At 62.4% G+C, this 57,171-nt stretch carries 51 protein-coding genes and 2 pseudogenes (2 of these 53 cut by a window edge); 31 read left to right on the forward strand and 22 right to left on the reverse strand.

Features of this window, described 5'->3' with window-relative positions; translation table 11 throughout:
* The 9 genes and pseudogenes from gcvP to purU all read left to right on the forward strand — a co-directional run.
* Positions 1-2,522 carry the 3' portion of an aminomethyl-transferring glycine dehydrogenase gene (gene gcvP, locus PY310_RS05830; RefSeq protein WP_275213331.1) on the forward strand. It extends 340 nt beyond the left edge of the window, so the window shows 2,522 of its 2,862 coding nt (coding positions 341-2,862); its start codon lies beyond the left edge, outside the window; the stop codon is at positions 2,520-2,522.
* Positions 2,523-2,533: 11 nt separating this feature from the next.
* Complete coding sequence (gene gcvT / locus PY310_RS05835; RefSeq protein ID WP_275213333.1) at positions 2,534-3,646, forward strand: glycine cleavage system aminomethyltransferase GcvT; 1,113 nt, start codon at positions 2,534-2,536, stop codon at positions 3,644-3,646.
* A gap of 251 nt (positions 3,647-3,897) precedes the next feature.
* Positions 3,898-4,281 carry a glycine cleavage system protein GcvH gene (gene gcvH, locus PY310_RS05840; RefSeq protein WP_275213334.1) on the forward strand — a complete coding sequence of 128 codons (384 nt, stop codon included), beginning with the start codon at positions 3,898-3,900 and terminating at the stop codon, positions 4,279-4,281.
* Complete coding sequence (gene glyA / locus PY310_RS05845; protein ID WP_275213335.1) at positions 4,278-5,585, forward strand: serine hydroxymethyltransferase; 1,308 nt, start codon at positions 4,278-4,280, stop codon at positions 5,583-5,585. Before gcvH ends, glyA begins: the two co-directional genes overlap by 4 nt.
* 154 nt (positions 5,586-5,739) lie before the next feature.
* Entirely contained in the window at positions 5,740-7,152 is a 1,413-nt protein-coding gene (locus tag PY310_RS05850; protein WP_275213337.1) for an L-serine ammonia-lyase, read from the forward strand.
* A gap of 13 nt (positions 7,153-7,165) precedes the next feature.
* A complete protein-coding gene (gene lipA, locus PY310_RS05855; RefSeq protein WP_275213338.1) occupies positions 7,166-8,176 on the forward strand; it encodes a lipoyl synthase in 1,011 nt (336 codons plus the stop codon).
* 64 nt (positions 8,177-8,240) lie between these two features.
* Positions 8,241-9,074 carry a methylenetetrahydrofolate reductase gene (locus PY310_RS05860; protein ID WP_275213339.1) on the forward strand — a complete coding sequence of 278 codons (834 nt, stop codon included), beginning with the start codon at positions 8,241-8,243 and terminating at the stop codon, positions 9,072-9,074.
* Between the two features lie 4 nt (positions 9,075-9,078).
* Positions 9,079-10,558: pseudogene (locus PY310_RS05865) on the forward strand (amino acid permease).
* Complete coding sequence (purU, locus tag PY310_RS05870) at positions 10,559-11,413, forward strand: formyltetrahydrofolate deformylase (RefSeq protein ID WP_275213340.1); 855 nt, start codon at positions 10,559-10,561, stop codon at positions 11,411-11,413. It begins immediately after the preceding pseudogene.
* Between the two features lie 88 nt (positions 11,414-11,501).
* Here the strand turns inward: purU and PY310_RS05875 are convergent, their stop codons facing one another.
* From PY310_RS05875 to PY310_RS05885, 3 genes are all read right to left on the reverse strand, one after another.
* Complete coding sequence (locus PY310_RS05875) at positions 11,502-12,251, reverse strand: GAF and ANTAR domain-containing protein (RefSeq protein WP_275213341.1); 750 nt, start codon at positions 12,249-12,251, stop codon at positions 11,502-11,504.
* Positions 12,252-12,336: 85 nt separating this feature from the next.
* Positions 12,337-12,705 (reverse strand): VOC family protein, encoded by a 369-nt coding sequence (locus PY310_RS05880; RefSeq protein ID WP_275213342.1) that lies wholly within the window; start codon positions 12,703-12,705, stop codon positions 12,337-12,339.
* Positions 12,706-12,714: 9 nt separating this feature from the next.
* The gene (locus PY310_RS05885) at positions 12,715-13,731 is read right to left on the reverse strand and encodes an NAD(P)/FAD-dependent oxidoreductase (RefSeq protein ID WP_275213344.1); all 1,017 of its coding nucleotides are present in this window, start codon (positions 13,729-13,731) and stop codon (positions 12,715-12,717) included.
* A gap of 110 nt (positions 13,732-13,841) precedes the next feature.
* On the opposite strand from PY310_RS05885, the gene PY310_RS05890 reads away from it, so the two are divergent.
* Complete coding sequence (locus tag PY310_RS05890; RefSeq protein ID WP_275213346.1) at positions 13,842-14,426, forward strand: helix-turn-helix domain-containing protein; 585 nt, start codon at positions 13,842-13,844, stop codon at positions 14,424-14,426.
* A gap of 169 nt (positions 14,427-14,595) precedes the next feature.
* On the opposite strand, the gene PY310_RS05895 is transcribed toward PY310_RS05890, so the two are convergent.
* The 3 genes from PY310_RS05895 to PY310_RS05905 all read right to left on the reverse strand — a co-directional run bounded on the left by PY310_RS05895 (position 14,596) and on the right by PY310_RS05905 (position 17,984).
* Positions 14,596-16,086: an HNH endonuclease signature motif containing protein gene (locus PY310_RS05895; protein ID WP_275213347.1), complete on the reverse strand. Its 1,491-nt coding sequence runs from the start codon at positions 16,084-16,086 to the stop codon at positions 14,596-14,598.
* A gap of 113 nt (positions 16,087-16,199) precedes the next feature.
* Positions 16,200-16,934, reverse strand: a complete 735-nt coding sequence (locus PY310_RS05900; protein WP_275213348.1) for a GAF and ANTAR domain-containing protein — start codon at positions 16,932-16,934, stop codon at positions 16,200-16,202.
* 126 nt (positions 16,935-17,060) lie between these two features.
* Entirely contained in the window at positions 17,061-17,984 is a 924-nt protein-coding gene (locus PY310_RS05905; RefSeq protein WP_275213349.1) for a CPBP family intramembrane glutamic endopeptidase, read from the reverse strand.
* Positions 17,985-18,212: 228 nt separating this feature from the next.
* On the opposite strand from PY310_RS05905, the gene PY310_RS05910 reads away from it, so the two are divergent.
* Entirely contained in the window at positions 18,213-18,986 is a 774-nt protein-coding gene (locus PY310_RS05910) for a CPBP family intramembrane glutamic endopeptidase (protein ID WP_275213350.1), read from the forward strand.
* Positions 18,987-19,062: 76 nt separating this feature from the next.
* Here PY310_RS05910 and PY310_RS05915 read toward each other — a convergent pair whose 3' ends face one another.
* The 7 genes from PY310_RS05915 to PY310_RS05945 form a co-directional block, all read right to left on the reverse strand.
* Positions 19,063-20,370 carry an ABC transporter permease gene (locus PY310_RS05915; protein ID WP_275213351.1) on the reverse strand — a complete coding sequence of 436 codons (1,308 nt, stop codon included), beginning with the start codon at positions 20,368-20,370 and terminating at the stop codon, positions 19,063-19,065.
* A 4-nt stretch (positions 20,371-20,374) separates the two neighbouring features.
* A complete protein-coding gene (locus PY310_RS05920; protein ID WP_275213352.1) occupies positions 20,375-21,307 on the reverse strand; it encodes an ABC transporter ATP-binding protein in 933 nt (310 codons plus the stop codon).
* Positions 21,308-21,382: 75 nt separating this feature from the next.
* Positions 21,383-21,781: a VOC family protein gene (locus tag PY310_RS05925; RefSeq protein WP_275213353.1), complete on the reverse strand. Its 399-nt coding sequence runs from the start codon at positions 21,779-21,781 to the stop codon at positions 21,383-21,385.
* 10 nt (positions 21,782-21,791) lie between these two features.
* Positions 21,792-22,229 carry a helix-turn-helix transcriptional regulator gene (locus PY310_RS05930; protein WP_275213354.1) on the reverse strand — a complete coding sequence of 146 codons (438 nt, stop codon included), beginning with the start codon at positions 22,227-22,229 and terminating at the stop codon, positions 21,792-21,794.
* Between the two features lie 70 nt (positions 22,230-22,299).
* The gene (locus PY310_RS05935; protein WP_275213355.1) at positions 22,300-22,509 is read right to left on the reverse strand and encodes a hypothetical protein; all 210 of its coding nucleotides are present in this window, start codon (positions 22,507-22,509) and stop codon (positions 22,300-22,302) included.
* 98 nt (positions 22,510-22,607) lie between these two features.
* Entirely contained in the window at positions 22,608-23,354 is a 747-nt protein-coding gene (locus PY310_RS05940; RefSeq protein ID WP_275213357.1) for a FadR/GntR family transcriptional regulator, read from the reverse strand.
* A gap of 72 nt (positions 23,355-23,426) precedes the next feature.
* Positions 23,427-25,181, reverse strand: coding sequence for an L-lactate permease (locus PY310_RS05945; RefSeq protein WP_275213358.1), 1,755 nt, complete (start codon positions 25,179-25,181; stop codon positions 23,427-23,429).
* A gap of 186 nt (positions 25,182-25,367) precedes the next feature.
* Here PY310_RS05945 and PY310_RS05950 point away from each other — a divergent pair, with 186 nt between their 5' ends.
* Genes PY310_RS05950 through PY310_RS05960 form a run of 3 tightly spaced genes read left to right on the forward strand, consistent with a single transcriptional unit; the run spans position 25,368 to position 28,281 of the window.
* Positions 25,368-26,171, forward strand: coding sequence for a (Fe-S)-binding protein (locus PY310_RS05950; RefSeq protein WP_275213359.1), 804 nt, complete (start codon positions 25,368-25,370; stop codon positions 26,169-26,171).
* Positions 26,168-27,649 carry a LutB/LldF family L-lactate oxidation iron-sulfur protein gene (locus PY310_RS05955; RefSeq protein ID WP_275213360.1) on the forward strand — a complete coding sequence of 494 codons (1,482 nt, stop codon included), beginning with the start codon at positions 26,168-26,170 and terminating at the stop codon, positions 27,647-27,649. The genes PY310_RS05950 and PY310_RS05955 overlap by 4 nt, the downstream gene beginning before the upstream one ends.
* The gene (locus PY310_RS05960) at positions 27,646-28,281 is read left to right on the forward strand and encodes a LutC/YkgG family protein (RefSeq protein ID WP_275213362.1); all 636 of its coding nucleotides are present in this window, start codon (positions 27,646-27,648) and stop codon (positions 28,279-28,281) included. The genes PY310_RS05955 and PY310_RS05960 overlap by 4 nt, the downstream gene beginning before the upstream one ends.
* Positions 28,282-28,291: 10 nt before the next feature.
* On the opposite strand, the gene PY310_RS05965 is transcribed toward PY310_RS05960, so the two are convergent.
* From PY310_RS05965 to PY310_RS05975, 3 genes are read right to left on the reverse strand one after another with little or no spacing between them, the layout of a single operon-like run.
* Positions 28,292-28,975 (reverse strand): CDP-alcohol phosphatidyltransferase family protein, encoded by a 684-nt coding sequence (locus PY310_RS05965; protein ID WP_275213363.1) that lies wholly within the window; start codon positions 28,973-28,975, stop codon positions 28,292-28,294.
* A 44-nt stretch (positions 28,976-29,019) separates the two neighbouring features.
* Positions 29,020-29,427, reverse strand: coding sequence for a hypothetical protein (locus PY310_RS05970; RefSeq protein WP_275213365.1), 408 nt, complete (start codon positions 29,425-29,427; stop codon positions 29,020-29,022).
* Positions 29,424-29,807: a cupredoxin domain-containing protein gene (locus PY310_RS05975; protein ID WP_275213366.1), complete on the reverse strand. Its 384-nt coding sequence runs from the start codon at positions 29,805-29,807 to the stop codon at positions 29,424-29,426. The genes PY310_RS05970 and PY310_RS05975 overlap by 4 nt, the downstream gene beginning before the upstream one ends.
* A 490-nt stretch (positions 29,808-30,297) precedes the next feature.
* Here PY310_RS05975 and PY310_RS05980 point away from each other — a divergent pair, with 490 nt between their 5' ends.
* From PY310_RS05980 to galU, 6 genes are all read left to right on the forward strand, one after another.
* Positions 30,298-30,861 carry a hypothetical protein gene (locus tag PY310_RS05980; RefSeq protein ID WP_275213367.1) on the forward strand — a complete coding sequence of 188 codons (564 nt, stop codon included), beginning with the start codon at positions 30,298-30,300 and terminating at the stop codon, positions 30,859-30,861.
* 14 nt (positions 30,862-30,875) lie between these two features.
* The gene (locus PY310_RS05985) at positions 30,876-31,163 is read left to right on the forward strand and encodes a PqqD family protein (RefSeq protein ID WP_275213368.1); all 288 of its coding nucleotides are present in this window, start codon (positions 30,876-30,878) and stop codon (positions 31,161-31,163) included.
* Between the two features lie 26 nt (positions 31,164-31,189).
* A complete protein-coding gene (locus PY310_RS05990; RefSeq protein ID WP_275213370.1) occupies positions 31,190-32,392 on the forward strand; it encodes an ATP-binding protein in 1,203 nt (400 codons plus the stop codon).
* 91 nt (positions 32,393-32,483) lie between these two features.
* On the forward strand, positions 32,484-34,064 hold the full coding sequence (locus PY310_RS05995) for a tyrosine-protein kinase domain-containing protein (protein ID WP_275213371.1): 1,581 nt from the start codon (positions 32,484-32,486) through the stop codon (positions 34,062-34,064).
* Between the two features lie 9 nt (positions 34,065-34,073).
* Positions 34,074-34,988 (forward strand): nucleotidyltransferase family protein, encoded by a 915-nt coding sequence (locus tag PY310_RS06000; protein ID WP_275213372.1) that lies wholly within the window; start codon positions 34,074-34,076, stop codon positions 34,986-34,988.
* 98 nt (positions 34,989-35,086) lie between these two features.
* Complete coding sequence (galU, locus tag PY310_RS06005) at positions 35,087-35,977, forward strand: UTP--glucose-1-phosphate uridylyltransferase GalU (protein WP_275213373.1); 891 nt, start codon at positions 35,087-35,089, stop codon at positions 35,975-35,977.
* 745 nt (positions 35,978-36,722) lie between these two features.
* On the opposite strand, the gene PY310_RS06010 is transcribed toward galU, so the two are convergent.
* The 3 genes from PY310_RS06010 to PY310_RS06020 form a co-directional block, all read right to left on the reverse strand.
* The gene (locus tag PY310_RS06010; RefSeq protein WP_275213374.1) at positions 36,723-37,325 is read right to left on the reverse strand and encodes an LPXTG cell wall anchor domain-containing protein; all 603 of its coding nucleotides are present in this window, start codon (positions 37,323-37,325) and stop codon (positions 36,723-36,725) included.
* A gap of 180 nt (positions 37,326-37,505) precedes the next feature.
* Positions 37,506-39,269, reverse strand: coding sequence for a DUF4012 domain-containing protein (locus tag PY310_RS06015; RefSeq protein ID WP_275213375.1), 1,764 nt, complete (start codon positions 39,267-39,269; stop codon positions 37,506-37,508).
* 142 nt (positions 39,270-39,411) lie between these two features.
* On the reverse strand, positions 39,412-40,917 hold the full coding sequence (locus tag PY310_RS06020) for a tyrosine-protein kinase domain-containing protein (protein ID WP_275213376.1): 1,506 nt from the start codon (positions 40,915-40,917) through the stop codon (positions 39,412-39,414).
* A gap of 454 nt (positions 40,918-41,371) precedes the next feature.
* Here PY310_RS06020 and PY310_RS06025 point away from each other — a divergent pair, with 454 nt between their 5' ends.
* The 8 genes from PY310_RS06025 (at position 41,372) to PY310_RS06060 (ending at position 51,795) form a co-directional block, all read left to right on the forward strand.
* Positions 41,372-43,150: a polysaccharide biosynthesis protein gene (locus PY310_RS06025; RefSeq protein WP_275213377.1), complete on the forward strand. Its 1,779-nt coding sequence runs from the start codon at positions 41,372-41,374 to the stop codon at positions 43,148-43,150.
* The gene (locus PY310_RS06030; RefSeq protein WP_275213378.1) at positions 43,143-44,279 is read left to right on the forward strand and encodes a DegT/DnrJ/EryC1/StrS family aminotransferase; all 1,137 of its coding nucleotides are present in this window, start codon (positions 43,143-43,145) and stop codon (positions 44,277-44,279) included. Before PY310_RS06025 ends, PY310_RS06030 begins: the two co-directional genes overlap by 8 nt.
* A gap of 117 nt (positions 44,280-44,396) precedes the next feature.
* Positions 44,397-45,461 (forward strand): SDR family NAD(P)-dependent oxidoreductase, encoded by a 1,065-nt coding sequence (locus tag PY310_RS06035; protein WP_275213379.1) that lies wholly within the window; start codon positions 44,397-44,399, stop codon positions 45,459-45,461.
* Between the two features lie 107 nt (positions 45,462-45,568).
* The gene (locus tag PY310_RS06040; protein WP_275213381.1) at positions 45,569-46,549 is read left to right on the forward strand and encodes a polysaccharide biosynthesis C-terminal domain-containing protein; all 981 of its coding nucleotides are present in this window, start codon (positions 45,569-45,571) and stop codon (positions 46,547-46,549) included.
* Complete coding sequence (gene wecB, locus PY310_RS06045; protein ID WP_275213383.1) at positions 46,549-47,682, forward strand: non-hydrolyzing UDP-N-acetylglucosamine 2-epimerase; 1,134 nt, start codon at positions 46,549-46,551, stop codon at positions 47,680-47,682. The genes PY310_RS06040 and wecB overlap by 1 nt, the downstream gene beginning before the upstream one ends.
* A gap of 139 nt (positions 47,683-47,821) precedes the next feature.
* Entirely contained in the window at positions 47,822-49,186 is a 1,365-nt protein-coding gene (locus tag PY310_RS06050) for a nucleotide sugar dehydrogenase (protein ID WP_275213385.1), read from the forward strand.
* A gap of 60 nt (positions 49,187-49,246) precedes the next feature.
* The gene (locus tag PY310_RS06055; protein ID WP_275213386.1) at positions 49,247-50,176 is read left to right on the forward strand and encodes an NAD-dependent epimerase/dehydratase family protein; all 930 of its coding nucleotides are present in this window, start codon (positions 49,247-49,249) and stop codon (positions 50,174-50,176) included.
* Positions 50,177-50,523: 347 nt separating this feature from the next.
* Positions 50,524-51,795, forward strand: a complete 1,272-nt coding sequence (locus tag PY310_RS06060) for an MATE family efflux transporter (RefSeq protein WP_275213387.1) — start codon at positions 50,524-50,526, stop codon at positions 51,793-51,795.
* A 542-nt stretch (positions 51,796-52,337) separates the two neighbouring features.
* Here the strand turns inward: PY310_RS06060 and PY310_RS06065 are convergent.
* On the reverse strand, positions 52,338-52,628 hold the full coding sequence (locus PY310_RS06065) for a hypothetical protein (protein WP_275213388.1): 291 nt from the start codon (positions 52,626-52,628) through the stop codon (positions 52,338-52,340).
* Positions 52,629-53,113: 485 nt separating this feature from the next.
* On the opposite strand from PY310_RS06065, the pseudogene PY310_RS21625 reads away from it, so the two are divergent.
* The 3 genes and pseudogenes from PY310_RS21625 to PY310_RS06075 all read left to right on the forward strand — a co-directional run.
* Positions 53,114-53,650: pseudogene (locus PY310_RS21625) on the forward strand (glycosyltransferase); the annotation flags it as partial.
* 84 nt (positions 53,651-53,734) lie between these two features.
* Entirely contained in the window at positions 53,735-54,274 is a 540-nt protein-coding gene (locus PY310_RS06070) for a glycosyltransferase (RefSeq protein WP_275213389.1), read from the forward strand.
* Positions 54,271-55,425 carry a glycosyltransferase gene (locus PY310_RS06075; protein ID WP_275213390.1) on the forward strand — a complete coding sequence of 385 codons (1,155 nt, stop codon included), beginning with the start codon at positions 54,271-54,273 and terminating at the stop codon, positions 55,423-55,425. Before PY310_RS06070 ends, PY310_RS06075 begins: the two co-directional genes overlap by 4 nt.
* A 193-nt stretch (positions 55,426-55,618) precedes the next feature.
* Here the strand turns inward: PY310_RS06075 and PY310_RS06080 are convergent, their stop codons facing one another.
* Entirely contained in the window at positions 55,619-56,557 is a 939-nt protein-coding gene (locus PY310_RS06080) for a DegT/DnrJ/EryC1/StrS family aminotransferase (protein WP_275213391.1), read from the reverse strand.
* A gap of 23 nt (positions 56,558-56,580) precedes the next feature.
* Positions 56,581-57,171, reverse strand: the 3' portion of a protein-coding gene (locus PY310_RS06085) for a GNAT family N-acetyltransferase (RefSeq protein WP_275213393.1). 174 nt of this gene lie beyond the right edge of the window; only the last 591 of its 765 coding nucleotides appear in the window; its start codon lies off the right edge, out of view — the gene reads right to left on this strand; it ends in the stop codon at positions 56,581-56,583.

A 57,171-nucleotide genomic window follows, 5' to 3' on the forward strand; every position in this document is an offset into this window, starting at 1 on the left:
CCGAAATTTCCCAGGGCCGGCTCGAAGCGCTGCTGAACTTCCAGACCATGGTCCAGGACCTCGTCGGCCTGCCCATCGCCAACGCCTCCCTGCTGGACGAAGCCACCGCCGTGGCCGAAGCCGTCCTCATGATGCGCCGTGCCAACAAGAACAAGGAAGCGCACGACGGCAAGACCGTCCTGGACGCCGACGTCATGCCGCAGACCATCGCCGTGGTCAAGGGCCGCGCAGAGGCGCTGGGCTTCGAAGTCGAAGTTGCCGACCTGTCCAAGGGCCTGCCCGAGGGCGTCATCAACGGCATCGTCCTGCAGCAGCCGGGCGTCTCCGGCCGCGTCTTCAACCACGCCGAGGTCATCGCCGCAGCCAAGGAACGCGGCGCGCTGGTCACGGTCGCCGCTGACCTGCTCGCCCTGACCCTGATCACCCCTCCCGGTGAGCAGGGCGCTGACATCGCCGTCGGCTCCACCCAGCGTTTCGGCGTCCCGCTGTTCTTCGGCGGCCCGCACGCTGCCTACATGGCCGTGGCCAAGGGCCTGGAACGCTCCATGCCCGGCCGCCTGGTGGGTGTCTCCAAGGACGACGCCGGCCTGCCCGCCTACCGTCTGGCCCTGCAGACCCGCGAGCAGCACATCCGCCGTGAAAAGGCGACCTCGAACATCTGCACCGCGCAGGCCCTGCTGGCCATCGTGTCCTCCTTCTACGCCGTGTACCACGGCCCGGACGGGCTGAAGGCGATCGCCGAGCGCACCCACAACCACGCCCGCACCCTGGCCACCACGCTGCAGGCAGCCGGCCGCGAACTGCTCTCCGACACCTTCTTCGACACGCTCACCGTCAGCGTCCCGGGCAAGGCAGACAAGGTCATCGCAGCCGCCGAGGCACGCGGCATCAACCTGCGCCACATCGACGCGGACACCGTCGGCGTCTCCGTGGATGAAACCACGACGGCGGATGTCCTGTCCTCGGTTGCCGTCGCCTTCGGTGCTGGCCCCTCCGCCGAGGCCAAGGGCTTCGACCTGCCCGCCGACGTGCTCCGCACGTCCGCTTTCATGCAGCACCCGGTGTTCAACACGCATCGTTCCGAAACCCAGCTGCTGCGTTACATCCGCAAGCTCTCCGACCGGGACCTGTCGCTGGACCGCACCATGATCCCGCTGGGCTCCTGCACCATGAAGCTGAACGCCACCGCCGAGATGGAAGCCATTTCCTGGCCGGAGTTCGCCTCCATCCACCCGTTCGCTCCCGAGTCCCAGACCGTGGGCTGGCGCGAACTGATCAGCGGCCTCGAAGCTGACCTTGCCGAGATCACCGGCTACGACCAGGTCTCCCTGCAGCCGAACGCCGGTTCCCAGGGCGAGCTCGCCGGCCTGCTGGCCATCCGCGGCTACCACCGCGCCAACGGCGACGCCCAGCGCAACGTCTGCCTGATCCCGGCCTCGGCCCACGGCACCAACGCCGCCTCCGCCGTCCTGGCCGGCATGAAGGTTGTTGTGGTGGCCACGGCCGCTGACGGCACCATCGACCACGCGGACCTGTTCGCCAAGATCGAGGCCCACAAGGACGTCCTCTCGGCGATCATGATCACCTACCCCTCCACCCACGGCGTGTACGACGCCGACGTGACTGAGATCTGCGACGCCGTGCACGCTGCCGGCGGCCAGGTCTACGTGGACGGCGCCAACCTGAACGCCCTCGTGGGCCTGGCCCAGCCGGGCAAGTTCGGCGGCGACGTCTCGCACCTGAACCTGCACAAGACCTTCTGCATCCCGCACGGCGGCGGCGGACCCGGCGTTGGCCCGGTCGCGGCCAAGGCGCACCTGGCTCCGTTCATGCCCGGCGATGCCAACAACGCTTCCTCCGGAAACGCAGCAGAAGGTCACGGCGTGGCCATCTCGGCGTCGAACTTCGGTTCGGCCGGTGTCCTTCCGATCTCCTGGGCCTACGTGAAGCTCATGGGTGCCGAGGGCCTGAAGGAAGCCACCAAGAGCGCGCTGCTCGCAGCGAACTACGTCGCGGCACGCCTGAATGAGTACTTCCCGGTCCTGTACACCGGCGAGGGCGGGCTCGTGGCACACGAGTGCATCCTGGACCTGCGCGCCCTGACGGCCAAGACCGGCGTCACTGCTGAGGACGTGGCCAAGCGACTCATCGACTACGGCTTCCACGCCCCCACTCTGGCGTTCCCGGTTGCCGGCACGCTGATGGTGGAGCCCACCGAGTCCGAGGACCTGGCGGAGATCGACCGCTTCATCGAAGCGATGATCACCATCCGCAAGGAAATCGACCAGGTGGCCAACGGCGACTTCACCGTGGATAACTCCCCGCTGCGCAACGCACCCCACACCGCGTCCGCCGTCGTGAACTCCGACTGGACCCGCGAATACAGCCGCGAACAGGCCGTCTTCCCCGTCCACCACCTCAAGCAGGACAAGTACTTCCCGCCCGTGGGCCGTATTGACGGCGCCGGCGGCGACCGCAACCTCATCTGCTCCTGCCCGCCGCTCTCCGAATTCGAAAACTAAGGACTCCGGACATGACTGAGAACTACACCGCGCTCTACGAAGAGCACAAGAAGCTCGGCGCCTCCTTCACCGATTTCGGTGGCTGGCAGATGCCCCTCAAGTACAGCTCCGAGCTGGCCGAACACCACGCGGTCCGCAATGCTGCCGGCCTCTTCGACCTCTCCCACATGGGCGAAGTCTGGGTCAGCGGCCCCGCCGCCGGCGCGTTCCTGGACTACGCCCTCGTGGGCAAGCTCTCCGCCATCGCGGACGGCAAGGCCAAGTACTCGCTGATCTGCAACGCCGACGGCGGCATCATCGATGACCTGATCGTCTACCGTTTCGGGGACGAGAAGTACCTCGTGGTCCCCAACGCGGGCAACGCCCCCACCGTGGCCGCGGCCCTGGCAGAGCGCGCCGCAGACTTCGACGTGAAGGTGGAGGACGCCTCCGCGGCGACCTCGCTGATCGCCGTCCAGGGCCCGAAGGCCGAGGCCATCCTGCTGAAGCTGACCGATGAAGCCCAGCACGCGCTGATCACGGACCTGAAGTACTACGCGTTCAACGAGCTCACCATCGCCGGACACGACGTCATCCTGGCCCGCACCGGCTACACCGGTGAGGACGGCTTCGAACTGTTCATCCCGAACGCCGACGCCGCTGACCTGTGGGCCAAGGTGGCCGAAGCCGGCGAAGAGTTCGGCATCATCCCGTGCGGCCTCGCGTCCCGCGACTCGCTCCGCCTGGAAGCCGGCATGCCGCTGTACGGCAACGAGCTTTCCCTCGAGCGTTCACCGTTCGACGCCGGCCTGGGCCCGGTTGTGGCGCTCAAGTCCAAGGAAGGCGACTTCGTGGGCCGCTCCGCCCTCGAAGCTGCCAAGGAGGCCGGTTCCAAGCGCAAGCTCGTGGGCCTGAAGGGCCTCGGCCGCCGCGCCGGCCGTGGCGGCTACCCGGTCCTCAAGGACGGCAACGTCGTGGGCGAAGTGACCTCCGGCCAGCCCAGCCCCACCCTCGGCTACCCTGTTGCACTGGCCTACGTCGACGTCGAGCACGCCGAACTGGGCACCGCCCTGGACGTGGACCTGCGCGGCAAGGCAGAACCTTTCGAGGTCGTCGCCCTCCCGTTCTACAAGCGCGCCAAGTAGCCCTCCTGGGGCTGGGGCTGACATCCTCTGCATGCTGCTCGTTCCTCGCTTTGACGCAAGCTGCCGGATGCCAGCCCCACCCCCACCTCCGGGGATTGGCTCAAAACCCCGGGCTGCCGGCCCCTCGAGTCCACCACCCCCCGAACGCTCTCTCACTTAATGCACGTTTTTGGGCAACGCTCTCTCACTTAATGTGGGTTTTGGGCGGACGCTCTCTCACTCTTTGAACTCCAAACTTAAGGAAACACACCATGGCCAAGGTTGCCGCTGAACTGAAGTACTCCGCCGAGCACGAGTGGATCGCCGCTGATGGCGACGGCCCGTCGACTGTTGGCGTGTCCGCTGTTGCCGCCGAAGCGCTGGGCGACATCGTGTACGTGGACTTGCCCGAGGTTGGTACCACGGTGACTGCAGGCGAGACCTGCGGCGAGATCGAGTCCACCAAGTCCGTCTCGGACCTGTACTCACCGGTTACCGGCGAGGTCACCGAGATCAACGACGACGCCGTGGCCGATCCCGCTCTGATTAACTCGGATCCCTACGGTGCCGGCTGGCTGTTCAAGGTCACCGTGACCGAAGAGGGCCCGCTGCTCTCCGCCCAGGAATACGCCGAAGCCAACGGCGGCGAACTGTGAGCACCACAGCTGAAGCCACTTTCGAGCAGGTGGTCTCGCCGAGCCTGAACGCCGACCTGAGCACGCTGGACCCGGAAGTCGCCGTCAAGATCGACGCCGAACTCACCCGCCAGCGCGACGGCCTGGAAATGATCGCCTCGGAGAACCACACCGCCGTCGCCGTCATGCAGGCCCAGGGCTCGGTCCTGACCAACAAGTACGCCGAGGGCTACCCGGGCAAGCGCTACTACGGTGGCTGCGAGCACGTGGACGTCATCGAGCAGCTGGCCATCGACCGGGTCAAGGCACTGTTCGGTGCCGAGTTCGCCAACGTGCAGCCGCACTCCGGCGCGCAGGCCAACGCCTCGGTCATGCACGCGCTGATCAAGCCGGGCGACACCATCATGGGCCTGAACCTGGCCCACGGCGGCCACCTCACCCACGGCATGAAGATCAACTTCTCCGGCAAGCTCTACAACGTGGTCCCGTACCAGGTCCGCGAAGACACCCACACGATTGACATGGCCGAGGTGGAGCGCCTGGCGCTGGAAACCAAGCCGCAGCTGATCGTTGCCGGCTGGTCGGCGTACGCCCGCCAGCTGGACTTCGCCGAGTTCCGCCGGATCGCCGACCTGGTGGGCGCTTACCTGATGGTGGACATGGCGCACTTCGCCGGACTGGTGGCAGCAGGCCTGCACCCGAGCCCGGTGCCGCACGCCCACGTTGTCACCTCCACCACGCACAAGACCCTCGCCGGTCCGCGCGGCGGCATCATCCTCTCCAACGATCCCGCGATCGCCAAGAAGATCAACTCTGCTGTCTTCCCCGGCCAGCAGGGCGGCCCGCTGGAGCATGTCATCGCCGGCAAGGCCGTGGCCTTCAAGATCGCGGCAACGCCGGAGTTCAAGGAACGCCAGGAGCGCGTCCTCGCGGGCGCCAGCATCCTGGCCGACCGCCTGGTCCAGCCGGACGTCACCGCCAAGGGAATCTCCGTGATCTCCGGCGGCACCGACGTGCACCTGGTCCTGGTTGACCTGCGCAACTGCGAGCTCGACGGCCAGCAGGCCGAGGACCGCCTGGCCGCGATTGACATCACCGTCAACCGCAACGCCGTGCCGTTCGATCCGCGCCCGCCGATGGTCACCTCCGGTCTCCGCATCGGCACCCCCGCCCTGGCCACCCGTGGTTTTGGCGAGGCAGCGTTCCGTGAAGTTGCGGACATCATCGCCGAGGCATTGATTGCCGACGCCGACGCGGACCTTTCCGGCCTGCGTCACCGGGTTGAGGCACTCGCCGCAGCCCACCCGCTTTACCCGGGGCTCTAGTCACCTCCGGTGCCGGCGGACCGGACTTTTCACGCGTGCTGCTCGTACCTCGCTTTGACGCACGCTTTCGAAAAGTCCGGCTCCGGCCGGCACCTCGTGCGGCACCGTCTACTGCGGTGCCGCATCACGAAGAATTAGTTAGTTAGGAACCGTCATGGCCGTTGGAGTCTTTGATCTCTTTTCCATTGGCATTGGGCCGTCGAGCTCGCACACTGTGGGGCCGATGCGCGCTGCCGCCGTGTTTGCCGAGGAGGTGCGGACCGCCGGCGTTCTGGACAGGGTCGCCGGGCTGCGGGTGGACCTGTACGGGTCGCTCGCCGCGACCGGCCACGGCCACGGCACCATGACGGCCATCCTGCTGGGCCTGGAGGGGTTCCACCCCGAGAAGATCCTGCCGGCCGAGGTGGAGGAGCGGCTTGCCGCGATCGCCGAGACCGGGATGCTGAACCTTGCCGGCGCCGGTGAAGGCGGCGGCGTGCAGCTTCCCTACGGCGTCACGGACATGATCCTGCGCCCGCTGACCATCCTGCCCCGGCACACCAACGGCATGACCTTCACGGTCTCCGACGAAAACGGCGAGGAACTCCACAAGGCCACGTTCTTCTCCGTGGGCGGCGGCTTCATTGTCCGCGACGGCGAAGAGGACGCGGCCCTGAAGGAGCTCGACGAGTCCAAGAAGGAACTGCCGCTGCCGTTCCGCACGGCCGCCGAACTGCTGGGCCGGTGCCAGTCCAAGGGCCTGTCCATCGGCGAGATCATGTTCGTCAACGAACGCGCCTCCCGCACCGAGGAGGAGATCCGCGAAGGGCTGCTGCACATCTACTCCGTCATGGAGGAGTGCGTGGAAGTCAGCCTCAAGCGCGAAGGTTTGCTGCCCGGGGGACTGAAGGTCCGCCGTCGTGCGCCTGATTGGCACGAACGCCTCCTCAAGGAGGACAAGGACCGGGACCCCAAGTACTGGCAGGAATGGGTGAACCTGATCGCCCTGGCGGTCAACGAGGAGAACGCATCCGGCGGCCGCGTGGTCACCGCGCCCACCAACGGCGCGGCCGGGATCATCCCCGCGGTCCTGTACTACGCACTGCATTTCGCACCCGGGATGGACAAGGCAACACAGGAAGACCGCGACGACGTTGTGGTCAAGTTCCTGCTCACGGCCGGTGCCATCGGGGTGCTTTACAAGGAACAGGCGTCCATTTCGGGCGCCGAGGTGGGCTGCCAGGGCGAGGTGGGTTCGGCGTCGTCCATGGCGGCGGCAGGACTCGCGGAGGTCATGGGCGGCACACCCCAGCAGGTGGAGAACGCCGCGGAAATCGCGATGGAACACAACCTGGGCCTGACCTGCGATCCGATCGGCGGCCTGGTGCAGGTTCCCTGCATCGAGCGGAACGCCATCGCGGCGGCGAAAGCCATCAACGCGGCCAAGATGGCGCTCTGGGGCGACGGCACCCACCGGGTGTCGCTGGACGAGGTGATTGTGACCATGCGGGAAACCGGCAAGGACATGAGCTCCAAGTACAAGGAAACAGCCATGGGCGGCCTCGCCGTCAACGTAGTGGAATGCTAAGGAAAGAGCACTGATGACACTGGCACCAGAAGGCCGGAAGCTGCTGCGCGTTGAGCAGCGTAACTCCGCTGTACCCGTGGAGCGGAAGCCGGAGTGGATCAAGGCCAAGGTCCAGATGGGTCCGGAGTATGTCCAGCTCAAGAACCTGGTCAAAAAAGAGGGCCTGCACACGGTCTGTGAAGAGGCTGGCTGCCCGAACATTTTCGAGTGCTGGGAAGACAAGGAAGCCACGTTCCTGATCGGCGGGTCCGAATGCACCCGGCGCTGTGATTTCTGCCAGATCGATACCGGCAAGCCGTCCCCGGTGGACATGTTCGAACCCACCAAGGTGGCCCGGAGCGTCCAGGCGATGCAGTTGCGCTACGCCACGGTGACCGGGGTGGCCCGGGATGACCTCGCCGATGAGGGTGTGTGGCTGTATGCCGAGACGGTGCGGAAGATCCATGAGCTGAACCCCGGCACCGGGGTGGAGCTGCTGATTCCGGACTTCTCCGGCAAGCCCGAGCACATCGCTGCGATCTGTGATTCCAAGCCTGAGGTGTTCGCGCACAACGTGGAGACCGTGCCGCGGATTTTCAAGCGGATCCGGCCGGCGTTCCGGTATGAGCGGTCCCTGGATGTCATCAGCCAGGGCCGGGCCCTGGGCATGGTGACCAAGTCCAACCTGATCCTGGGCATGGGCGAGACCCGCGAGGAAATCTCCGAAGCCCTCAGGGATCTGCATGAGGCCGGTTGTGACCTGATCACCATCACCCAGTACCTGCGCCCGTCCGAGCGGCACCTGCCGGTGGACCGCTGGGTCAAGCCGCAGGAGTTCGTGGACCTGCAGGACGAGGCGAACGAGATCGGGTTCCTCGGGGTCATGAGTGGCCCGCTGGTCCGTTCCTCCTACCGTGCCGGCCGGCTCTGGGCCACCGCGATGCGGAAGAAGGGCTGGGAAATCCCGGCCCAGCTCGCCCACATTGAGTCCTCCGGCAGCACCCGCCAGGAAGCCAGCTCACTGCTGGCCGCCCACGCCAGCTGACCGCGAGCTGACCGGAGCCGGTACCTGAAACCGGGCATCCCGGGCCGATATCACGAGAGGACCAATGATGTTCCCTGTAAGAATCGAAGTCATCCCCTCCACGGGGATTGTGGACCAGGTCCGGCAAACGGTACCGCTGACCACCACACTGACCGTCACATGCCTGCCGCACCACGGCATCGAACGGACCATGCGCGCCGCGGTGGAGCTGAGCATGCTCGGCTACACCGTGATCCCGCACCTGGCCGCGCGCAGCGTGCCGAGCCGGGCCCAGCTGACCGACATCCTGCGCGACTGCGATGTGGCCGGCATCGGCGAGGTGTTTGTGATCGGCGGAGACCGGAAGGACCCGGCCGGCCCGTACGGGTCGGCCCTGCCGCTGCTCGAAGACATCGCCCAGTACACCGGGGGCCGCATGCGCGCCGGCGTAGCCGGCTACCCGGAAGGCCACCCGTCGGTGGCCGCCCTGGACCTGATCGACGCCCTCCAGGAAAAGCAGCACCTGGCCACGAGCGTTGTCACCCAGATGTGTTTCTCCGCCCCGAAAATCCTCGACTTCGCGGCGCTCCTGCGCCGCGAGAACGTGGACCTGCCCGTCTGGGCGGGCGTGGCGGGGTCCGTCCCGCGGACCAAACTGGTCACCCTGGCCGCGCAGATCGGCGTCGGAAGTTCCCTGAAGTTCCTGAGCCGCAAGGGCCCGCTGGCGCGCAGGCTGCTCAGTGGCGACCGCTACTCACCCAACTCCCTGATGGCGGGGCTGCACGGCCAGCCCGGCATCGCCGGGATCCATCTTTACAGTTTCAACAACCTCGAAGCGGTCCCCGATGAAGTGGGTCCCGCATCTTCCCCCAAGGCACTCCAGCCGGCACTTATTCAAGGAGCAGCACGTGAGTTCTAAAACCATCAATTCCCCGGGCACGCCGCCCCACCTGGAGCGGCAGCTCAGCAACAGGCACATCCAGCTGATCGCCATTGGCGGCGCAATCGGCACCGGCCTGTTCATGGGCTCCGGCAAAACCATCTCCGCGGCCGGCCCGTCCGTCATCTTCGTCTACATGATCATCGGCTTCATGCTGTTCTTCGTCATGCGGGCCATGGGCGAGCTCCTGCTCTCCAACCTGCACTACAAGTCCTTCAGCGATTTCGCCGCCGACCTGCTGGGCCCGTGGGCCGGTTTCTTCACCGGCTGGACCTACTGGTTCTGCTGGGTGATCACCGGCATCGCGGATGTCATCGCCATCGCCGCCTACTCGGAGGAACTCTGGCCGGGAATTCCCTTGTGGATCCCGGGCATCGCCACCGTCATCATCCTCCTGGTCCTGAACCTCGCCACCGTCAAGGCTTTCGGTGAGACCGAGTTCTGGTTCGCCCTGATCAAGATCATCGCCATCGCTGCCCTGATCATTGTTGGCCTGTTCATGATTTTCAGCGGTTTCCAGTCCGACGCCGGCCCTGCCACCTTCACCAACCTGTGGAGCCACGGCGGCATGTTCCCGAACGAATTCATGGGCTTTGTAGCCGGCTTCCAGATCGCCGTGTTCGCGTTCGTGGGCATTGAACTCGTAGGCACCACCGCCGCCGAGGCCAAGGACCCGGAGAAGAACCTGCCCAAGGCAATCAACTCCATCCCCATCCGCGTGCTGCTCTTCTACGTAGGCGCCCTCATCATCCTGATCTCCGTCACCCCGTGGACCGAGTTCCGGGCCGGCCACAGCCCGTTCATCGCCATGTTCTCCCTGGCCGGTCTCGGCGCTGCAGCCACCATCGTGAACCTGGTGGTGCTGTCCTCGGCCATGTCCTCGGCCAACTCCGGCATCTACTCCACCTCCCGCATGGTCTACGGCCTGGCCCAGGAAGGCGACGCACCCGGCGTGTTCAGCCGCCTGTCCCGCCGAAAGGTCCCGCAGAACGCCCTGTTCCTCTCCTGCGTCCTGCTGCTCTCCGGCGTCATCCTCATGTACGCGGGCAAGGACATTGCCAAGGCGTTCGACATGGTCACCACCGTGTCCGCCGTCTGCTTCGTCTTTGTCTGGTCCATCATCCTGGCCAGCTACCTGAAGTTCCGCTCACGCCGCCCGCACCAAGTTCAAGATGCCCGGCGGTATCCCCATGGTCTGGGTGGTGTTCGCGTTCTTCGCCTTCGTCCTCTGGGCCCTGACCACGCAGCCGGACACCCTGACGGCGCTCCTGGTGACCCCCATCTGGTTCGTCATCCTCGGCGTTGCCTGGGTCATCATGCGCAAGCGCCCGTCCCACCTGGCCCGCTACGCCGAGTTCCAGAAAGACCTCGCCGGCGAGAAGGTAGTGGCCGAGGAGAAGGCCCTCGCCGAAGCCGACGCCGACGCCCAGGTGGCCGCCGGGAAAGCACCCCGGGAGCGCTGAATGGAAACCGAACACGTCCTCACCGTCAACTGCGCCGAGTCCCCGGGCATCGTTCACGCGATCACCGGGTACCTGCTGGACCACGACTGCGACATCATCGACACCAAGCACTTCGGTGACAGGCAGGCTCAGCAGTTCTTCATGCGGGTGCACTTCGCCTCCGGCAAGAAGGCCTTCAGCACCGAGGAGCTGCGCCGCGACTTCGAGCCGCTGGCAGCCGAGTGGGCCATGAACTGGCAGCTGGAGCCGAACGGCCGGAAACGCCGGGTCCTGGTGATGGTGTCCAAGTTCGGGCACTGCCTCAACGACCTGCTGTTCCGGGCCCGTACCGGGGACCTGCCGGTGGAGATCGTGGCCGTGGTCTCCAACCACACGGACCACCAGGCCCTGGTGGAATGGCACAACATCCCGTTCTTCCACCTGCCGGTCACAAAGGAAACCAAGCCGGCCCAGGAGGCACGGCTGCTGGAACTCGTGGACGAGTTTGATGTGGAGCTTGTGGTCCTGGCCCGCTACATGCAGGTCCTCAGCGACGAGCTCTCGGCGAAGCTGACGGGCAAAACCATCAACATCCACCACTCGTTCCTGCCCAGCTTCAAGGGCGCCAAGCCGTACCACCAGGCGTACGACCGCGGCGTGAAAACCGTCGGCGCCACGGCACACTACGTCAACGCCGAGCTGGATGAGGGGCCGATCATCGCCCAGCAGGTCATCGAGGTGGACCACACGCACACTGCCGAGGACCTGGTCCGGGTGGGCCGCGACGCCGAGTGCAAGGCGCTGTCCAACGCGGTGCGCTGGCACTGTGAAGGCCGGGTCATGCTCGACGGCGGGCGGACAGTCATTCTGCGCTGACCCTCCCGCGCGTCCCCCATCCCAACTAGGTAGCGCCAACTGTCGTTCTGAGCCCTCAGAACGACAGTTGGCGCTACCTAGTTGGGAATCAGGCGCGGGCGGTGAAGTGGCTGGTCGGGACCCCGCCGGGCAGGACCTGCAGGAGCCACTCGGCAACGCCGCGGATGGTGAGGTTCCGCTGCCGGGATTCCTCCTCGAGGATCCGGTGCGCGGCCTCGTACGAACAGCCCTTCTGCCCCATGAGCACGCCGCAGGCGGTGTTGATGGCCGCGCTGCTGGCGAGGGTTGCGCGGTGCTCCGCGGACAGGGCCAGATCGGCCCGGTGTTTCAGCGCCAGCCGCAGGCTCTTGGCCGCCACGCCGCCGAACACCAGCACCTTGGCGGCCACCACGGGGGTGAAGATGTTCGCTGTCGCAGAGTAGAGGGTCAGGGCGGCGCGGTAACCGCGTTCCAGGTGCAGGGGAATCGCGACGGCGGAGCGGTAGCCTGCCGCTGTGAGGCTGCCGCAGTAGTCCGGCCAGCGCGGGTCCGGGGCGCGGTCGTTGAGGATGATGGACAGCCTGCCGCCCAGGGCCCGCGCCGTGGGGCCGTGCCCCGTGCGGTGGTCCCGGCGAGAAAGCTCGACGGCGGTGCCTTCAGTATTTGCCCCGATGCACGGCGTCCCGTCCGGCCTCACCAGCGTCACGGTACTCTCGACCGGCAGGTGGGACAGGCCGCTTATCGACGAGGCGACGGTCCGGGCCAGGGAACCCGCCAGCGCGGCCTCCGAATGGCCATGGATGTCCAGCAGGGCTCCCGAGCCGGAGCCAAGCCAGGTCAGATGTTGTTCAATGAGCATTCCCAAACCCCCAAAGTCGGTGGCCACCAGAGTAGGGAGGCGTCACCGGGAGGACAAGGGTAGAAAGTACCTGTTTTTGCGGGGCCTACCGCGGCGGGATCTCCTGGATGACCCACCGGTTGCCGTCCGGGTCGCTGAAGTGGGCGAACGCGAAGCCGCCGAGGTCCTGGGCCTCGCTGACGGGGGCGCCGCGGCGGACCAGTTCGGCGCGGGTCCCGGCCATGTCCGGGACCACCAGCTGCAGGCCTTCAAGGCTGCCCGGGGTCATGCCGTTCATGCCGGTGCCGATCACAATCGAGGCCGCTGAGCCCGGCGGGGTGAGCTGGACGACGCGCATCCCCGGAACGTGCTCAACGTCGTGATCGAGGACAAAGCCGAGCTGGTCGGTGTAGAAGGCTTTGGCGCGGTCCACATCGGAGACGGGCACCTGGACAACTTCGAGTCTGAGTTCCATGGCGTCACCCTACCTTGTGAGGCCGTGACGCCGCTCACCCAGGACGGTCCGTGAGACGGCCGCTTCCGAGGCGGCCGAGAAGGGGCCGAACCGGCCCTCCACGGCCCAGCGGGTTTCCTCCTCGATGAGGTCGGCGTTGATCCGTGCGCCGGCCATGACACCTTCGGCCGCCGCGGTGATTACCTGGGCCATGAGGTTGGTGACGTTGCCTGCGGCGAACACGCCGGGGACGGCCGTGGCGCCCATGGCGTCGGTCTCGACGAAGTGCCCTGCCCCGGACGGATGCTCCAGGGCCTGGAGTCCGAGCGATTCCAGCAGTGCGGACCTGGCTTCCATCCGTGATCCGACCGCCAGGGCAGCCACCGGAAAGGACTGACCCGTGCGCAGCGTGACGCCCGCGAGGACACCGTCCTCGGCGTCGACTGAGGCCACGGAGCCCTCCACCACCCGGACGGACCGGGCGGCGAGTTTGTCCCATTCCTCGTCCGTGGGTTCCAGCGTGTTGTTGAGGAAGAGGGTGATGTCCGGGGACCATTGCCGGAACAGCAGGGCCTGGTGGACGGACAGGGGTCCGGTGCCCAGCACGCCGATCCGTTGCCCGCGGATTTCCCAGCCGTGGCAGTAGGGGCAGTGCACCACGCCCTTGCCCCATTGTTCCCGCAGCCCGTCGATGGCCGGCAGCTCGTCCGTCAGGCCGGTGGTGACCAGGAGGCGCCGCCCGGTGACCCGCCGGAAATCCCCGAGAGCTATCTCGAATCCGGAAGGAGTCCGCTGCGCCGAAGCCGCCTCGCCGTCCAGCACGGTTCCGCCGTAGGAGAGCACTTCGCTGCGTCCCAGTGCCAGGAGTTCCCGCGGGTTCAGGCCGTCGCGGGACAGGTGCCCGTGGACGCCGGCCGCGGGTGCGTTGCGCGGCGTTCCGGAATCGATGACCAGCACCGAGCGCAGTGCCCGGGCCAGGGTGGTGGCTGCGCTGAGCCCGGCGGCGCCGCCGCCAATGATCACAACGTCGTAGCGTGTGGTGTCCATGCTGACTGTCCTTCCAGAGGGTCCGCCGCCCTCCGCAGGCGACCCATCCAGCATCAGCCGCGTCCGCCCATGTTGGCAAACATTGTTGCCGTTATGGCAAACTGGGCTGCATGGCAGACGAACTGGACGATGTCCTTGGGGCGGTGGGTCCCCGGCTGCGGGCCATCCGCACCGAACACACCCTCACCCTCGGCGACGTGTCGTCCGCCTCCGGCGTTTCGGTGAGTACCTTGTCGCGGCTGGAGTCCGGGCAGCGCAGGCCCAACCTCGAGATCCTGCTGCCCCTCGCGAAGCTGTACGGGGTGCCGCTTGATGACCTGGTGGGTGCCCCGCCCACGGGGGATCCCAGGATCCACCTCCGCCCCATCACCCACGCGGGGATGACCGCCGTTCCGCTCACCCGCCGGCCGGGCGGCCTGCAGGCGTTCAAGATGGTGCTCGACGGCGGTGCGCGCGGGGAAGTGCCGGACCCGCGCGTTCACGAGGGCTACGAATGGCTCTACATCCTCAACGGGCGGCTGCGCCTGGTGCTGGGGGAGAAGGACTTCGAACTGCGTGCCGGGGAGGCCGCGGAGTTCGATACCCGCACCCCGCACTGGTTCGCCAGCGCCGACGGCAAACCGGTGGAGTTCATCAGCCTGTTCGGGCAGCAGGGCGAGCGGATGCACATCCGGGCGCGGCCCAAGCCCTCATAGCCAAACCAAAAGAGAGTCAAACGAGGACAGCCCGCAGGCTCGGACCCAAGTGCGGGTTGGTCCCAAGCGCTGACGCCAATCCCCGCACGACTAAGTGCCAATGGTCGGGCCGGATGTGGAGGAGCCATTCGAGCTCAACTTTTCCGGCCCAGGGGCACGCCGGTAAGGGTCAGGCCAGGGCGTGGAGGAGCCGTTCCAGTCCGTCTTCTCCGGGTGAGGGTCCGAGGTGGATGAGTGCGGGGTAGCTGTGCGGCCGGGGCCGTTGGGGCCAGTGTGGTGGTTCCCAGTTCTGGTGCTCGCTTGTGTAGCGTCTGCCCGTTGGAGAGATCCATCCCGGTGGCCTGGTTGGGGTGGCTGGGCTGGGTTGCCAGGCTGTGGTGTGGCGGAGCCTGTGGTGTCTGGGGCACGGTTGTCCCAGGTTCGAGATCCCGGTGGTGCCGCCGTCGGCCCAGGCGAGGAGATGATCGGCTTCGTTGTCCAGTGAGTTGTTCGAACAGCCCGGGAAGGGGCATTTACCGTCCCGCAGCCGCAGCCATTGCCGCATGGCCTTGGTCAGCCGGTAGCTGGCGCGCCCGATCTCCAAGGGTGCCCCGTCGCGCGGGTCAACCAGGACTCGGTGGAACGACTCGGCCCCGTTCGCCACGAGGTCCCTGGCCATCGACGCCGGGATGGGGCCGTACCCGTCCAGCATGGCCGGTTCCTCGGTGGCCCCGAGCAGGGAGAACACCGGGACCGTAACAAGCACCTGCGCCCGCGGTGTGGGAACCCGCGCCGCGCCGCCCTGGTTCCCGTTCCCGTCGGAGCCGCCGCTGCCCCGGGTGCTGTCCACGTTTCTGTTGTCGTTTTGATGTCCGCCGAGGAGGGCGGTGGCGTAGGCGTCGACTCGGAGCTGGGTAAGGGTCCGGGGCTCGGTCGGCCCTTGAAGACCACGGGCTATCGCCGTGGTGCGGTTCCAGATCGCTGCGGCGGTGTCCGCGGGGAGGTAGGCGGTGATCCAGGCCATCCCGTCCTGGTCCGGGGAGTAGTCGATCCGCCGGTCGAGGACGCTTTTGGCGTGGCGTTTTTCGATGCTGTCGCTGTGGTGGCGTTCGCGCCAAGTTCTGGCGTGGTGCCGGAACCGGCCTGCCGGCATCTCCCCGGGCGGGCATCCCGTGGCGGCGCCGGGTGAGTCCGGGTCCAGGAAGTGGGCTTCCAAGGCGGCAGCACCTGCGGGGCCGAGGGTGGCGGCTTCGTCGGCCATGACCCGGGCATGCTGCCAGGAGATGGTTCCGGCCTGCAGGGCCGTTAGGGTCAGCGGCAACGTCGTGGCCAGAGCATGGGAGATGGCCAGGAGTGATCCAGCCGCCCGGTCCCCAATGGTCAGGACGCAGCCGACCTCGGCGGTGACCGCCATCTCCAGGGCCTGGCCCGACGTCTCCGGGCCGGCCACCGCCTGGGCTGTGTCCGCGTATGTCACGGCGGTGAGTGCTTTCAGGCAGGCCATCTGCGCCTCCGCTCTCACGCCGCCGGCCAGTATGTCCAGGCAATCCTCAGAGAGGTCCCGCACGGGATCACCGGCTACGGAGAGGCCGCCGGGACCGGATCCGCGGGCCACCCCGGTGAGCACCGCAACGGCCGCGGTGATCTCCGCGTACGCCTGCGCCACTACACGGTTGCTCATAAACCCATCATCCAACGAGGGTCCGACAATCAAGCCAAGACCGTTGATGAAAGCCAGCTCAGAGGCCCACAGCCGCGGCGGCGAAGGCCGAAGGCGCCCACCTCAACGGGCCCCTACATGTCGAAGTACGTGGTGGGTCCCGCGCCGGAGACCTTGGTGACGATCTCCTCGGCCACCACCCGGAGTTTCTGGTTCCGGTGGCTGGAGACCTTGATCAGGATGTCCATGGCTTCGTTCTGGGTGCAGCGGTTCTGGCCCATGATGATGCCGCAGGCCAGGTTGATGGCGGTGCGGCTTGCCATGGCCGCGCTCAGGTCATCGGCGGCGTCCTCGGCCGTGGCCACCCTGACGGCCAGGCCCACCGCGTTGCGGGCGACGTCGGCGAAACTGACTGCCTCGTCGATGACCGCCTTGCTGAACGCATCGGTGACGGGTGAGAAGAAGTTCAGGGCCGCAGTGGCCCCTTGGCTGAGCTCGAGCGGTACACCGAGGACGCTCTGGACGCCCTCCTCGATGAGGCGTTGCTGGTAATCGGGCCAGCGCGGGTCCGTGCGGACATCGGCCAGGAGCACCGGTTGCTTCACCTTCAGTGCGGCGATGCAGGGCCCGTCGCCCACTTGCTGTTCAATCCTGTCCAGCTCGACGGCCCGGTCAGTGCTGCCGCCCACTGTGGCGGTCCGCCGGCCGTGCTTTAGGGTGACGCCGCACTCGATTGCCGTGCCGGCCGATCTGCTCAACGCCGACGCCGCACTCACAGAGAGGCCGCCAAGGAATTCAGCCACGGATCCGGTCCCGACGATCAGGTCCTGCAGCTCAAGGAGCAGCTCGTGCTCGGGGGAATTGGTCATGACCAAATTTAGGCCGGAATTGCGGGCGCTCACAAGCCGGACAGCCCCCTTTCCTTGTTGAGCGGACGCGCCAGTCGCCACTGAAAGACGCCGAAGATGCCCTGGAAGAAGATGCCCTGGAATACGTCACATGCTGTTGACGGCGATGTGCACCACGGACGGCACCAGCAGGTTGCGGGTGCGTTCGAACAGAGTCCCCAGCGCGAGTCCAATGAGGGACTGCTGGAGGATGATGACCGCAATGGCCGGCAGCAGGCCGGTGTGCCCGGTGTTGGTGTAGCCCAGCCCGAGATGCCAGACGCCGAACACCAGCGCCTGCAGGACAAGGGCCCATCCGGGACCGGCGAGCAGCCGCAGCCGCGTTTGCAGGGCACCACGGAACAGGAACTCCTCGAAGAACCCGTTCTGCATGACGTTGGAGGCGAGCGTGCCCAGCAGCCGGAGGGCCGTCTGCTGCCCGCTGACCAGGGTGAATGCAAGCCAGGCAGCGGGGATGACGCAGCAGATCAGCAGCGCCCGGCCCGTCCGGTGGCCCTTCCCGAAGCCCAGGGCGGGGAGTCGCGCGCCGGCCAGCAGCAGCGCCGCCAGCGGAAGGACCGTGTAGGTGACCGGGTTGGCCAGGAAGTTCCCGCGGCCCGTGCCGAACCACTGTTCCCCCAGGCTGCGGAGCCATTCGACCATCGGCGTCCACAACGGGATCCCCGCATCGCCGCCCATGACGTGGTGGAAGGCGAGTCCGTTCCACGCGGTGAGCGCTATGAAGACGGCCGCCACCCCCAGCTGCACCCACACGCGCCGGCGTGCAGGGCCGGCGTCGGCCGCCACCGCGGGTGCCGGTTCGGTGGCTCCCGCAACCAGAAGGCTGAGCAGGAGCAGGACACCGCCCACCGCCATGCCCGCCACCGGAAGATCGTGCCCTCCGGCAGAGAGTACGACGGCGGCGGCGAACCATACAGCGGCGTAGAACCATGTGCACGGGGACGCGGCAGCCGCTTTCAGTACGTGTTCAGTTCGCCCGCGGAAACCGGTCCCCGCCGCTGTGGTGGTCATGGCCGCCCTCCTCGGTTAGAGCATAGGAGATGTCAGGACCCCGCGGCGCCCGCACCTGGGAAATAGCTGGTGACAGGGCGTTGACCAGCACGTTAACCCGGGGAGCGGCCCTGGAAAGACCCTTCCAAAACCCGTCCGGACAGGGGAGACTGCTGGCGTGAGGGGCGCCGCCGTCGGCCACAGAGAGAGGCCCGCGGCGCGTACGAACTGACAAAAGGGGGGAATGGCGTGAAGAAACTGAATGAGATCAAACCCGTCTGGCACTCGGTGATCTGGATCGTGGCGTATGTGCTGCTGGTCAACATCGGCGACTGGCTTTCCGAACTCATGGGCGAGCCGCAGCTGGCCACGGCACCGCTCCTGGCGGTGCTGTCCATCGTGCTGTTCATCTACGTCAGGCGGAACGGCTGGCTCCGCTACTACGGGCTCCGTCCGCTGAGGGGGTCCGATGCCAGGGGCACGTTGCTGTACCTGCCGTTGGTGGTCATCGCCGGGATGCAGCACGTGAAGGGGCTCCGGAGTGACCTGGATGTGGCGGCGGTGCTGCTGATTGTTGTCCTGATGGTTTGTGTGGGGTTCATCGAGGAGCTGGTATTCCGGGGTTTTCTGTTCCGGGCCATCCTCGCCAACGCCCGCCTGAAGCGGGCCGTGCTCAATTCGGGCGCGACCTTCGGGATCGGGCACATCGTCAACCTGGCGCGGGGCTACACGGGCCTCGACCAGATCATCCAGATCGGCTTCGGCGTGCTTTTGGGGATCGTGCTCGCGCTGCTCTTCGCCGTGACCGGGACCATCGTGCCGCTCATCGTGTTCCACACGGTGCTGAACATCAGCGGGAACGTGACGGTGGCGGACTCCGGGGCTGAGCTGGCCATGCTGGCCGTAACGGCGGTCATCTGCGCCGGGTACGCCGCCTACCTCGTAGCCGTCCTGCGCCGGCGCGGACCGGACGCCGAGGTGCAGAGCCTGCCCGCTCCCGCGTCCGTTCCAGCGGACCGATAACGACGGCGGCGCGCGCCGGTGCGCGGAGCTTTCCGAAGGTGCCGCCGGGGACCAAAGGCCCCGTCACCGGCCCCCATCATTTACCAGTCAGCGGGCTGCGTTTACGGAACGTGCCGGCGATGGAGAGCTTCCGGGAGTACTGGATGGAGCCGTAGCGGAAGAGGTGGACGGCCAGGCGGAGGATCAGGAAGCCGACCACGAAGAGTTCCACGATGATGATCGCCGATTCCACCGGACTCAACAACCCGAACGCGTTGCGGAGCAGCCCGGTGACGGGGGCGGAGAGCGGGAAGTAGGTGAAGATCTGCACGATCAGGGCGCGCGGATCGGAGATGATCAGGCTGACGGCGTAGAACGGGACAAAGATCAGGGCCATCAGCGGCCCGAAGATGGTTCCGGCGTCCTTGGCGGTGGGCATCACGGCGCCGATCGCCACCAGGACGCCCGTGAACACGGTGAAGCCGCCCAGCAGCAGGAGCGCTCCCACAATGATGTTCCCGGGCTCAAAGCTGATGGTGGACAGGTCCAGGTCCGGGATGGAGAGCCTGTCGCGGAAGAAGAGGTAGCCCAGCACGATCGGGGTCAGGAACACCAGGACCTGGACCAGGCCCACCATGAACAGGGCGGCCACCTTGCCGATGATCAGGGTGGTGGGGTTCAGGGTAGTGAGGATCATTTCGGTGACCCGGTTTTCCTTCTCCTCCAGCGTGCTATTCAGCATCTGGTTGGAGAGCAGGATGATCGAGACGTAGAAGATCACCAGGAACGTCAGGGGCGGGATCGCGGCGCCGAAGCCGCCGGTGGCCTTGCCGTCCTTGAAGGCCTCGGATTCGGTCTTGACATTCCCGCTGGCGGCGGCGGTCAGCTGCGGCGAACCCACGGTGGCCTGCGCTGACGCGGTCAGCAGCTGCTTGGCCACGGCGTCGTATTTGCCGTTCTCGAAGATTCCCTTGTCCACGCCGTAGACCTTCACGGTCTGCGTGGCAGGCTCGGCCGGGTAGACGAAGTAGGCGTCGCTCACGCCCTTTCTGACGTCCTCCAGCGCGGCTCCGGGGTCGGCCGCTTTGATTCCACCCATGGCCCGGGCGACGGTGTCCGAGACCAGCCCGGAGGCGTCCGTATACGTGAAGGACAGGGCCGCGGTCTTCTGCGCGTCGGCGCTGGCGGCGGTGGAGGAATTGCTCAGGTAGACGAGGGCGAACACGATGCCGATCACCACCGGGATGGACAGCGTGGCGATCCAGAAGCCGCGCTTTTTCATGGTGCGGGTGAATTCGAAGCCGATCACCGTGCGGAGGTTGTGCTGCGCGAACGGCCGCTTCGGCGGGGCCGGGACGGCCGCGGGCGGGGGAGCGGGGGAGACTTTGGTGGCTGGATGCGTCATGGGGTCAGGCCTCCGCCATCTGGTGTTCTTCGCCGTAGACCTGGATGAAGATTTCATCCAGGGACGTCCGGGCAGTGGTGAAGGACCGCACGGCCACGCCGGCGCTGATGAGTTCGCGCAGGACGGCGGATTCGGTGCCGCCGGGGCGCGGGGAGAGCTCGGCCCGGCCGTCGCCGGCACTGACAATGTCGTAGAGGGCGGACGCGGGCAGGGCGCCGTCGTAGGCCAGCCGGTACACGGTGCCGCCGAACTGTTCCTGCACCTCCTCCACGGTGCCGTACGCGCGGGACGTGCCGTCCTTGAGCAGGATGACCCGGTCGCAGAGCCGTTCCACTTCCTCCATCTGGTGGGTGACCATGATGACGGTGGCGCCGGCGAGTTTCCGCTCTTCGATGATGTCCATCAGCAGGCGCCGGTTGACCGGGTCGAAGCCCTTGGTGGGTTCGTCCAGGATCAGCAGTTGGGGGTCGTTCATGATGGTGACGCCGAGCTGGATCTTCTGCTGCTGGCCGCCGGAGAGTTTGTCCACCCGCATGTTTGCCTTGTCGGCCAGATCGATCCGGTCCAGGTACTCGCGGGACCAGGTTTTGGCGTGGGCTTTGTCCATGCCCTTGAGCCGGCCGAAGTAGACCATCACGTCCAGGACGGACTCTTTCTTGTACAGGCCGCGTTCCTCGGGCAGGTAGCCGAGGCGGGCGCCGTCGCGGGCGGTGAAGGGCCTGCCGCCGATGTGGAGGGTGCCGGCGGTGGGCTGATAGATGCCCAGCAGCGCCCGCAGCGTGGTGGTCTTCCCGGAGCCGTTGCTGCCGAGGAACCCGAAGGTTTCCCCGGCCCGGACATCGAAGGACAGATCCCTGATGACCGTCGTGTCCCCGAAGTCCATCCGGAAGTCCTGAATGTGCACAAGCGGCTCCCCGGCCGCACCGTCCAGCGTCATGCCCCCCACTCTAACCGCACGACGGCGGCACCCACGGTGGGTGCCGGCGTCGTACTTCCCAAAGGGGCGCGGAAGTTACCCCTGGTTGATGCGGATCATGTTGCCGGAGGGGTCGCGGAAGGCGCAGTCCCGCGGCCCCCAGGGCTGGTCGATGGGTTCCTGCAGGACCTCGGCGCCGGACGCGCGGAGCTTTTCGAAGGCGGCGTCCAGATCATCCGTGGCGAACACCAGCATGGGCATGACGCCCTTGGTGAGGAGTTCCTGGATGGCGTCGCCGTCGGCCTGGGAGCGGCCGGCGTGCGGCGGGGAGAGGACCAGTTCCAGGCCGGGCTGGGCGTCGCTGCCCAGGGTGACCCAGCGCTGCCCGTCGGAGCCGACGTCGTTGCGGACTTCGAAGCCCAGGGCGCGGTAGAAGGGGAGGGACTCGTCCACATCGGTGACGGTGACATGTGCGTATTTCAGTGAAATGTTCATGCCATCCACGCTATTTCAGCGCGGGCGCGGGCGCTTCTTCAATCCTGCTCGGTTTGCGGGCGGGCCGGGTGTGCTGCTTGGCGATGCAGGACGGCATGGCCTTGACCGCGTGGTGTTCGCGGGCGCGGTAGGCGCTGGGGGTCATGCCCACAATCTCGGTGAACCGTGAGCTGAAGGACCCCAGCGAGGTGGAGCCCACCTCCATGCAGGCATCGGTGACGCTGGCTCCGGCGCGCAGCAGCGCCATGGCGCGTTCGATCCGCCGGGTCATCAGGTAGTTGTAGGGCGTCTCCCCGTAGGCGGCCTTGAACTGGCGGGAGAAATGCGCCGCGGACATCAGGGCGCCGGCGGCCATGGTGGGCACGTCCAGCGGCTTGGCGTACTCGCGGTCAATCAGGTCGCGCGCCCGGCGCACGTGCGCCAGGTTGGCCAGCTCCTGCGGTGTCATGACGTCATTCTACGGCGGCCGGGGCGGCGGGGCCCGCGCAGATTCCGGCGCGGGCCGCCGTCGTAATCCCCTACCCGCGCGGCCGCGCAATCCGCACGATCTCCAGTGCCTCCGGGTCCAGCAGCTTCCGGACGCCGGTATCCGCGTCCAGGATCCAGATCAGTTCCAGGGAACGGACGACGTCGGTCACGCGGCCCTGGTGGAAGAGCTTGCCGTTGTGCCACGCCTGAATGTAGTCGTCCACCTGGATGGGTGCGGTCTGTGTCTGTTGCGTTGTCATGCTGTGCCTCCTGCTGGTTGTCCCCGTAGGGCCAAGCATGCCGTGACCAGGTTGCCGCAGTGTTTCGGCAGCATGATTTTCCTGTGACGGCGGGCAGCCTATTTGGCGCCGGCTGTTGCGGTGGCTTCCTGCGCCTGCCGGTAGAACCATTCGATGTGCTCGCGCAGCAGGCGGGCGGCGAGTTCGCCGTCGTGGGCCTGGACGGCGTCGAAGATGCCGTGGTGCTGGGAACGGAGCGTGGACAGCACGTCCGGCCAGTGCTCCATGGCGTCCATCGCGCCCTTGACGTAGCCCACGATCGCGCCGCTGAGGGATTCCATCATGGTGGCCACTACGGTGTTCCCGGCCAGGGAGCTCAGGGCCACGTGGAACCGCGCGTCCAGTTCATGGAACGTTGCCCGGTCCATCGCGGGATCGTCCATGGCCTGCAGGAGCTGGGCGGCCTGCTCCAGGTCCTGGTCCCCGCCGGTACGGTTCGCCCCGGCCCGGGCGGTCCAGGTTTCGAGCAGGATGCGGGTCTCCACGATGTCCTCCACCGGCAGCCGGCTGCTGGCAACGTGCAGCCGCAGCGCCGAGGACAGCCCGGCCGAGGGGTCGGAGATGACGATCGCACCGGAGGTGGGGCCGGAGCCCACCGAACTGCGCAGGATGCCCATGGCATCCAGGACGCGGATGGCCTCCCTGACGGAGGCCCGCGAGATCCCGTAGTTTTCGGCGAGGGTGCGTTCGCCCGGGAGCCGGTCGCCCACTTTCATCTTTCCCGAGCGCAGGTCCGCTTCAATGTCTTTCAGGAGGGCGTCGTGCGTACGACGGCGGGGGGCGGCTCCTGTGGCGGCGGTTGGCACGGGTGATTCCTTAGGTAGCGGGAGTGAGGGCCGGAGTCCGGCCCCCACTCCCCGAAACGACGGTGGTGGAGGCTATGGCAGCATCCAGCCCAGAACGGGGGTGGACTGGAGGTAGGACAGGGTGCACAGCACCAGAAGCAGAGCCACGCTCCATCCCACTACTTTACGCAGGATCACCGATTCCTTGCCTTCAAGGTTGACCGCGGATGCCGCAATGGCCAGGTTCTGCGGGCTGATCAGCTTGCCCACCACGCCGCCGGAGGTGTTCCCGGCCACCAGCAGGTTCGGGTCGATGCCCGCTTTGAGGCCGGCGGTCTGCTGGAGCTTGGCGAAGAGGGCGTTCGCGGAGGTGTCCGAGCCGGTGACCGCGGTGCCGATCCAGCCCAGGACGGGGGAGAGGAAGGCGAAGAACGTGCCGGTGCCCGCCAGCCAGGTGCCGATCGAGACTGTCTGCCCGGAGAAGTTCATCACGTAGGCGAGTGCCAGCACGGTGATGATGGTCAGGCCGGCCCACCGCATCCGGTAGATGGTCCGTCCGATCTCCTGCACGGCGTTGGCCAGTGTGACCGGGTAGCGGCCGCCGTCGTTGTACTTGGAGTACACGAACGCGACGATCAGGCCGGTGATCAGCAGCAGGGTGCCGGGGGTGGAGAGCCACTGGAAGGAGTAGACGGTGGAGGAAACGGGCTTGCCCGCAGCATCAACCAGGGCATCGTGCAGGATGGGCCAGGGGATCTTGACGTCGGTGGCGGCGAGGAGGGCGGGGACGTCCACGCCCAGTTTCCACAGCTTGGCGATGCCGAAGACCACAATGACCAGGAAGTACGGGAACAGGGCCAGCCAGGTCCGGGTGGGGGTCAGGCGGTCTGTAGCGGCCTCGGCGGTGGCCACCGCGGTTGCCCGGTGTGAGCCGCCGCCGGCCGGGCCGCCGGCGGCGGTGGCACCTGCCTGGGCCGGCCCGGCGTTGCCGGCGGCGTGCAGGCGCTCGCGGGCGGCGGCGCTGCCCCTGGGTGTCCAGACGCGGAAGAACAGCACGGCCGCTCCCAGGCCTGTGAGGGAAGCGACAATGTCGGTGAGTTCGTAGGAGAAGTAGTTTGAGCACAGGAACTGCGCGGCGGAGAAGGAGAAGCCCACCACCAGCGCTGCCGGCCAGCAGTCCTTCAGACCCTTCCGGCCGTCGAGGATGAAGAGCAGGATCAGCGGAACAATGGTGGCCAGCAGCGGGGCCTGGCGTCCCACGACGGAGGCAATGTCCGTTGCGTGCAGCCCGGTGAGCCCGGCCGCGGTGGTGATCGGGATGGCCATGGCGCCGAAGGCCACCGGCGCGGTGTTGGCCACCAGCACGGCGGCCGCTGCGCGCAGCGGCGGCAGTCCGAGCGCCAGCAGCATGGTGGCGGTGATGGCCACTGGCGCGCCGAATCCTGCCAGGGCCTCCAGCAGGCCGCCGAAGCAGAAGGCGATCAGCACCGCCTGGAGGCGCACATCGCCCTTGCCGATCACGTCGAACACACGGCGGAGGTCCTCGAAGCGTCCGCTCAGGACCGTGACCTGGTAGAGCCAGACGGCCATGATGACGATCCACAGCACCGGGAAGGCGCCGAAGACCCCGCCCTGGGTGGCGGACAGCAGGGCCAGGCCGGCCGGCATCTGGAAGGCGAAGATTCCCACCAGCAGGGCAACCAGGAGTGCACAGGCGCCGGCCACGTGCGCCCTGGTCTTGACGACGGCCAGCAGGATGAAGAACGTCAGCAGGGGCAGCAGGGCCACGATGGCCGACCAGGCAACGCTGTTGAGCACCGGGTCGGTGCTGGGGGTGAAGTGGTCCACGGAATTCCTCCACGTTGAGGGGATGTGAGGGGTGAGGTCAGACCACTATGGTCGGACCACTAGAGTGTAGCGTAAAGATTCCGTGGATGTGACCCCGTTCACGCCAGCTTTGATGGGATGGACGTGGCGCCGATCACGTGCTTTACTATGGTCAGACCACATCCCCGGAGCCCTCGAGAGGCTGTCATGAGAATTGCCTTGTTCGCCACCTGCATCGTGGATGCGATGTACCCGGCCACAGCGCAGGCCACCGTCAAGATCCTGGAGCGGCTGGGGCACCAGGTGGTGTTCCCGTCCGGGCAGGCCTGCTGCGGGCAGATGCACGTCAACAGCGGCTACCTCAAGGAAGCCGTTCCGGTGGTGGCCAACCACGTGGCCGCTTTCGACACCGAGGACTACGACGCCGCCGTCGCGCCTTCCGGTTCCTGCGTCGCCTCCGTGAAGCACCAGCACCCCATGGTGGCCCGCTCCTGCGGGGACGCGGCGCTGGAAGCCCGCGCCACCGCCGTCGGGAGCAAAACGTACGAACTGTCCGAACTGCTGGTGGATGTCCTGGGCGTCACGGATGCCGGCGCCCAGCTGGGCTCCTATTTCCCGCACCGCGTCACGTACCACCCGAGCTGCCACGGCATGCGGCTGCTCAAACTGGGGGACCGGCAGTCCCGGCTGCTGGCCACCGTGCAGGGCATCGACCTGGCGGAACTGCCGGAAGCGGACCAATGCTGCGGGTTCGGCGGCACCTTCTCGATGAAGAACGCTGACGTCTCCTCGGCCATGCTGGCGGACAAGACGGCCAACATCGCCGCCACCGGCGCCAGCCTCTGCACGGGCGGGGACGCGTCCTGCCTGATGCACATCGGCGGCGGACTCTCACGCCAGAGCAGCACCGTGAAGACGCTGCACCTGGCTGAAATCCTGGCCAGCACCATGGCGGAACCGGCGTCCGTCACCGGCGAAGTTCGCGTTACCACCGGAAAGGCCACCCGATGAGCACCTTCCTTGGCATGCCCGCACTGCCCATCTACGGCACCGGCAACCTGCACGCCGCCGAGTCCTTCCCGAAGGCCGCCCACCGCGAGCTCGGCAATGCGCAGCTGCGCGCCAACCTGGGCCACGCCACCCACACCATCCGGGACAAGCGCCTGCAGGTGGTCTCGGAGCTGCCGGACTGGGAGCAGTTGCGCGACGCCGGATCGGCCATCAAGGAATCCGTGATGGCCAGGCTGCCCGAACTCCTGGAACAGTTCGAGGCAAACTTCACGGCCCGCGGCGGAGTGATCCACTGGGCCCGTGACGCGGACGAAGCCAATCAGGTCGTGGCGGGACTCATCCGGGACACCGGCGAAACCGACGTGGTCAAGGTCAAGTCCATGGCCACCCAGGAAATCGGGCTCAACGAGTACCTCGAGGAGCAGGGCATCGCCGCCTATGAGACCGACCTGGCCGAGCTGATCGTCCAGTTGGACCACGACAAGCCCAGCCACATCCTGGTCCCGGCCATCCACAAGAACCGCAGCCAGGTTCGGGACATCTTCCTGCGCGAAATGGAGGGCGTGGACCCGGAGCTCACTGACGAGCCGGCCCGGCTCGCCGCCGCCGCCCGGGCGCACCTGCGCCGCAAATTCCTTACCGCCAAGGTGGCCGTCTCCGGCGCCAACTTTGCGCTCGCCGATTCCGGCACCCTCGCGGTGGTGGAATCCGAAGGCAACGGGCGGATGTGCCTGACTCTGCCCGAGACGCTGATCACCGTCATGGGCGTGGAGAAGCTGCTGCCCACCTGGCAGGACCTGGAAGTGTTCATGCAGCTGCTCCCGCGTTCCTCCACCGGCGAGCGGATGAATCCCTACACGTCGCTCTGGACCGGCGTCACTGAGGGCGATGGGCCGCGGAACGTGCACCTGGTGCTGCTGGATAACGGGCGCAGCGCGGCCCTGGCGGACGAGATGGGCCGCTCGGCGCTGCACTGCATCCGCTGCAGCGCCTGCATGAACGTCTGCCCCGTGTACGAACGGACCGGCGGGCACGCCTACGGCTCCACGTACCCGGGCCCGATCGGCGCCATCCTCTCGCCGCTGATGACCGGCATCCAGGCCGAGGAGAACAGTTCCCTGCCGTACGCATCGTCCCTGTGCGGGGCCTGCTACGACGCCTGCCCGGTGAAGATCAACATCCCAGACATCCTGGTGCACCTGCGCAGCGTGGACGTGGACAGCAAGCGGGGCACCAAGAAAATACCCACCCAGATGGACGTGGGCATGAAGGCAGCGTCCTGGGCGCTGTCCTCCGGCAAGCGCCTGGGCCTGCTCGAAAAGGGACTGCCGCTGGGCCGGCTCGCTGCCGGGCCGGGCAAAAAGATCACCAAGCTGCCCGGCATCGCGGCCGGCTGGACCCAAAGCCGGGACATTCCGGCACCCCCGTCCCAGTCCTTCCGCGACTGGTGGGCCAAAGAAAAGGACGGCCGGAAATGAGCGCACGCGAGGACATTCTGGGCCGGATCCGGGCCGCCCTGCAGGACAGCCCCGAGGTCCCGGACATCCCCCGGGAGTACCGTGCGGAGTCCGGGCTGGACCAGGACGCCCTGGTCCATCTCCTGGTGGACCGGCTGGTCGATTACAAGGCGCAAGTTTCCGTGGTGGACGCCGCCGGGGTTCCGGCGCGCATCGCCGAGCTCCTCGCGGAGGCGCGGAGCTTCGTGGTGCCGGCAGGGCTCGACGCCGGGTGGCTGGCGGGGCTTGACGGCGGACCCGGTGCGGGGCGGCTGCGCCCGGACTCCGCGGCTGCGCCGCTGAGTGTGGCCGAGCTGGACAGCACCGACGCGGTGGTCACCGGCAGCGCCGTTGCGGTGGCCGAAACGGGGACCATCATCCTGGACGGCAGCCCCAACCAGGGCCGCCGGGCCATCACCCTGGTCCCGGACCACCACATCTGCGTGGTGCAGGTGGCGGACATCGCGGGCATCCTGCCGGAGGCGCTGCGCCGGATCGACGGCACCCGGCCGCTCACCATGATCAGCGGCCCCAGCGCCACCAGCGACATCGAACTTGAACGGGTGGAAGGGGTCCACGGCCCCCGCAGGCTGGACGTGATCATCGCGCGGTAGGCCGCTGCACTCAGGCGGAGACCGGGACCCGGCGGCGCCGCTCCAGCTCCACCGCGTCCCGGGCAAAGGAGAACACCAGCAGCGGCAGGGCAACGGCCGGCGCGGCGACTCCAATGAAAGGCGGGACGCCCGGCGCCAGGGCCAGCAGCAGCGCGAACGGCTGCAGCGCCCCGATCGCCTTACTGCCGGCGCGGGCCGGCAGCGGGGAGCGGAGGTGGGGCCAGATCCGGCCGGCGGCCACAAAAAGGTAGTAGAGCGCCCCGATGCAGAGGGTCCACGCCCCCACCGTCACCGCGGTGGTGCAGGAGAGCACCAGCACCAGGGCGGCGTCCGTGGACGTGTCCAGGCGAGCTCCGGCCGCCGATGCCGTGCCGGTGCGCCGGGCCACGGGACCGTCCAGAGCGTCCATCAGGAACGCCACTGCTCCAACCATGACCAGGGCCACGCCGGGCGGGGCTCCCGTGACCAGCACCGGCACGGCCAGCACGGCGCACAGGGCCACCAGGACGGCCCGGAGTAGCGTGACCCGGTCCGCCGGGGTGGAGAAGCACGGGGTGCGGCGCAGCACGGACGCGGCCGCATTTCCGATCACCAGGGCGCCGGCGGCCAGCCCCAGGGACTGCAGGCCGAGGTCCGGCCAGGTCACGGCGGAGAGCCAGGCGCCCGCCGCGCCGTAGAGGGCAACGGCGGTCACGGCGTCGGACGAGGCACGCAGGGCGGGCCTGCTCTCCAGGGTCTTCAGGGTGCGTTCACCCGCTGTCGTGTGCGAGCGGAACGGACCAGCCCCATGGCGGCAAAGACGGTCGCTGCGCCCTCCGCGACGGCGCTGAGGGACTTCTCGAAGAACCATACGGGATCATACATCGCCGGGATCGGCCCGAAGGCGGGAACATCCACGTACCGGTAGAGGACCACGGCCACGAAGCCGCTGAACGCCACCACCAGGGCGATGGCGTAGGCGGCGCGGCTGCCCCGGATCAGGACGTACAGCCCGGCCAGGAGGGCTGCGGCGCCTTCGAGCAGGAACAGGCTGCCCTGGCCGATCTGGCCGGGGGCGGCTGGCGGGTAGCCCGGGACGAGGTGGATGTGAACGCCCGCGTCGATGAACAGGCCCAGCGCTGTCAGGATCCGCAGGGCCAGGCTCATTTGACCGTCAGCGTCCCGTGCATCTCGGGGTGGTAGGTGCAGTGGTACGGGTAGGTGCCCGGGGTGGAAGGGGCCGTGAACGTGGCCGTCCCGCCGTGCCCGGCCACCTTCGCGTCAAAGGCCTGGCCCTTGTCCGCGGTGACGGTGTGGGCCGCGGCGTCCATGTTGGTGACGGTCACCGTGGCGCCCGGTGCCACCGTGAGGGGCGCTCCGTAGGCGAAGTCCTTGATGGTGATGCTGGCCGCAGCCGCTGTGTCGCCGGCCGCGCCGGGTGCGGACGCGTTCCCGGGAGAGGTGCCGGAGCTTCCGCCGCTGGCACAGCCGCCTAGGAGGAGCGCAGCCATCAGCACTGCTGCGGCCCGGGCTCGCATCGCCTTCATGGTGCACCGTCCTCGACGCCGGAACTTGGGACGTGTTTGTTCCTATATTGTGCGCTCACCGGGCAGGAAAGGAGCCGGTGTCCGCCTCCCCAAATTAGGTGGTGGGACCTGCTTCGTCCGGACAGCGTTGGTTGGACTGGGGTGCCTGGCCCTGGAGTCGAAGTGGACAGCGCTGTCCCGATTCACGGGCGCCGCAGTTCCGTGAACGTACGACGCCGGCCGCTCGCCTTGGGTGCCTCGGTTGCGGGTGTGCCGCGCCGGCCGCCCCGGCAGGGTGTCGTGGTGGCACTCGAACGTGACGAGGCATCGCCGCAGGTCAAAGGCGTCTTGAAGGAAAAGAGAGCAGAACTTGACCAAATCTTGCAATGTGATTGACCCAACCTTTGGCCGCGTTGGGAAGAGTGTTCAGGGCCGGGGAGAACGCGGCCGGAGCAGCCAGAGTCCAAGGCTGCAGCTGAAAACTACAGTGGGGGCGCATTTGTCTGAGGTTTTGAACGACGAGGTCACGAGCAGTGAAGAGGCCGTGTTCAGCCGCCGCAGGGTGGTCAAGGGTGTGGCCTGGTCAGTGCCGGTGATCGTGGCTGCCGTCGGGGCTCCGCCGGCATCGGCATCGCCGGGGCCGACGCCGACGCCAGTTCCCGCGTCGGTCAAGCTGGGGGCCCTGGCCACAGTCGCTCTAACGGGGGCGACTTCAGCTTCGGCTACGCTTCCCACGGGTTTCGATATCCACACTGGAACCGCATTTGTCGGGAACTCAGTCTCCTACACGATCACGATCAGATCTCAGGCGTCGAATCAGAAGGCGCTTATCTCCATAGCCTCAATCTCGCCAGGCACCGGGTCGACTTCTATTCCGCAGAATAAGAAGGACACAACATTCACCAGCAGTGTAGCCACCACGCCGGGGGATCACACGTTGCACGTCTCTCTGAGTGGATTCAAATACACGGAAGTCGCAACGAAGGGGACTTTCACTTACGACCTGATTCTTACTGCGATTATCGACGGAGTTTCGAAACAGGCGTCAACGACCTTTCAAGCCACTTTTTCTTGACGGAGTCACCCATCATGACCGCGCGACTCGCCTGGAGACGCAGCACCCTTGTCGCAGAGGTCCGTTCGGGACCCTGCCGTATTGCTCTGCTCCAACTGGATGCAGCGCAACCGGTCGTTCTCGAAGGCACGGCTGCGACCATCTGGGAGCTGATCGACGGAGAACGGAACGAGCAGGCCATCCTCGCAGAGCTTGAGGCCAGGTTCGAGGACGCCAATGACCACATGCAAGCTCAGGTCGCCGACTTTCTTGCCAACCTTCAGGACCAGCATCTGATCGAATCTGCTGGGCCTGCCCAATAACAACAGCTTCAGATCCGGGGGGAATCGTGAGCGATACCGACGTAAAGGTGGCCAGGGCGCCGCAACAGATTGAGGAAGTTCTGTGCGGACGGGACCCACTGTGCCTGAACATCTTGGGCGTGGAGTTCATGGTTCGCTGGGGCCGTGGCGTTACGGGCGACCAGCGGGGGCGGATGCGCTCGGCGTGGGCGCGGTGTGCCACTAAAAGTTCGCCGCACCTTCAGTCATTGCTCAGAGAACCGACAGGATCCCAGCCGTTCTCTGCGTCCGTCAGCTATCAATCACCGTCGAGCAGTGTCAGCACGTTCAGTCTGCAGGCCGCATCCTTCGATGAGCTGGCTGAGAACCTCACCTCCAGGCTCACCGTCGCCGCCATCCTGGCTAACGCGGGGCAGCTCACCATGCTGCACGCCTGCGGGGTGGCCGACCCGGATACAGGGGCGGTTGTTGCCCTGGTTGCCCCGTCGGGAACCGGCAAGACTACCGCCGCCACCGTGCTGGCCGGAACCTACGGTTACGTCACTGACGAGACGGTGGCTATCAGAACCGACGGCTCAGTGGTTCCCTACCCTAAGCCGTTGTCCCTGAAGCAGGAGTACTTTGTTCCAAAGCACCAGGTGGGACCGGACGAGCTCGGGCTCCAGCCGGCTCCCGCCAAGCCCTTCATCCGGTCGATCGTGCTGCTTGACCGGGTTGAAGGTGACGATCGCGTGGCTCCAACCTTGAGTAAGGTGCCGCTGGCCGACGCCCTCCTGGCCCTAATCCCGGATTCCTCCTCGCAGGGCGAAGTCGACCAGCCATTGCAGTCCTTGTGCCGCCTGATTGACAGCGTCGGGGGAGTCTGGAAGGCCACCTATTCGGAAGCCGCGGATCTGCCGGCAGCGTTGGCGCCGCTGTTCCAAGAGCAGCTTCCCTCGAAGCCGCAGTGGGATGCGCCCGGAGTCACAACGGGAAACACGCCGATTCCGGACGGCTACATCCGCCGGACGGCAGCTAAGGATTCCGTATCCATCGATGGCGACCTTCTGGTGATGCTCGACTCGGAGATTGTGCGGCTCAGCGGGATCGGACCGGCCATCTGGGACACAACCGCGGACGCAATGGCGGAAGACCAACTGGCCGTCGGAGTGGCAAAAGCGCACGGCCACCCCGAAGGCTACCAGGACGCCGTCGCAGAAGCCGTCAAGCAGCTCATCGCGAAATCAGTCCTGGAACAGGGCAGCAACTAGCCGCCAAGCCACGTGGGGGACCACCAGAAGCAGCACCCCGGCAACGAAAGCCGGGCCACAAACACACGAACGTGAACGAGAAGGAACAACCATGAGCGTCACAACAGCCACCCCGGGGGAGGCGCATGGAGGCCTGGACCTGACCGACTACCTGCGTGTGGTCCGCACATACTGGAGGGCCATCGTCGCGTTCACCCTGCTGGCCACGCTGGCGGCGTTCGGCTGGACCGTCCTCCAGCCCAAGATCTACTCCTCGGACTCCAGCGGCATCGTGGTGACGCCCGGATCGGACAACGTCAGCCTCGCGCTCGCCGGGGACAGCCTGGCCAAGGCCAAGGTCAAGAACTACGAGTCCGTGGCAAAGTCACGCCTCGTGGCGGACCGGGTCATTGCGGACCTGGGCCTGAAGACAACGGCAGACGCCCTCCTCGGCAGCATCAGCGTGAAGGTCCCGCTGGACACTGCAGAGATCAAGGTGACAGCCCAGTCGCCGGACCCCGCCACGGCGCAGCGCGTGGCCGATGCCTGGGTCAACGGCCTCGCCGCCCAGGTGGAAGCGATCGAAACGGCACCGAGTGCGGAGGCGGCACCCGGCGAGGCAGCAAAGCCCGACGCCGGAACATCGGCCGGCACCCAAGCTTCGGCAGTGCGGGTGCTTCCGCTGGGCAAGGCAGTGCTTCCCGCCGCCCCCGTATCACCCAACGTCAAGCTCACCCTTGCGCTCGGGGCCCTGACCGGCGTGGCCCTGGGCGTGGCGTATGCCCTGGTCCGCCGGCACTTGGACCGGCGGATCCGCAGCGCTGCTGAAATCGAGCGGCTCTTCGGCGTCCCGGTCATCGGCACATTGCCCGTGGACCATCGCCTGGATGCGAAAAGTACCATCCTGGAAACCGGAAGCGCAGCGCAGGTTCACGACGCCGGCGGCGCCATGGCGGAGGCCCTCAGGGAACTCCGCACCAACCTCAGCTTCCTTGATGTAGACCAGCCGCCTCGGATCATCGTGGTCACCAGCTCGGTTCAGGCTGAAGGCAAGTCCACTGTCACGGCCAATCTGGCGGTCACCATGGCAGCTGCGGGCGAAAATGTGGTGGTGGTCGACGGCGATCTGAGGCGCCCCACGCTGGTGGATGTCTTCAACCTGGTGCCCGGGGTCGGGGTCACCGATGTCCTTACCGGCACGGCCGAGCTGGCGGATGTCCTCCAGCCGTGGGGTGCCCTGCCGAACCTCGCTGTCCTCGGCTCGGGCCGGATTCCGCCAAACCCCAGCGAGCTTCTGGGCTCGCGGGCCATGAAGAACATGCTCAGCGCCCTGGCAGAAAATGCGATCGTCCTGATCGATGCTCCGCCGCTGCTTCCCGTGACCGATGCCGCTGTCCTTTCACGGGTTGCAGACGGGGCCATTGTGGTAATCCGGACGGGTAAGAGCACCCAGGAGCAGCTGGCTCAGTCCCTCGGAAACTTGGATAAGGTCAAGGGCCGCGTTTTGGGCGCGGTCCTCAATTACGTGCCAACCCGCGGAACAGACTCCTACTCGTACTACGGCACCTACACGTCCGAGCCTGCGGCCGCTGCACAGTCGGTGGCTGGACCCCGTCGCGCATCCACTCGGCCGGTTACCGACATCGAAGCCCGTCTGGAAGCCGTGCCCGCCGGGCGCCGGGCCAAGGACTAGGCTGCGGCCGTGGCAAATCCCGACGGCGAAGCTCAGCTCTGCATCCCCGAGGCAGTCCTTTTGGGCCATGCCATGGTGCAACGGGTGGCGGACAGCTTGGGAATCAGGGCGTTCTTCATCAAAGGGCCTGCCAGCGTGATTCAGGGGCTGCGCCTGCCCAGGACATCAGGCGACGTGGACGTCTTTGTGCATCCCAGTGACCTTGAGGCGATGATTGAAGGGCTGCGGAAGCGGGGCTGGCGGGAGCGTCCGGTCGATCCGGATAGCAGGACCTTCCCAAAGCACTCGGTTACCGTCGACCACCCGGAGTGGCCCTGCTGTATCGACGTGCACTTCCGGTTTCCGGGAATGGAGCGCCACCCCGCTGACTGCTTTCAGGCGATGTGGGCGAACACCGAAGACCTTGAACTTGCAGGGCTGGATGTGCGGGTCCCGTCAAAGGAGCTGGGGCTCCTCATCCTTGCCCTCCACGCTCTTCGGTCGCCGCACTTGCCCGCATGCCGGCAAGAACTTCAGCACATGGCCGGCCTCACTGAGCGGGAGTCGATGGCCGCCGCCCTGCTGGACGTTTCGGCCTCCACGGGCTCCCTAGCGGCCATGCGCCCTTTTCTCGAGCCCCTGGTTACCCAAACAATGACGGTGGACTGGCCCACAGCATCCGTGGAGTGGCGCAACCGCCTGCTGGCTAAGGAACCGGGTAGCGCCCGGCTGATCGCCATAGCGCAGGCCCCATTGAAGGAAAAGCCTTTGATGCTATTTCGTGGCGTCTTCCCGGTACCCGAAGTGCATCTGTCTCGAGACATCTACGCCGATATGTCCCTTCTGGGCAGGTGTAGGTCTCATAGAGCCCGGTGGGCGCGCTTCCTGCTCGCGGTACCGAAGATCGTGCGGGACCTCGGCCAATTCAGGAAGATTGGCCGGTGACCGACCAACCGTTGGGCCAGACTGGAAAAGCACGTCAGGAACGTGTAATCGAGGAACTCAATTGCAGGATTCCTCCAACGATTTTGTAAGGTTCACTCATGACAGTGGGGAAATCAATTACTAAAGCCGTCATTCCTGCTGCCGGGCTGGGAACCCGCTTCCTGCCCGCCACCAAGGCGATGCCTAAAGAGATGCTGCCGGTGGTTGACCGGCCCGCTATCCAGTACGTCGTAGAAGAAGCCGTCAAAGCCGGCCTCGACGATATTCTGATGATCACCGGGCGCAGCAAACGCGCGCTCGAAGACCACTTCGACCGCGCTCCCGGCCTCGAGCGGACTCTCGAGCTCAAGGGGGACAAGCAACGTCTCGCCTCGGTCCAGGAAGCGTCGGACCTTGGTCCTATCCACTATGTCCGTCAGGGCGAAGCCAAGGGTCTGGGCCACGCCGTCCTGTGCGCGAGCCAGCATGTGGGCAACGAGCCGTTCGCTGTACTGCTTGGTGATGACTTGATCGACAAAGCTGAGGATCTGCTCACCACCATGATGGAGGTGCAGCACAAGACCGGCGGCTCGGTGATCGCCTTGATCGAGGTTGATCCTTCTGAAATCAGCGCCTACGGCTGTGCGGACATCACCGCTATCGAGGGTGAGGACTTCGTCCGGGTGAACAGCCTGGTGGAAAAACCTGCAGTTGGTGAGGCCCCATCCAACCTGGCAGTTATCGGCCGGTATGTGTTGCACCCGGCGGTGTTCGGCGTCCTGGAAGACACGAAGCCCGGCCGCGGCGGAGAGATCCAGCTGACGGATGCCTTGCAGACGCTAGCCGCCGGCGAGGGTGAGGGCTCAGGGGTTTACGGCGTCGTATTCGAGGGCCGTCGTTACGATACCGGCGACAAGCTGAGCTACCTCAAGGCAGTCATCACCGTGGCTTCTGAGCGCGTTGAGTTTGGCGAGGACCTTAAGAGCTGGCTGAAGGCCTTCGTCAGCTAACTCCTGATGCTTCTGTAAACTCCCAACAGGCTTGCCGCGGACTCTGTGTGGGCTTGTATTCGTTTTTGAGCCGTAGTGACCAGGAGATCGCAAATAATGGCCCTCCTGTGTTTGTTACATGATCCAGCAGGCCCGTGGATCGATTGTGAAGAAACAGCAGCTGGTCTGTTTGGATGCACGTGGATACGATCAGCCCAAAAAAAGATCTGGCGCAGGTTCTTTCGGACATGCCAGGTATCCCCGAACTGAGCGGAAGGGACAGCGCTTCATTGGCGGACGCTTCGTCGAATTGATAGTTGAACCACACGAGATTCCGTAGGCGTGAAGGAATCTCAGAACGCTGACCAGTTGACCTTGAACGGGTCGATCCACCGGGCTTGGCCGGAATACGACCAGCCAATAGCGATAGCACGTCTGTAAGGAAACCACGCCACAACCTCTGGCTATTTGAGCCCCTCAATAATTCGCCAATTGCTTCTCAGCAGTGCAAGCCTAGCCACTGCCAACGAGGTCCAGGCTAACAGCCCCAACAGTATGTATGGGATCGCCTGCGAGTGGGACAGGGGAAGTCAAATCCAACTGACAAGGTGTCCCGCGCCAATGTCGCCCCATACTGCTATAAATACCACAGGGTTGGTGCCTGCCGCCTTCTATCCGGTGGTTGAGCCCGTTTAACCCTTAAACGCAGAGGGTGGATGCTTCCCCGGATTTCCGAACAAGCACCCACCCTAGGCACGTGTAAAGTCTATGCGTTAGCAGTTGCCTTGTTTCGGCGAGCAAGAATAACGCCGGCAGCGCCCAAGCCGAGCACTCCTACGCCCGCTGCGCCCCAGAGGAGCAGGCTTGCATCAGCACCGGTGTTGGCCAGTGCGGCACCCGTATTGGCAAGAGCGGCTCCGCCACTGGTGTCAGCCAGTCCGCTGGCGAAGGCGGGGTCCACAACAACGGTGACGGGGCCAACGGTCTGTCCAGATGTGTTGCCCGTAGCAGTGAGCAGGTACGTGCCAGCTTCGCTGATAGTGATCGGCACGGAGAAGTTACCGGCCGCATCTGCTTGAGCGGCAAGGGTCTGCGTCTCGGTTACGACGTTGATCCTGGTGCTTACTGACCGATTTCCGACGGCGGCGCCGCCTGCTGCGGGCGGGTTGCCCGGGGTTACGCGGATGGTGAGCGTTTCACCAGCGAATGGGCCTTTTCCACGGAAGATGAATTGTTCGCCGGGGCCTACGGTGCCGTCAGAAACGGCAGCCTGGGGCGGGATGGGCGGGTAGTTGGCAGCGAGAGCTGGCGCTGTGCCGATCATGGCGAGTGATCCTGCGACGGCGAGCGTTGCGAGAGTTTTCTTCATTAGTGTCCCCCCGGAGACGTATAAGTTTGTGATGTACCCGAAACTGAGGATTTTCCTCCCTGCAAGAGACCCATGCAGAAATATCGAGTCTTGAACCCTAATAGAATCTACCATCCGCAAAGGATTGTGAGCAACGTCAATCCAGTCGGTTTACCAACAGTTAAGCTATATACCCGTCTTCTATCGACACTGAGCATTTTCTGTGGTCAGTGTCACATCATTGACGTCTTGCACTGTCGGTGTGACGGACAGTGTCGGAGTACTGTGTTGAACCACCTTGACGAAGCTCATTTCCACGGTGCTCGACTCACCCGGAGCTAGCCGCGTGGTGACAGTGCCGACCGGGCGATTGCCATCAATATGCGATCCAAACTCAACCTTTCGTCCGTCCGCTGTTGCAGCATCAACATAGGACATGGCTGGACCGTAGAACACGACGTTGGTCTGAACAGAGCCCGGAGGTGTGCCGTATCTACCGTCCCCAGTCACCGAAGTAGGTAGAGACCTCGCTGCGTCAGCTGGGGCCGCGTTGGCAGTGTTGACACGTACCTTGTACTCGGCATAACCGCTATACGTGCACACCTCGACGAGTTGTACCGTTCGACGCATGTAGAAGTCCATCTTCGCGCCAGTGCCGTCGTTGAAATAGACACCGAAAGATGCTCCGCCCACGCTGGGTCCGGATGTGCTTCCTCCCAGTTCTGTGGTGCGCAGGACACTTTGATCCTGCTGGTGGTCACTCCAGAGGTGCACCCGGTTCTCTTCATAGCTCAGAGTCAAAGCCTTCAATACCGCCGGGCCTGATGCGTGGCCAGATGCCAAGGATTCGAAGATCTTATGAGAGGCGCCCATGAAGTATGCGTCCTGCAACTCGTTCGATGAGAGATTCAGGTACACCTCGGAGAGTAGGGTTTTCACCACATTTTTGGATGTCAGCACGCTGGGCAAACTTGATGGCGGTTGCACGTTCCCAGAGGGGGCAATATCAATGGGGCCTGACGCCTCAAGAATGTGCGCAAGCACGACAGGGTCGATCCCGACAACGCCGTCAATGGAACCGCCATACCGTCTTTCCCACATACCCTTGGCCAGCTTGGCAGTAGTCGGAAAGTCCGGGGTGAGGTTGACGTCGCTGATGAATGTTCCAACGCGAGTTGAATAGATCGCTGCTTGGGCCTCGTCTACATCTAAGTGCGGCTCGAACCTTCCCATTTCTGATCCACTTGCCTGACCGACTAATTCAATGGTGCCGTTGTTAACTCGAATTACCGCCAAGGCACCAGGAAGCCCACCCGAAGCGCGGATCTCAGCGTTGTTCTGCACAAGCACCAAGTAGTCTCTGGTCCCGTTGGACCCCATCATCGATGGCAGTATCCGGGATACTTGCGAGGCTGTATTCAGCCCTGTGCTGAGTGTTTCCAATCTGTCGATCGTTTCCGCCAACGGCTGGGCGACTTCGGCGACGAGGTTGCCCGGATCGAGTGTCAGTAGGCGGGAGTGCGACAGTTCGACTGTCGTGGCCGCCGAAACGATTGTTGGCGATGCCGCTTCCAATGGTTCTAGATCGAGCTTGCCATTTGTGGGCGTCAGATGCTCTAAATCTAGGGAGCTGACGACGTTGACGAGCGGCTTGGCAGAGCTGTTAGCGACCTCGTCCGCAGCCACAGTCAGTTCTCGCACCGCGGCAAAGTTGTTCCCCAACAAAGGGACACCGGTGGCGAGCTTCCAGACGGGATCATTTGCAGCTGTCCGGGCCGAACCCGTGTGGACAGCAATTTGATCGATTGTGAGACGGGCACTTGAACCGTCATAAGACAACATTTCCGCTGTGAACGTCGGCACTAGTGACTCGGCGGCTCGCAACTCGGTGTTGATCTGATTAGCCTTAGACGCAAGCCATCCCCCTGCCGCTGCCAGCAGGACAAGGGCAGCTCCTAGAGTCACAGCAGACCGAATAAGTATTCGGCGCCGTCGCCGGCTTGACCGCTTCTTTACACGCCAGATGCCTTGCCCTGCAAGTGTGGAAGGGTGGTCTGCCGGGCTTCCTCGGTCGTCTCCATCGACGCGGTCAAGTTCCTCAGGTTCTTTACTGAGCACCCCGGCCCCTGCCGCCGATGTCTCGCAGCCGCGATGTACTTCTTCCTTCGCCTCTGAGAATGTTCTCAAAGTTGGCTTCAGATCCGTTTTCCTCCAGCGGTTGGCGACGTGACTTGGCGTGCGTCAAGGCAGGAATCTGACCGTTGCTTTCGTAGCTGTAGTAGCTGTAGGAATACGCGTCGGGTCCCTTCGCCGGCAAACGGTTTAAGACGACGCCTAGTAGGTCGGCCTCCACCATGTCCAGCGCAGCCAAGGATTTCTCCACATCAGTCGTCCGGACTTTTTGAGTGCCCACAACCAGCACTACTCCGCCAACCTGTTGAGCAAGGACTGCTGCGTCAGTTACGGGCAGGAGCGGCGGCGCGTCGATGATTACCGCATCAAAAACAGTTTCGAGGCGTATGATCAACTGCTTCATTTTGTCGGAACCGAGCAATTCACTCGGATTGGGAGGTATCTGTCCGGCCGTAAGGACGTAGAGTTTGTCCTCGCCCCAGGGTTGAAGTAACTCGTCGACATCAGTTTGGCCGATCAGAGCCGTTGTCAATCCTGCGTTCCGGTCGAGACCTAGATATTGGTCAATCATGGGCCTCCGCAAGTCGGCATCCACCAATGCAACATATTGCCCCGCTTGTGCGAGCGCAATTGCCAAGTTGGTCGCCGTGGTGCTCTTACCTTCACCTGGAACTGAAGAGGTTATTAAGACAGTCTTTGAGTCGTGGCTAACATGGGCAAACTGCAAGTTCGTGCGGAGTTGGCGAAACGATTCTGCCCTCGGGCTTTGCATGGCAATTTGCGTCAAAAGAGGCTCTTTTGTTGCAGTGGCGTCGAAGCTGACACCCCCAAGTATCGCCGTTTGAGTGACTCTACGCAGATCGGCCGCCCCCCGGACTCTATTATCGAGAATCGACCGCAACACCGCAACGCCGGTTCCGGTGGCCAGCCCTAGCAGCAGCCCCACAATCAAGTTTATGTTCACATTGGGCGACGAAGGTGCCCCTGGGGCACTCGCCGGCGTCACAATAGACAGTTTTACTGGCGACGAGTCGCTCGATGATGGTCTTTCCAGTTCGTCAACGGCCACGATTAGGCTCCTGCTGACGGCCTGGGCGATTGCCGCAGCCTGGACAGGTGACTCATTCTCGACGGCGATGCTTATCAGAACCGTGTTAACGTCGGATGTTGCGGCAACACTGCGTGCCAACGCCTGGGGGGTGACCTTGAGGCCCAAGCTGTCGATTACCGGCTGTAGGACAGTCGGCGTAGTGACGGTCTTAACATAGGACTGTACGCGAGCCTGGCTAAAGGCGTTTCCTTGCGTGAGCTCAGAGACCGATCCGGAGCTTTGGAGTGCAACGAATAGTTTGGTTTCGGATTTATAGCTCGGTTTCATGAGGAGCGAGGCTGCGCCGGCGCCTAGCAGTCCGATCAAGGCGCAAGCGACTATGATGATCCAGTTTCGTCGCAGAACGCGCAAGTAATCCTTAAGCTCCAAAGGAGAGCCCTTTCCGGGTGAAGTTTTTGGGCGGTGATTCCCCATGGTACCCGGTAAGCATTAATTGACTGGCCGTGTAAATATCGAGTGGAGCGGATCTCGCATATCCGAACCTCGATCATTTTGCGCACATCATAGCATGTCCCTCGTTCGCTCGGCTGGAAGTCAGCCAAGGCGTAACACCGGGTTCGGTAGTACTTCCAAGTGGTTTATTATTTGTGCATCCGGGGAGTTGGATGTGCGTCTCCAACCGCCGGGAGTCGGCTGCGCGCCTCGAGCTGTGTCTCCTGGAGAACTCACACTGCGCTTGGCTCGAGATTCGATGAACATCCGGACCGGCCATCTAGGGCTAGCTCCGCGAATAAAATATTGGGGGAACTATCTAGTGGGAGTAGCAAACCAGCCGCGCGCACGTATTGCCGATGGTCGGCGAACTGCACGATGGGCTCCTCGTGTGCTTCAATACGCAGTTGATGCCGAGGCGTGGGTGATAGCTGTCACTTTTGCCGCGTTGTTTCGTTTCGATTTCGTCGCAAGCCGCATTGATTGGCTGTCAGTGGGAATCCTGGCGACGCTAGCCATAGTCCTTCAAGCCGTCATCGGCTGGGTACTTTCTCTATATCGGGGTCGACACCAACACGGAGCGTTTCACGAGGCGCAAACTCTGCTGGCGACTGTCGTGAGTGTGGCCGCCCTCCTCTTTTCTACCAACATGATCTTTCTAAGCAATGTGGGCTTGCCCAGGAGTACGGCGCTCGTAGCTCTCCCGGTTGCATTCGTAATCATGGGTGGAAGCCGGCATCTGCAGCGAATAGTTTCGGAGCGCAGGGTCCGACCGCAGGATTCGGCGGAGCGTGCACTTATCTACGGAGCCGGCCAAACTGGTGCCTACCTGATTAAGCGAATGCTTAGTGATCCCAATTCGCCATATTTGCCGGTCGGATTAGTCGATGACGATCCGGATAAGAGGCACCTTCGGCTGTCCAACGTTCCCGTACTGGGCGGGGGCGCCGATCTGGTGACTCTCGCGGGCAGGACCGATGCAACGGCCCTAATCCTGTGCGTCGCCCGCGCGGATGCGAATCTCATACGAGATGTGTCCGATCTGGCCGATAATGCTGGCCTCCGAATGATGGTAATGCCTCTTCTTTCAGAAATATTGAATGATGGCATGAAACTTGCCGACCTTAGGGACGTCGCCATTGAGGACGTTATTGGCCGGCAACCGGTCGACACAGAAGTTGACTCCATTGCTGGATATGTGGCCGGAAAACGGGTTCTGGTAACGGGTGCCGGGGGCTCAATTGGGGCGGAGCTGTGTCGGCAGTTGTCTAGGTACAACCCCCAAGAGCTAATCATGTTGGACCGAGACGAAACAGGTCTCCATGGGGTGCAGATTTCCATTTCCGGGCATGGTCTGCTGAACAGCGATGATGTTGTGTTGGGTGACATCCGAGACTCAGCCGCGCTTAAGGAAATATTTCACAAGCGACGCCCCGAGGTCGTGTTTCATGCCGCTGCGCTCAAGCATCTGCCTATGTTGGAGCAATACCCCGAAGAGGCTTGGAAGACCAACGTCTTAGGTACACTTAACGTCTTGAATGCCGCCCGCTCCGTGGGTGTCAAGACTTTTGTTAACATTTCAACAGACAAAGCAGCCAACCCCATTAGCGTCCTGGGTCAGTCCAAACGGACCGCCGAGCGGTTGACTGCTTGGTCCGCGGCGAAATCGGGCGAGTCATATCTCTCTGTGCGTTTCGGCAACGTCATAGGAAGCCGTGGTTCTGTGCTGCCCACCTTTATTGCCCAGATTGAGGCCGGAGGTCCAGTTACCGTCACCGATCCGGAGGTAACCAGGTACTTCATGACCATTCCAGAAGCATGCCAACTTGTCATCCAGGCAGGGGCCATTGGTCGGCCTGGAGAAGCTTTGATACTTGATATGGGAAGCCCCATAAAAATCCTAGATGTTGCCAAGCGCGTCATTGCCAGTTCAGGCAGGTCCATTGAGATCGTTTTTACGGGACTCCGCGAGGGCGAAAAACTACATGAGGAGCTCTTTGGCGTGAGTGAACATGACGAACGTCCATTCCACCCCAAAGTCACGCACACTGCTGTGCCTCCATTGGACCCGGACAACCTTTATCTGGAGCGCTGGCCAGAAACAGGGGCCCCCTCGCACGATGCACCCAAGGCCTATTTCGCCTCATCACTCGGAGCCCGGAATGAATGATCGTATTTACTTGTCCTCCCCGGACGTAGGCGACTTGGAGGAGAAATACCTGCTCCAGGCCCTTCGTTCAGGTTGGATCGCGCCGCTGGGACCAGACGTGGACCTTTTTGAACAGGAAATGTCTGATCGCATCGGTCGTAGGTATGCTGTTGCACTTAGCTCAGGGACCGCTGCATTACACTTGGCACTTCTTGCCCACGGTGTTGGCCCTGGCGACGCGGTGTTGACATCCACTATGACATTTGCTGCCACGGCCAACGCCATTGCTTACACCGGCGCGGAACCATTCTTCATCGACTGCTTGCCGGATTCGGGAAACATGGACCCAGAGTTGCTAAAAGCTGCCTTGGAGTCCCTCACAGCTGCCGGACAGCGTATAGGAGCCATCGTTCCCGTAGATCTCCTAGGTAAGGCCGTTGATTACACGGTTATTTCCGGGCTAGCAAGCGCATACGGTGTTCCTCTAATTGCCGATGCAGCCGAATCCCTCGGCGCAGTTCACGATGGAAGGCCAGCCGGCGCATGGGGCGAAGTGGCCATCTTCTCCTTCAATGGAAACAAAATCATGACCACCTCTGGCGGAGGAATGCTGCTGACTGACGATGGGGCGCTGGCTTCTCGGGTGCGTTACCTAGCAACTCAGGCACGCCAACCTGTCATCCATTACGAGCACACAGACGTCGGCTACAACTATCGATTGAGCAATCTCCTGGCAGCCCTTGGCCGCGCTCAACTAGTCCGACTAGACGAGATGATCTTGAGGCGCCAGGACCATCGCAGGTACTACAGGCAACTCTTTGACGGTGTCACCGGAATTTCGATTTTCGGTGGAGATACGGACACGTACGACAACTTCTGGCTTACCTCGATTGTGGTGGACCCAGCCGCGACAGGGTTCAATGCAAGCGATTTAAGCTCCGCGTTGGCCGTCAGTAATATCGAGAGCCGTCCGCTCTGGAAGCCGATGCATCTTCAGCCAGTCTTCCGCCAGGCGAGGGGGCTTACGAACGGGACATCCCAGAGGCTTTTCGAGACCGGGCTGACGCTCCCCAGCGGATCGGCCATGAGTGCTATCTCCCGCGAACGAGTAGGTGCAGCGGTGACGGACTTTTTGGTGAGCAATCGTTAGATGGTTGAGAGTGTTATTTGAACGTGGCGGAACATTTGCGGGGTTGAAGGCTCATGTCACCATTCAGTTCGATCCAAAATAGGCATGAAGACTTTGCCAGTTGAAAGGGAATTTTCGATGTCGGAAGTATCAAGCGGTTACGAGGGTAAGCGCATCCTCGTCACAGGTGGAACCGGATCTTTCGGGCACACTGTGGTGGAGAAATTGTTGGCCCAAGGCGCAGAGCAGATCCGAATTTTGAGTCGGGATGAAGCCAAACAGGATCTTATGCGGCATGAGATCGGTGATCCCCGACTGCGCTTCTACGTTGGAGATATCCGTGATTATCACAGTGTTGAACGGGCGGTCCGCGATGTCGATTTTGTCTTCCATGCCGCTGCCCTGAAGCAAGTTCCTTCGTGTGAATTCTTCCCCACGGAAGCGATGAAGACCAATATTATTGGAAGTGAAAATGTTGTCCGGGCGTCGGATAACGCTGGTGTAACATCGGTAGTTTGCTTGAGCACCGACAAAGCGGTTTATCCGGTCAATGCAATGGGGATGAGCAAGGCAATGATGGAAAAGGTTGCGCAGTCGCACGGCCTGAACAATCCAAATGCCGCAACAACGGTCTCGTGTGTCCGCTACGGAAATGTCATGTATTCTCGAGGGTCAGTAATTCCGCTGTTCATCCGACAGATCAAAGCGGGTAAAGATCTCACGGTGACGAATCCCGATATGACTCGCTTCATGATGTCACTTGCCGACTCCGTCGATTTGGTTGATTTCGCCTTCCACAATGCCAACCAAGGCGACCTGTTCATTCGTAAGGCGCGGGCATGTACTGTAGGCGACTTAGCTCAGGCCACGGTGAATCTATTCCGGGCGTCCTCCAGTATCCATGTGATTGGGACACGACATGCCGAGAAATTGTCGGAGGCCCTAGCAACTCGTGAAGAACTTTCACGTGCTCGCGACATGGGGGACTACTTCAGGATCCAAGCTGACAAGCGGGATCTGAATTACAGCGTCTACTTTGAAGAGGGCGACGTAGTTCAGGCAGAGTACTCTGATTACGATTCCCATACCGTTCCAAGGATGAGTGTTTCCGAGGTCGAGGATCTCTTGCTGACGCTTCCCGAAGTACGTCGGGAGCTTACTGCGGCCGGACTGTCGTACAATAAAAGGCTTGTTGACCAGTGACGGCTGTGGCGCTGACTGGAGCGAACGGATTCCTCGGCTGGCACACCCGGGCCGCACTCCGTGAGATGGGTAGTAGTCGATCTATCTCATTGGGGGATGGGTTTGACTTGAAGGCAGCGGTCGACTCTATTGATGGTACGCCGCGACTAATACACATTGCCGGGGTTAACCGCGGGAGTGACGTCGAAATCGAGGACGGAAATGTTCTCTTTGCTGAGCAGGTCGCGCAGGTTCTTGCACAATGCGAGACTCCGCCGCCCGTTGTTGTGTTTGCCAATTCCACCCAGGCGTCCAACGGAAGCATCTATGGAGACGCAAAAAGGAGAGCTGCAGATATTCTCCGAGCCGGTGCGGAGAGGGCGGGGGCACGGTTTGAGGACGTACTTTTACCCAATTTGTTCGGCGAGCACGGGCGCCCTTTCTACAATGCGGTCACTGCTACATTCTGCCACTTGCTGTCGCAGGGCGACCAGCCCACGGTGGAACAGGATCGAGACCTGACACTTCTGCACGTACAGGATGCCGCCGATACTCTAATTGGGACGATCGATCTGGAGTCTTCTAACCGGCTCCAAGTTCGTGAGTCCGTAAGTGGTCTGCTTCGGAGGCTGTCAAGCATCGCTACGGTGTATCGCTCAGGGGATATACCTGACATACGCACGAAGTTTGACCGTGACCTTTTCAACACATATAGGTCATATGCGTTCCCGGTGCAAACCCCCCTGGCGCTGGAACGTCGTGCCGACTCGCGCGGTTCGTTTTTTGAAATCATTCGCACACATGGGGGATCGGGCCAGTCGTCGTTCTCCACCACGGAACCGGGCATCAGCCGTGGAGACCACTACCACAGACGCAAGATTGAGCGCTTTACCGTGTTGTCAGGTACCGCCACAATTTCCCTGCGGAAGCTTTTTTCCACCGACTATTACGAGTTTCCGGTCACCGGTGATGAGCCTATGGCTGTTGACATGCCAACTATGTGGACACACAAGATTACCAACACCGGAGCGGACACGCTCTATACCTCGTTCTGGACGAACGAGGTATTCAACCCCTCAGCACCTGACACGATTGCGGAGCCAGTCTAATGACCCAGAGATTGAAAGTGCTGACAGTCGTTGGCACTCGGCCAGAAATAATCCGTCTGGCGGCAACCATTAAGCGCCTCGACAAGCACGTGGACCATGTGTTGGTTCATACGGGCCAGAACTATGACTACGAATTGAACGAAGTCTTTTTCGAAAACCTCGGGCTGCCCCGTCCTAACCATTTTTTGGAAGCGGATACAAGCTCCCTTGGTGCCGTGTTGGGCACGATTCTAACTAAAGTTGAATCGGTATTGGCTGCGGAGAAGCCCGATGCCATGTTGGTGCTGGGTGATACGAACAGTTGCATATCTGCGCTGATGGCTCGTCGTATGAAGATTCCGGTTTATCATATGGAAGCCGGAAACCGTTGCTTCGATGAAAATGTTCCGGAAGAGGTCAACCGACGGCTGGTGGACCATGTTGCAGACTATAACCTCGTGTATACAGAACATGCCCGGCGGAATTTGCTTGCCGAGGGCATTCACCCATCACGTATTGTGCTTACCGGCTCGCCCATGCGAGAAGTACTGGACGCCAATGCAGACCAGATTGCTGCGAGTGACGTGTTAGAGCAGCAGAAGCTCTCTATTGGTGGTTATTTTCTCGTAAGTCTGCATCGCGAGGAGAACGTCGACAGTGCTGAGCGGCTCACGTCTGTGCTGGACGCACTCAGCCATCTCTCAAGGTCCCATGGACTGCCTGTACTTGTATCAACGCATCCACGAACTCGCAATCGCCTGGACGAGCTGCCCGATGACCTAAAGCGTGGGCTGCGGTTTCACGCGCCGTTTGGATTCCATGATTACATCAAACTCCAGCAGTCTGCGAAGCTTGTCCTTTCGGACAGCGGAACCATTAGTGAAGAGTCGGCTGTTCTTGGGTTCCCGGCTGTCACGCTTCGCGACTTTATCGAGCGTCCGGAGTCGCTGGACACTGCGGGAATCATCACTGTTGGCGTCACGTCAGATTCAATTGCTGATGGTGTGCGCATAGCATTGGAGGAGTTCAGCGCCAGTGGTCCAGCCACTTCACCCTCAGACTACGACGTGACCGACACTTCGCGGCGTGTCCTGAATTTCATACGTTCGACGGCCCATAGCCATCGCCAGCGAACGGGAATTAGAACCTCATAGGGAACCCAAAGCTGCAACGAGTCATTTACAGAATCCTTCGACGAAAGTCGTCCCGGCCTCCTAGAGGTCTGTGCGCCCAGGTGCGGATGATTACGTGCCCTCAACGCAAAATCGTACTACTTTTCCATCTAAGGCTTTCATGCCGGGCTGGAATCAATTTGGAAAATACCGTCAAATTGATAGGCCTCTTGTGACGCTCCTTGGAATAGTCAATCATAACTGGAAGATATTGGAAATGGTCATCAAGGAACGAAAAGTTGTAATTGTTGGACAGGGTTATGTAGGCCTTCCGGTTGCGATGAGAGCCGTTGAAGTTGGCTACACCGTTGTCGGCGTTGACTTGGACAAGAACCGTATCGACTCGCTCAATTTAGGGGAGTCCTATGTTGATGACATCTCCAACATGCAACTACAGTTCGCACTAGATTCTGGTCGGTATATCGCAACGACCGACTATGAGGAAGTTGACGGCTTCGGCATCGCTATCATTACTGTGCCTACTCCGCTGAGGGAAAGTCTGCCGGACTTGACGTTTATCGAGGACTCTGGACGCTCGCTGGCAGCCCATCTGACGGCGGGGGCAGTAGTCGTTCTTGAATCCACCACGTACCCGGGGACCACGGAAGAGTTACTGGTGCCAATCCTTGAAAGTGGGTCAGGGCTGACTGCGGGGACTGACTTTCACGTTGGCTATAGTCCAGAGCGAATTGATCCCGGAAATAAGACCTGGGGTTTTGTCGAGACGCCAAAAGTGGTTTCGGGGATCAACGCAGAGTCTCTCCAACATGTTCAGCGGTTCTACAATGATTTAGTGGACCAGACGGTGCCCGTGAGTACGCCCAAAGAGGCCGAACTCACCAAGCTACTGGAAAACACGTTCCGGCACGTCAACATTGCATTAGTCAACGAACTGGCTATTTTTGCTAATCAGCTGGGTGTGAACGTCTGGGAGTCCATCGAGGCTGCAAGCACGAAACCGTTTGGGTTTATGAAGTTTACGCCGGGTCCAGGTGTCGGGGGCCATTGCCTCCCTGTGGACCCAAGTTACTTGTCCTGGCAGGTGCGCCGTAAGCTAGGTCAAAATTTCCGTTTCGTTGAGCTTGCGAATGACATCAACGACAATATGCCCAACTATGTCGTGCAGCGGATGGTGGAATTGCTCAATGAGGAGGGCAAGGCCGTCAACGGATCGGGCGTGCTGCTGCTGGGGCTGGCTTACAAGAAGAATACCGGGGATATTCGCGAGGCGCCGTCACTCCGTGTTGCCGAGTTGTTGCGCGGCATGGGAGCCAAGATATCCGCGGTGGATAGCCATGTTGAGTCTCATCGTTGGCCGGGCGGAGTCACCAACTCGACCTTGTCAGAGAAGAGCGTAGACGAGGCTGACATCATCGTTCTGCTGACAGATCATGATGACCTCTCGTATGACCTCCTCGACAGGAACGGCGCGGTGGTGCTCGACACTAAGAACAGGCTGGCCGGCGGCAAAATCCACACGTTGTAAGCGGACTTTTGCGGCGGGGCAGATTACTGACGTAGTGCATTCGATCTAGGAGACGAAATTATGGATATTCTAATAACTGGCGGCTGCGGCTTCATCGGAACAAATCTGGTGAATCACTTGCTGGCACAACCTGATGTGGAACGCGTGCGAACGTTAGATAATTACGTAACGGGCCTTCGCCGCACCGTCCCACACGCTCGCGTTCAAGAAATAGAGGGAGACCTCCGCAGTTACGACGACGTCCTCCGAGCCAGTGACGGCGTGGATGCCGTCGTGCACCTCGGTGCGCTGCCTTCTGTTCCCCGGTCGATAAAGGATCCACTTTCCACGAATGCTGTGAACATTGACGGGACGCTGCATGTGCTCGAGGCTGCACGGGCAAACGGAGTACAGCACGTTAGCGTCGCCTCGTCATCGTCGGTGTATGGTGCGAACCCCGCACTTCCTAAGGTCGAATCGCTGGCAACTCTGCCCTTGAGTCCTTACGCGGTGACAAAATTGGCCACTGAATCCTACACAAATGCATACGCCACAAGTTATGGACTGAACACAATCGCATTCCGGTTTTTCAATGTCTTTGGGCCACTCCAGAGGGCCGATCACGTCTATGCGGCTGTTATCCCCAAGTTCCTGGCGGCACTGAAGAACAACGAGCCGTTGACGATTTTTGGCGACGGAGAGCAGTCGCGTGACTTCACGTCTATCCATGCCGTGACGGATGCGATTACGAAGTCCGCTTTGCGCACGGTCACAAGCGAGACCCCCGTCAACCTTGCGTTCGGGACGCGCACTTCGCTCAATGGGGTCGTGGCCCTCCTACAGGAACTGCACGGCAGCCCCATCAAAGTTCAGTATGTTGATCCGCGGCCAGGGGACGTTAAGCATTCACAAGCGTCTTCGGCCTTGTTGACGTCACTTCTGCCGGACGTTGTGCAGCCCGACTTCGTCCATGCGCTGAAAGAGGTCTACGACTGGTACATGGAGTTGTAGGCTGCACCGTCCGCAAGTCGCCGAATTAAGCCTGGGCAGCCTCAGCAGCTGTAGTCGTCAGGTGGATGCAATTGTAGCGTTATCGCTGCGAAGATTGACGCAGTGCAAGCTTCACTGCTGACTGAGAGGCTCAAAGGCGAGCCGGCCCCGACAGTAGATCCGTCCGAGATTAAGTCATCGGGAGATTCCCATGTCCATACCCGGAACGGAGTTTTGTGTGTGAGGCCCTGCGGCCAAATGGAATCGTGGACACTTTTGGATGCACAGAACGGATGGTAGTGGTACAGATTCGAACACGTCAACTCCGAATTGGCGTTGCAACTTCTGCGATTAGCAGAGGGGTCGCGATGCTCTCGCCCTTTGTGACGGTGCCAATATCACTTCAGTACCTGGGTGCAAATCTATATGGGGCATGGGCTGCAGCACTGTCCTTGACTGCCGTCGCGGTATTTGCGGATCTCGGAATCGGCGCCGGGCTTATGACTAAACTTGCAAAAGTAATGGCGGTAAATGACATTGCGCGAGCCAAGCGACTTGTATCCACAGCCTACATAGCGCTCTCTGCTGCGGTTGCAATATGTTTATCGATGCTCTGGCTTTCATCCGTGTTTCTTGACTGGGCTCTCATCGTTGGCGGCGCATCGAGCGCTGGGAACACGCAGGTTGAGTCGCTCACGCTGTTGACGCTTACCGGCTTCATGCTAAACATTGTGGCTTCGCTTATTATCCGGATTCAGTACGGAATGCAGCAGGTAGGACGCTCCAACATCTGGCAAGGAGCAGCGAGCTTGGTTGGGATAGCGGCAGTTCTTGCAGCGGCGCAGATTGATCTTGGGAGCGATATCTTTATTGCTATTGCGTCGTTCGCTCCCGTGTGTGTTGCCGCACTCAACACGGTATTATTCTTTGCGGGAAAGTCCGGAAGATCGATATCGCCTCGTGTGAATCAATTCAGCTTGGCCGACCTGAAGGACTTAGCCGGTATCGGGGGACGATTTCTTCTCATCACCGTACTTATGACGATAAGCCTTGCCACCGACAACTGGGTCGTGGCTCAGACCACCTCTCTTGCGGAGGTTGCAAATTTTGCAGTCCCAGCCAGGATTTTCGCCATGATTGCCGTTGTAATTTCGATTCTCACAACACCGCTTTGGCCGTTGAATGCGGGCGCGCTGCAGAGCGGAGACACTGCGTGGGTGACAGCGACGACCCGCAAGATGACGGTCGTTACGTCCCTTTCCGTGGCTGGTCTCGCGGGAATCGGAGTACTCATCGGAACGGAAGCCATCACTTGGTGGCTAAGCGATGCGATCTCGCCGAGCAAAACGCTCCTCTGTGGTCTGGCGCTTATGGTTTTCGTACAGGCCGTAGTCGCGCCTATGTTCATGGTTCAAAACGGAGGCGGGGTATTGGGGCCGCAGACGATTGGTTACATCCTCTACTTGGCAGTCGTGCCCGTTAAGTGGTTCGTGGCGACCAACTTAGGTGCCGCATGGATCCCTTTTGCTGGGGCAGTCCTGTACTGTCTCTTCGTCTGGCCTGCTGCGTTAATCGGATACCGCAAAACTCTGGCCCGTGCGTCGAAAGACGCACTCAAGCAATTAGTGGAGACTAAGTGAGTGATGTCCGCGTACTCTATCTGGGTACAAAGCCCATTGGATCGAGGGATGCGACTGGGCAGACCTTGGAGAGCGTTTACAAGGGCTTTCCCGCCGAATCGGTACTCCAAGTCGTCGAAGATCCCGGCCAAATGAGCGGGCCGAATATTGTGACATTGCCTAGTTCCGCCGCTCCTGTTGCCGGTGCTGTCCACTGGGCATTAGGAATACTGAGGGCTTCCATGCTTCCGGCTCCTGGCGTAGCGCACGACGGCTTGAACGCAGCCATTCAGGTAGACGGACATGGAGCCTCCGCTCGATTGCGGCGAGAAGCAAAGGCGGTTTCAGACCTAAGCCCGGTGAGGTTGCCGAATAGTACCGTTAGGGAGATCGAGGCATTCCGGCCAACTGTCATCCATTCACTGTTGGGAAGCGGAAAGATGATGTCGATGGCTCTCGCTCTTTCCGGTCGGTTTGATTCGCCAATTGTCCCGCACTTCATGGATGACTGGATGGACGCGCTATATCCCAATCGCGAGCTCGGAGGTTGGGCGCAGAAGCAGTCAGCGCGTTTGTTGCGTCGTGTCTTTATTCGGAGCCCTTTGTGTCTGACGATTGGGTCCGCGATGGCAATCGATTATCGCAACCGTCTGGGCATCGATTGCCGAGCTGTTGGCAACAGTGTAGAGCTCGGCGAATATTCTTTTGTAAATGACGGTGATCATAATCGGGCAAACCTGAAGAAGGAGCTCGTCTACGTTGGCGGCCTTCATCTTGGAAGAGCAGACGTCTTGATCAATCTTGCGCAGGTTATGGGAGACGCCGACTTGGGAGATTGGATTGTCGTTGCGCATACGCCGGTGGCGGACGCCGAACGATTCCTTCCGCCGCATCTACCAAGCAACCTCAGGTGGGGCGGGGAAATTGATGCTCAAGACGTTCCCAGGAAGCTAGTTGAGGCGGACGCCCTGTTGTTCGTTGAGTCAGAGGACCCGAGTATTTCTCGGTTTACCCGCTTTTCGGTATCCACGAAGGTACCTCAGTACCTCGCTGCCAATCGTCCGCTGATCGTTGTGGGTCCTCCCGGACAAGCCAGTGTTGAGGAGTTCCGGTCCCACGGTGCTCGGGTCAGATTTGCCCGCTCAACCAGTTCTGATTCGCTAAGGCAGGTCGTTGAAGAACTAAGCGACTGGGCAGGCAGCATCGGGGAGTCCGTTGGTCTGCCCCAGTTGCCTGAACAGTTCGACGCCCCATTCGTGCGTCGCAGGTTTGCCGAGGCACTCCGATTCGCGGTGGAGTGTCACCAAGATTCACCTAGTCCAGTTACGAAGAGATGCCGATGAAAATTGCCTACTTCACTCCGAGCTCATTTCGCACAGTGAACGCCGGGGCTCTGAGAAATGTCGGGCTAGCTAAGGCGATTGTGCAGGCGGGCCACGAAGTCCTGATATTCACTAACGACCATGTCTCAGACCAAATGTCGAAAGAGTGGGACTCTATCCTAGACATGTCAAGAATTCGGGTGATTCCTGGCGGGTCTCCTCGGGGGAAGGGCACTCGTGGTCTATCTCGGCTAGTCCGCTATCTCGGGGGTTCTACTTCCGAGCTAGCCAGGAAGCTTAAGGGCGTCAACCCGGACGCACTAATCCTTTATAATGCCGACCCCGTTGCGCTGCTTCGTCTGGATCATTTTGCACGAAACCGTCGTATACCCTTCGTCGTTGACGTTACCGAATGGCTAAATCCGGCAGACCTGCCAGGAGGCAAATTCGGTCCATTTGCAGCATTAAATGAACTCACTATGCGCGCGCTTGCTTGGCGACGTGGTCGTTATTTCGCCATATCTAGGACTATGGCTGCTCGTTTGGGGAAGCGCGGGCCTGCCCCTCTAGTTGTTCCACCGATTTTTGACATTGGAAGTCGGGCCTTTGGTGCCCGACTCACAGATCGCATCCGCCTTGTGACAACTGGTACCGACCTTCGCGCTCGCGGTAAGGATATCGTCGGTCTTTCAGTGATCACCAACGCACTGGCGGAGGTGGATCCAGGTGGCCAAAAATTCCACCTAGACGTTGTTGGGGCATATAGTCAACAGACGAAGGCAGCTCTAGGCCAACGACTAAGCGCCGGAGCATTCACCCTTCATGGCCGTCTTGGTTGGGAGGAGACGCTAGCTGTAGTGCATAGCGCTACGTTTAGCGTCGTATTGCGGAATCAAGCGGATCGAAGATCGAATCTCGGATTTCCTTCGAAAGTCCCGGAGAGCTTGATTTTAGGGACGCCGATCCTTGGTAATGTTTTTAGCGATTTGTCTGAGCACCTCGAAAACGGTGTGAATGCGGTCCTCGTAGCTAATCCAACCCTGGAAGCGTTAGTCGAGGCACTCCGCAGTCTCCCTATCGAGATTGACCGCGAGTCTGTTCGCCTAAATGCTTTGGACCTCTACACGCCGAAAGCTTGGAGCGACACGCTTTCAAAATTTATAGCAGGGGATCTATGAGGGCCATCGTCTATGCGTCGAACATTCGCACTGGCGGAGCGATTGGCGGGGCTGCCAACCTCTTAGACACGCTTCCGGATTTCTATGATACACATCACATGAATTGGGCGCGGAATTGGTTCGTCTATGTGTCAGATGAGATCGCCAGCGAGATGAGTCGATTGGACGAGCTTCGCGGTCTTGGAGTGACTGTCGTACAGAGGACGGATCCTGCCAACCTTCAAACTCTCCGACGGAGAAGCAAGGTCTGGGCTGACGTTCGTCTCGTGCTCAGGGGTCCGGACTACGTCGGGCGAATGGCGTCGCAAGAAATATTGGGCTTTGCGGATAGATCCATCCTTACGCCTGCGGTCCAACATCAGCCTATTCTCGATCGATCCAAGGCGGCTGGGCGTAATGCCATAAAGCGCCTGTTGCTTTCGCGATATGACGCCTTTCTCACACAGACCGACAGCATGGCGAAGGAACTCTCTGCACGTGTCCCGGGTCGGCGGGTTTGGGTATTCCCGAATGCCCCCGCAGACATTTTCCTCGGCCAAGACCCGCGGGCGAGACCTCAACGCATACCCCAGGTTGTTAACGACCGAGCACTGGTTCGCCTGTTCTATCCCGCGCGAGGTTATCCGCATAAGAACCACCAAATAATTCCTAAGACCGCTGAAATACTCCGGGCGAAATATGGCGTTGAGCTTCAGGTAGTGTGTACGCTTCGGCCTGATGAGTTAAAGTCGCTTGGACTTGAGAACGCGCTTGGTATTGCAGCAGTCGGAACGCTGTCTCGAGCAGAATGCTACGATCAATACCGCCTGAGCGACGGAGTGTTCTTCCCAAGCCTGAATGAAACGTCCTCAGTCACTCCCTTGGAGGGCATGGCCCTAGGTCTGCCGGTCTTTTCATCAAACCTCGAGTTTATAACTGATATCTCCGGAAGTGCACCGTATTATTTCAACCCGACAGATCCGGCGGAGGCAGCCGCACTGATAGCTGGCTACTACGCGAATGCGCCCGCTGATTCGGGCCGTCTTAGCGCAGGTGCCGCATTCGTTCGCGCACTGCCCACGCGGTTGGATACAACGCGAGGGCATCTGGACGCGATGAGATACATCAGCGGTTTCAGCGGCGCTCCCGACAACTCGGCGAGTTCCGCATGACGGTGTCCTGCTCATTAGGAGACTTCCAGGACCCGGTCCGGGCGCAGGCCCACCCAGATCAATGCCGAAGATCTCGTCCTGGGCTGCCAAGTCTCGCACGACCAAGGCTTCGCGGCGGAGTCTTTAGGGCCCGGCAGTGCCGGCGCATCGTAGGCAGATGCTGCTCCGGCGTAGTCAAGAAATTCGTCTTCCGTTAGTCGTTTAGGCGTGCCTGGAAAGCCGAGACAAGGAAATCCAACGACTCAGGCCGGACATCTTGGTGCACGGGAAAATTAATAATATGCCGTGATAGGTCCATCATCGAGTCGAAGTCGCGTCGAACGTGATCTATCAGAGTATGGTACAGGCTGACCATGCCGAGGCCATCTTCATTCATACACTTATAAATGTTGTCACGAGAATCGCCGAATATGCGCACAGGAAGAGTTTGCGGGACGTCCAAAGCCCCAAGTTCCGGCCATAGGAGCTGAAATTTACCGCCGAATTCGGGTAGTGACTTTAGCCGTTCGGTTAAGCCTGCGAAGTTCGCCCGTCTTATCGCGGCGATTGCATCCCAGTTGTAGGACATGATATCGACGGCGAGTTCGGCCATTGTCGATTTCTGACCTTTGACAAGTGTCTGAGACGAGTAGGTGATGAGGCCACCTTGCGTCAATGGAAACATCTTGTGCAAAGAGAAGAGGCGGACCTGACCGAATGACCCTGCGTCCTTGCCGTTGACTGAGCTGAAGAAGCCATGCGCCAGATCCTCGAGGAGGAGGACATCATATTGCTGTGCGAGCTCACTGACCCGTGAAAGTGCTGGTTCCGTTCGCCCGAAATAGTGGATTAATACGAGTACCCGGTATCTTCCGGTCGACAGATTTCGCTCTAGATCCTCCAAATCCGCAGTGAGGTCTGGGTTGAGATCGTAGAAACCAAAGTGATTGCCTAGCTCACCGACAGGATCAAAGACACCGCTACCCTCGTTGGGGGACCAGCCGATGAAGGCCGGGAGTAAAACCCCGTCGTGCGATTCAGGAAGTACGTTAGTCAGGAAGTCGCGCATTCCTTCCCGTGCTGATTGATAGAATAAAGCCGGTTCGAAGAAATTCTCGCGGTCAACCGCAGTCTTCGCTATTTGGTGGGACATATAAGCTCCTCTACAGTGCAGCCTTAGAGGCTGAGTTTCATACGGTCGGATAGTTTGACTACTTGGTGGACCGAGGATATTCCGGCGATGTGCTCCGTCGGCAAGATGACTAGAGCCGTCTCTACAAGGGGGAAGTGGCGCCTCAAGCTGGAGAGCAGGGCATCATCGTCGAATGCTTGAGCGGAGAAACACCTCAGTACCGTCTGACCTACTAGACCAATCCTTGTGACGGATGTTTCGTTCATCACCTCCATTTCACAGAAGCCATAAGTGCTGAGATTTGCCAACGCCGTCGGGAGGGTGCGAATTCTGGCGGCTCCAACGGGAGCTGGCATAGATCGCGACACCCAGGCGACGGTGCTGGTGGGTGTGAATCCGAGTTTGCGGTACAGGGACACCGCAGGAGCGTTATCTTGGAACACGTCCAACTGCAACTGATCCAGCTCTGGGCGATCTTCCACGAAGGACTCGAGGAAGGCTCGGGCGATCCCACGTCCTCGGGCGGATTCAGTAATACAGACATACGAAAGAAAACCAACGTTGCCTCCTATGATTCGAAACTCAGCGAATCCCACAACGTCCTGTTGCTTGGCTTCATCTACAGCGACCAGCAA

The organism is Pseudarthrobacter naphthalenicus (assembly GCF_029076445.1).
GTDB lineage: Bacteria > Actinomycetota > Actinomycetes > Actinomycetales > Micrococcaceae > Arthrobacter > Arthrobacter naphthalenicus.

What these genes read in the sequence shown, in the direction of transcription:
- purU (WP_275213340.1), top strand. Translation starts at nt 10,559, where the DNA reads ATGGAAACCGAACACGTCCTCACCGTCAACTGCGCCGAGTCCCCGGGC.
- PY310_RS06060 (WP_275213387.1), top strand. Translation starts at nt 50,524, where the DNA reads ATGCTCTCGCCCTTTGTGACGGTGCCAATATCACTTCAGTACCTGGGT.
- PY310_RS05985 (WP_275213368.1), top strand. Translation starts at nt 30,876, where the DNA reads ATGACCGCGCGACTCGCCTGGAGACGCAGCACCCTTGTCGCAGAGGTC.
- PY310_RS05860 (WP_275213339.1), top strand. Translation starts at nt 8,241, where the DNA reads ATGATGTTCCCTGTAAGAATCGAAGTCATCCCCTCCACGGGGATTGTG.
- PY310_RS05880 (WP_275213342.1), bottom strand. Translation starts at nt 12,705, where the DNA reads ATGGAACTCAGACTCGAAGTTGTCCAGGTGCCCGTCTCCGATGTGGAC.
- PY310_RS06010 (WP_275213374.1), bottom strand. Translation starts at nt 37,325, where the DNA reads ATGAAGAAAACTCTCGCAACGCTCGCCGTCGCAGGATCACTCGCCATG.
- PY310_RS05930 (WP_275213354.1), bottom strand. Translation starts at nt 22,229, where the DNA reads ATGACACCGCAGGAGCTGGCCAACCTGGCGCACGTGCGCCGGGCGCGC.
- PY310_RS05970 (WP_275213365.1), bottom strand. Translation starts at nt 29,427, where the DNA reads ATGAGCCTGGCCCTGCGGATCCTGACAGCGCTGGGCCTGTTCATCGAC.
- PY310_RS06065 (WP_275213388.1), bottom strand. Translation starts at nt 52,628, where the DNA reads ATGCGCAACGACAATCCAATCTCCCAAGTCGGCGTCTCCCATAACCTG.
- PY310_RS05935 (WP_275213355.1), bottom strand. Translation starts at nt 22,509, where the DNA reads ATGACAACGCAACAGACACAGACCGCACCCATCCAGGTGGACGACTAC.
- PY310_RS05925 (WP_275213353.1), bottom strand. Translation starts at nt 21,781, where the DNA reads ATGAACATTTCACTGAAATACGCACATGTCACCGTCACCGATGTGGAC.
- PY310_RS05885 (WP_275213344.1), bottom strand. Translation starts at nt 13,731, where the DNA reads ATGGACACCACACGCTACGACGTTGTGATCATTGGCGGCGGCGCCGCC.
- PY310_RS05890 (WP_275213346.1), top strand. Translation starts at nt 13,842, where the DNA reads ATGGCAGACGAACTGGACGATGTCCTTGGGGCGGTGGGTCCCCGGCTG.
- PY310_RS06050 (WP_275213385.1), top strand. Translation starts at nt 47,822, where the DNA reads ATGCCGGGCTGGAATCAATTTGGAAAATACCGTCAAATTGATAGGCCT.
- PY310_RS06055 (WP_275213386.1), top strand. Translation starts at nt 49,247, where the DNA reads ATGGATATTCTAATAACTGGCGGCTGCGGCTTCATCGGAACAAATCTG.
- PY310_RS06035 (WP_275213379.1), top strand. Translation starts at nt 44,397, where the DNA reads ATGTCGGAAGTATCAAGCGGTTACGAGGGTAAGCGCATCCTCGTCACA.
- galU (WP_275213373.1), top strand. Translation starts at nt 35,087, where the DNA reads ATGACAGTGGGGAAATCAATTACTAAAGCCGTCATTCCTGCTGCCGGG.
- PY310_RS05915 (WP_275213351.1), bottom strand. Translation starts at nt 20,370, where the DNA reads ATGACGCATCCAGCCACCAAAGTCTCCCCCGCTCCCCCGCCCGCGGCC.
- PY310_RS05850 (WP_275213337.1), top strand. Translation starts at nt 5,740, where the DNA reads ATGGCCGTTGGAGTCTTTGATCTCTTTTCCATTGGCATTGGGCCGTCG.
- PY310_RS05900 (WP_275213348.1), bottom strand. Translation starts at nt 16,934, where the DNA reads ATGACCAATTCCCCCGAGCACGAGCTGCTCCTTGAGCTGCAGGACCTG.
- PY310_RS05950 (WP_275213359.1), top strand. Translation starts at nt 25,368, where the DNA reads ATGAGAATTGCCTTGTTCGCCACCTGCATCGTGGATGCGATGTACCCG.
- lipA (WP_275213338.1), top strand. Translation starts at nt 7,166, where the DNA reads ATGACACTGGCACCAGAAGGCCGGAAGCTGCTGCGCGTTGAGCAGCGT.
- PY310_RS06075 (WP_275213390.1), top strand. Translation starts at nt 54,271, where the DNA reads ATGAGGGCCATCGTCTATGCGTCGAACATTCGCACTGGCGGAGCGATT.
- PY310_RS05875 (WP_275213341.1), bottom strand. Translation starts at nt 12,251, where the DNA reads ATGCTCATTGAACAACATCTGACCTGGCTTGGCTCCGGCTCGGGAGCC.
- gcvT (WP_275213333.1), top strand. Translation starts at nt 2,534, where the DNA reads ATGACTGAGAACTACACCGCGCTCTACGAAGAGCACAAGAAGCTCGGC.
- PY310_RS06030 (WP_275213378.1), top strand. Translation starts at nt 43,143, where the DNA reads ATGAATGATCGTATTTACTTGTCCTCCCCGGACGTAGGCGACTTGGAG.
- PY310_RS05975 (WP_275213366.1), bottom strand. Translation starts at nt 29,807, where the DNA reads ATGAAGGCGATGCGAGCCCGGGCCGCAGCAGTGCTGATGGCTGCGCTC.
- PY310_RS05995 (WP_275213371.1), top strand. Translation starts at nt 32,484, where the DNA reads ATGAGCGTCACAACAGCCACCCCGGGGGAGGCGCATGGAGGCCTGGAC.
- PY310_RS05895 (WP_275213347.1), bottom strand. Translation starts at nt 16,086, where the DNA reads ATGAGCAACCGTGTAGTGGCGCAGGCGTACGCGGAGATCACCGCGGCC.
- wecB (WP_275213383.1), top strand. Translation starts at nt 46,549, where the DNA reads ATGACCCAGAGATTGAAAGTGCTGACAGTCGTTGGCACTCGGCCAGAA.
- PY310_RS05905 (WP_275213349.1), bottom strand. Translation starts at nt 17,984, where the DNA reads ATGACCACCACAGCGGCGGGGACCGGTTTCCGCGGGCGAACTGAACAC.
- gcvH (WP_275213334.1), top strand. Translation starts at nt 3,898, where the DNA reads ATGGCCAAGGTTGCCGCTGAACTGAAGTACTCCGCCGAGCACGAGTGG.
- PY310_RS05920 (WP_275213352.1), bottom strand. Translation starts at nt 21,307, where the DNA reads ATGACGCTGGACGGTGCGGCCGGGGAGCCGCTTGTGCACATTCAGGAC.
- PY310_RS05955 (WP_275213360.1), top strand. Translation starts at nt 26,168, where the DNA reads ATGAGCACCTTCCTTGGCATGCCCGCACTGCCCATCTACGGCACCGGC.
- PY310_RS05960 (WP_275213362.1), top strand. Translation starts at nt 27,646, where the DNA reads ATGAGCGCACGCGAGGACATTCTGGGCCGGATCCGGGCCGCCCTGCAG.
- PY310_RS06080 (WP_275213391.1), bottom strand. Translation starts at nt 56,557, where the DNA reads ATGTCCCACCAAATAGCGAAGACTGCGGTTGACCGCGAGAATTTCTTC.